Source organism: Halomonas sp. PR-M31, assembly GCF_001039575.1.
Classification (GTDB): domain Bacteria; phylum Pseudomonadota; class Gammaproteobacteria; order Pseudomonadales; family Halomonadaceae; genus Modicisalibacter.
Genome location: NZ_JIBT01000028.1, coordinates 1 through 56,675 on the forward strand (window position 1 = coordinate 1; position 56,675 = coordinate 56,675).

The following is a 56,675-nucleotide window of genomic DNA, read 5'->3' on the forward strand; positions in this document are numbered from 1 at the left end:
TCCGTAGTCGAGATACCCGATCTATTGCCAACCGTGGTAGCGCTGCTGGCCGGCCTGGGAATCGACACCTCGCGAAGCCGGGACGGCTATCTTGTCAGCGCCTCCCGGGCGGACCCGGATGCACTCTATTTTGTGAATGGCGGCGGCAATGACTTTCTGAGCGGCTTGATCACCGACCCTGCCTCCGCGGTAGGGGCGGGGAATACCTTGGTAAATGGCGTCGAGGCCTTGGTCGCGGCTGGGGCCAGGACCATCCTGGTTTCCAATGTGCCGGACATCGGCGCTACGCCAGTAGGCCTGCAAAGCGGCCAGCGTCAGGCCTTTTCCGCGTTGAGCGACGTCTACAACCAGGCACTGGGTGAACGACTTTCACGCTTCGATGGCCAGGTGGATATCATCCGTCTCAATATCGGCGCTCTGTTCGACGAGGTGGTGGCCGAGCCTGCGGCTTTCGGTCTGGCGATGGATGTGGCTCTGACGGACGTCTGCTTCAGCGATCCGAGCTGCGACACCTCATCTTATGGCCTGGCATCGGGCGCCCCCGATCCTGCCAAGCTTTTGTTCAACGACACCGTGCATCCCACCGTGGCGGGTCAGCAGATCGCGGCCGACTACACCTATGCCTTGCTCGAGGCGCCCCAGGTGCTTGCCTTGGCTGGGGAGTTGACCACCGGGGCCTTCAATGCCCAGCAGCGCAGCATTGGCAATGAACTGCGCCCCGGCTGGCAAAGCGATCGGGTGCGCGTCTTTGCTCAAGGGGATTACCAGAATGACCGACCGAACGCCTTCGATGATGGCGGTCAGCCGGAGTCCACGCAGAAAGGCGCAGGGGTCGGCGTGGTCGTACCAATGGCAGCCGGCTGGCTAGGCGCAGCCGCTACTCAGCGCGACGCGGATCTGGATGAGCCGGGGGAGTTCGATCTCGAGGGCCAGGCCTACAGTGTGTTTGCCCGTCAGCATCTGGGCAGGATCGGGCTGCAGGCTATCCTCAGCGGTGGTGATTTCGATCTCGATCTGCGTCGGCAGTTTGCCTTGGGCCAGGCCCGGCGCAGCGCGAAAGGCAAGACCGAAGCGGATGGCTGGGCGGCGGAGCTGCGACTCGATTATCGTCTGAGCGCGGCAGACTCGTCCTGGTACACCGCGCCGTTCGTGGCCTATCGGCATATAGATGCCAAGATCGACGGCTATACCGAGCAAGGATCGAAGGCCAATGCTTTACGGGTCTCGGATCAAGATCTCAAGGATCGTCAGCTCGAGCTTGGCCTGATGCTGGATCGTGGACTCGAAGAGGGTATCGGTTTCTACGGCGAATTCTCCTGGGGGCGCTATCTTGAAGACGAACGCGACAGCGCCGAAGTGCGACTGGCTTCGTTGCCCACCAACCGCTGGTCCGGCGGGGATCAAACGCGAGAAGACGACAACTATCTGCGAGCTGACGCAGGCCTTCGTGTGCAGCTTGGGCAGGCGCGCTTAAGCTTGGGCGGTGGCGCCCAAGGCTGGGACGAGTGGTCGCCCTACATGCAGGTAGGGGCGAGCCTGGTCTTCTGAGGGTCTGTTTCCGATCTTCAGCAAGACGGCATGAAAAACGGAGCCTTATGGGCTCCGTTCTGCTGCGTTACTTATCGCCTTTCGATTTGGCGCTGCGATCGTCCGTGCGATGCTTGATGGTCTCGGCGTAGCCGTCCAGAAACGGCTTTTCCGCAGGATCGAGCCGATCCATGCCGCAGACGATACGGTGCCAGTAGGGATAAAGCGGCGCGGGACGAGTGGCCTTCTCCAGGCGCTGGTGTTCTTCTTCGCTGAGTTTCAATTCCATTGCCGCAAGATTGTCCCTCAAGTGCTCTTCGGTGCGGGCACCCACGATCAGCGAAGTGACGCCAGGACGATCCATCAGCCAGGCCAGGCAGACCCGGGCCGGCGAGCAGTCGTGGGCTTCACCGATGGCAAACAGCTCTTCGATGATGTCGTAGGCCCGTTCCATGTCGTGGACGTAGGGCTCCGGCCAGCCTTCGCCTTGCCGCGTATTCGATGGCGTTTCCTGACCACGACGCACCTTGCCGGTCAGAAAGCCCTCACCCATGGGGCCCCAGATCAAGGAGCCAATGTTCTGATCCAGCGCCAAGGGCAACAGCTCGTATTCCGCTTCTCGGGATTCCGGGGTGTAGTAAATCTGCTGGCTGACCGGCTTGATGAAATGATGCGTCTCGGCCTTGCCCAGCATCTTCATCATCTGCCAGCCGCTGTAGTTAGAGGTGCCGTAGTAGCGTATCTTGCCGCTGGTGACGAGATGATGCATCGCCTCGAGGGTCTCTTCGATCGGCGTGACACCGTCCCAGTTGTGCAGCTGATAAAGATCGATATGATCCGTGCCAAGACGCTTTAGACTGGCCTCCACCGCGTGAATCAGATGATAGCGTGAAGCGCCGGACGCATTGGGATCGTCACTGAGCGGGCTGCGGCCTTTGGAGGCGAGAATGATATCGTTGCGCTTGTTGCCCAGGGCCTTGCCGGTGACTTCTTCGGATACCCCCAAAGAATAAAGATCCGCGGTATCAACGACGTTGACCCCTATCTCGAAAGCGATATCGAGTAGTTTCCTGGCGTCATCGACGCCGACATTTCCCACGTCTTCGAATCCATTGGCGCCACCAAAGGGGGCAGTGCCAAGGGCCATAGGCGATACCATCAGACCTGAATTGCCTAGTGGACGATAATCCATATCGCGATTCTCCTTTTATCGATACGCAGGTTAAAACTCTAATCTTCTCGAGCGCTTCCGACAAACCAGACTGTGTATAGAAATGTCTCACGCCAGGCAGCGATCATAGGCGACATTCAGTCGCCAGGTTCTTCGTCAAGCTCTTCCGCGGCATCTTCATGAGACAAGCGCATACCCTGAGCGGGGAGCGCCACGCCATCCAGAGTGGGTCCGTTGGGTCCAAGCTGTAGACGGCCCTCGAGAAACCAGCGCACGGCGATGGGATAGATCAGATGTTCCCGGGCGTGAATCTTCTCGATTATCTCTTCTTCGCTATCCCCCGGACGGATCATGAGGGCGGCCTGTATCACCACCGGCCCACCGTCGAGCTCCTCGGTGACGAAATGCACGCTGGCGCCGTGTTCTTCACCGCCGTCGGCCAGCACCCGCTTATGGGTATTGAGCCCCTGGTAGGCAGGTAGCAGGGACGGATGAACATTGAGCAGGCGGCCGTGGAAACGATTGACGAAGATCGGCGAGAGAATGCGCATGAAGCCCGCAAGCACGATGAGATCCGGCTCATGGCGCTCGATGACCTTGATCAGGGCGCCATCGAAGGCTTCACGGCTATCGTATTCGTTATGGGGCAGCGCCACGGCATCGATGCCCGCGTCTCGGGCGCGCTTCAGGCCATGAGCATCGACCTTGTTGGAGATCACCGCAACGATCTCGCCACCCAGTTCGTCGAAAGATTGAGCATCGATCAAGGCCTGCAGATTGCTGCCATTACCGGAGATCAGCACGACCACCCGCCGCGCATCGGCCTTTTCGGCTTCGAAATCGTTCAACGTATCGCCGGTCGAATTCATGTCGCTCATGGTGCGAGATTCTCCAGACGTACCTGTTCTTCCATGGTTTCATTTACGCCTTCACCGGATTTTTTTCGGGAGACGATCTCACCTAGACGAAACACGGTCTCACCAAAGGTTTCCAGATGGCGCTGGGCGGCCTCAGCCTGATCCTTGGACACCACCAGGATCATGCCGATGCCGCAGTTGAGTACCCGGTACATCTCGCGCTCGGCGATGTTGCCCTGGTGCTGCAGCCAGTCGAATATCCTTGGCCGTTTCCAAGCGTTGACGTCGATTCGTGCAGCTAGATCATCCGGCAGTACCCGGGGCAGGTTTTCGAGCAGTCCGCCGCCGGTGATATGGGAAAGCGCATGCACGTCGACATCGCTGTCCCGGATCAGAGAAAGCAGCGGCTTGACGTAGATGCGGGTCGGGGCGAGCAGGGCGTCGGCAAGAGACTGACCGTCAATCTCGCTGTTTAGATCGGCGCCGCTGATTTCCAGCACCTTGCGAATCAGGGAATAACCGTTGGAGTGAGGGCCGGAGGACGCCAGGCCGAGAATTGTATTGCCCTCGGCTACCTTACTGCCGTCCAGAATCTGTGATTTTTCCACCACGCCGACGCAGAACCCCGCCAGGTCATAGTCGCTGCCTGAGTACATGCCCGGCATCTCCGCGGTTTCACCCCCGACCAAGGCGCAGCCAGCCTGCACACAGCCCTCGCCGATGCCGGTCACCACGTCCGCGGCGATATCCACATCGAGCCTGCCCGTGGCATAGTAGTCGAGAAACTGCAGCGGCTCGGCGCCGGCCACCACCAGGTCGTTGACGCACATGGCGACAAGATCGATGCCGATAGTGTCGTGACGGTTCAGGTCCATGGCCAGACGCAGTTTGGTGCCCACGCCGTCGGTACCGGTGACCAGCACTGGCTCCCGATAGCCGCTGGGCAGGGCACAAAGCGCCCCGAAACCGCCAAGTCCGCCCATCACTTCCGGGCGGCTGGTACGCTTGGCAACACCTTTGATGCGTTCGACCAGGGCATTACCGGCGTCGATGTCAACGCCGGCATCCTTGTAGCTCAACGAGGGGGATTGGGGCTTGTCGGAAGCACTGGAGGTCATGGCAGGTCCTGGGATCGATCGCCATCATGAATAGCCGTCATGAATGGCCAAGGGGCTGGTGAAGATAAGCGCGGGCATTGTAGCATCGCGTGTGCCGTGCTGCATGGGTGGCAGGGGGCGCATACCCGTTATTAGGCACGTTCTTTAGGAAGCCGTCATGTCGCGAGTACATATCTGGTCTTTGTTGGTATTGGCCGTCATGATCTGGCTGCTGGTGCTATTGGAACCGATTCTGATGCCGTTTTTCATCAGCATCATTCTGGCCTATTTGGGCGATCCACTAACGGATTGGCTGGAAGCCAAGGGGCTGTCGCGACGCTGGGCGGTGAGCGTGGTGTTCCTGGTGCTGACCTTGACACTGGTGCTTGCCATTGTCGTGCTGGTGCCCTTGCTGGGTCGTCAGCTGCGCCAGCTGATTGACGCGCTGCCCGAGGTCTTTGCCTGGGTGCAAACGGTGGCGCTGCCCTGGGTGCAGTCCTTTACCGGCGTGGATTTGTCGACGGATTTCGATCAGCTGCGCCAGACGTTGATGAGCAACTGGAAGGAAACCAGCACCTATGCGGCGGTCATACTGGCGCAGATTTCTCGTTCCGGGCTGGCGCTTGCGCTCTTGATCGCCAATCTGGCGCTGATACCCGTGGTCACTTTTTACCTGCTGCTAGATTGGGATCGTCTAAAGGGACGCATTCGCGATCTGCTGCCCCGACGTTACGAGCCGACCATTACTCATCTGGCCGTTCAATGTGACGAAGTGCTCTCGGCGTTCCTGCGGGGCCAGCTGCTGGTGATGTTGAGCCTGGGTGTGGTCTACGCAGTGGGCCTGACCGTCATCGGCATTCAATTCGGCATACTGATCGGCGTGCTGGCGGGGCTTGCCAGCATCGTGCCCTATCTAGGAGTGATCGTTGGACTGGTAGTGGCGGCATTGGTGGCATTTTTTCAATATGGCGATCTGCTGCATCTGGTAGGCGTAGGCGTAGTGTTCGCCATCGGACAGATGCTCGAAGGAATGGTGCTGCAACCGCTACTGTTAGGGGACAAGATTGGGCTGCACCCGGTGGCGGTCATCTTCGCGGTACTGGCGGGCGGGCAGCTGTTCGGCTTTACCGGCATATTGCTTGCCTTGCCGGTTGCCGCGGTGATCATGGTGCTGCTGCGCTATCTTCATGAGCGCTATAAAAACAGCGATTTATACGAAGCGTCAGAATCCTCGAACGGCGACGAGGGGCTTTGATGAGAAGCGCGACGGGGCAGCTTTCCCTGGGTATTGGGTTGCGCGATGACGCCACCTTTGCCAATTTCCTGCCCAGGGGCAACGAAACTGCGGTGGCCACCCTGCAACGCCAACTTGCTCCCGGTGGGGAGTCCTTCGTTTATCTCTGGGGGGCTTCGGGTTCCGGTCGCAGCCATCTACTGCAAGCGGCCTGCCATGCGGCTAGCGCCCAGGATCAACGGGCACTCTATCTTCCCTTGAACGAGCTGGGGCATTTTCCACCCCACATGCTCGAGGACATCGAGCGACTCGATCTCGTGGCGATCGACGATCTGGATCGAGTAATCGGGCGCAAACGCTGGGAAGAAGCGCTATTCCACAGCTTCAATCGTTTGCGGGATGCCAGCAAGCATTTGGTGATCGGGGCCTCCGCCGCGCCGCGTCAGCTGAACGTGATGCTTCCGGATCTGGCCTCGCGGTTGAGCTGGGGTACGACCTTTCATCTTGCACGTCTTGACGATCAGGGCCGCTTCGAGGCCCTGAAGCTGCGTGCCCAAACCCGGGGGCTGCAGTTATCCGATGAGGTGACGCGCTATATTCTGCATCGTGGCCCGCGTCGTCTTGGCGAGCTTTTTGACCTGCTCGAACGACTTGATCGGGCCTCGCTCTCCGCCCAGCGCAAGGTGACCATTCCCTTCGTCAAGCAGGCGTTGGGGTGGTGATCGTTCACGTTACTCGCCGTTCAGCGTCGCAACAATCTGCCGCGAGCCGCCCTGGTCGCGATGCTCTCCCAGCCAGAGGCCTTGCCAGGTGCCCAGCGCCAGGCAGCCATCGCTGACGGCGATAGTCAATTGAGTGCCAAACAGACTGGCAGCAATATGGGCCGGCATGTCGTCAGGCCCTTCCAGAGTGTGACGAAAATAGGGTAGATCACCCGGCACCCGATCCCGCAGAAAAGCGTCCATGTCGTGGCGCACGTCCGGATCTGCGTTTTCGTTCAAGCTCAGTGAGGCCGAGGTATGCAGCAGCTGCAGATGCAGCAGGCCGACGTCCAGTTCCGCCAGCTGGGGCAGGGCGTCATCGACTTCTCGGGTAATCAGATGAAAGCCCCGGTTACGGGGCTTTAAAGAAATACGCTGTTGAATCCACATGGTGTGTGCTCCCCTGAGTTTTTCTATTCAAAACACTCTACCTGGAAAGCTCTATTTTCTTGCTCTGACCCTTGCCGAGGCTGACCTGGTTGATGATGACCTGGCGATCGCCACCGGGTTGAGCGACACGGCCGGCGACATAGAAAACTCCTGAGGGTAAACCAGTGATCTCGAAATAGCCTTGGTCATCGGTCTTGGCGTAATGGGTGTAGGCCTGGGCGCGAGGGTCCGCAGGCTCGATGTAGCCTCCCGCCAGGGCGACTTCCGCTGCCTCGGCGGAATAGCGAGTCGCCGGTGCCACCGAAACGGTTTCGCCAGCGCCATAAACGACGCCGCTGGCCGTGCGAATGAATAGCTGACCCGAAATCGACGCGGTGCCGTTTTTAGCCAGCTTGGCGTACTCTTGTTCTGGAAAGGCGATTTTGCGCTCGATCTGCTCGGGTGGTGGCTCGCTGCGATCTTCGACCACCGGCGGGCCTGTATCCGGGCCTCTTCCCACGAACTGACAACCTCCCAACAACAACCCCATTAGTGCGATGGCGATCCATTTGCCCATGTCATCCTTCCTCGTATTGCTGATCTGTAGTCGGTCATCGATATCAGTCTACCGTGGCACGATCATGCGACCAATGCCGATTGACGAACAAGGATAGTGAATATAGTCCTTGAAAAACCGGTGATTCAGCACAAGGCTTTAGTCACTACCGAATAGCGTTGCACAGGACAGGAGGACGTCATATGAGCGATACCCGCATTGAACGCGACAGCATGGGCGAGCTTGAGGTACCCAGCAAGGCACTCTTTGGCGCTCAGACCCAGCGTGCAGTGAACAATTTCCCCATCAGCGGTCAACCCATGCCGGCCGCTTTCATTCAGGCGATTGCACGCATCAAGCTGGCGGCGGCCCAGGTGAACCGGGATCTCGAGCTACTCGATGCATCCCGTTCGGAGGCCATCGTCAAGGCGGCCCAGTCGTTGATCGACGGCGAACATGCGGATCAGTTTCCCATCGACGTATTCCAGACCGGCTCTGGCACCTCGAGCAACATGAACGTCAACGAGGTGATCTCCCATCTGGCTTCCAGGGACAATCTCGAGGTCGGCCCTAATGATCATGTCAATATGGGCCAGTCGAGCAATGATGTGGTGCCCACGGCGATTCATCTGGCGGCAGCGCTGGAGGTCAAGGATCGCTTGCTGCCGGCCCTCGAGCAGTTGAAAAGCGCCATCGAGCAAAAAGCGGGAGAGCTCGACGATGTGGTCAAGACCGGGCGCACGCATTTGATGGACGCCATGCCGGTGCGCATGAGCCAGGAGCTGGGCGGCTGGGCCAGTCAGGTGGGCCAGGCCATCGAGCGGCTGAACGACGGCCAGCAGCGGCTGTCACGGCTCGCCCAAGGCGGCACCGCAGTCGGCACCGGCATCAATGCGCATCCGGAGTTTGCAAGCCGCATGGCGGACAAACTCAGCGAGCAGACGGGACTCTCCCTGCGCCCTAACGATAGCTTCTTTGCCAGCCTGAGCTCTCAGGATGCGGCGGTGGAGCTTTCCGGGCACCTGCGTACCTACGCTTGCGCGGTCATGAAGATCAGCAACGATCTACGCTGGATGAACTCCGGGCCATTGGCGGGATTGGGTGAAATCGAGTTGAAAGCACTGCAGCCGGGCAGTTCGATCATGCCGGGCAAGGTCAATCCGGTCATTCCAGAGGCGGCGGCTCAGGCGGCAGCCCAGGTCATCGGTCTTGATAGCGCCATCACCGTGGCCGGGCAGAGCGGCAATTTTCAGCTCAACGTCATGCTACCGCTGATTGCCCACAACCTCATGACCTCGATCACCCTGATGACCAACGTCAGCAAGCTGCTGGCAGATCCGGCCATTGCCACGTTCCAGGTGCGCCGCGACAACATCGAGGCGCCGCTGTCCCGCAATCCGATTCTGGTGACGGCGCTCAATTCCGTGATCGGTTACAACGCCGCGGCGGCAGTGGCCAAGAAGGCCTATCAGGCAGGGCGGCCGATTCTCGATGTGGCAGAAGAGGAGACCGACCTCGATCGAGAGGAGTTAGAACGCCTGCTGGACCCGGATCAGTTGACCCGGGGCGGCGTTCCGGAGTGATTCCCTGTTGGGATGGTGAAGCCTGTTTCAGGCTTCGCCGTCGCCTTTCTGGCTCGCTTCCTGGATCGTTTCCTGAGCATCGCGTCTATCTTCACTATCTGCCACTGATGGATCGTTTTCTTCCTTTCGAGCGGGCTGATAGCTGAAGGTGGCCAGGATCGGAAAATGGTCGGAGCCATAGTATTTAAGGCGCTGCATCATCACCAGCTGAAAATGATCGCTGATGAAAATGTGGTCCAATGGCCAGCGCAAAAAGGGATATTTGGCGTGAAAGGTGCTGAACATGCCTCGGCCACGGCGTGGATCGAGCATGCGGCTGACGCGGCAAAACCTTCGGGTGGTGCCGGACCAGGCGACGTCATTGAGATCTCCGGCCACCAGCGTTGGCTGATGCTCCGACTGCTCGATACCCTTGCCTACCAGCAGCAGCTCTGCATCGCGCCATAGCGACACATCGCTCTCGCTAGGAGAAGGGGGGCGTGGGTGCAGGGCATGAAAGCGGATGCGTGTGCCGTCCGGCATGGGTAGCCAGGTATGAATTGACGGGATGTCGCTTTGGATGAGCCATTTGACTTCCGCATCCTCGAGCGGGATACGCGAAAAAAGATGCATGCCGTACAGGTTGTCCAAGGGGATCTTGACGTCATGTGGCCACTCCTCGCTCAAGGAGTGTTCGAGCTGTCTTCCCCACCAGGCATCGGATTCAAGCGTCAGGACCACGTCCGGTTGATGCTCATGGATTTGTTCTAGCAGCCCCTGGGCGTTGCGGTTAGGGGTCAGAACGTTGGCGATCAGCAATGTGATGTGTCGCCGCTCGTCACTCTTGCCGATGAACTTGACCTGTTTGGGCCAAAAGGGGGTCCAGGGCAGGATGTAACCGCCTTGAACCAGAGCAACCAGCGCGCAAACAGCCATCGATAACCAGCGCCAATCTGCATCGCTCCAGATGCCTTGAACGGCGCCAACGACAATGGCTAGGCAGGCTAACTGTAGACGGGGGAAATCGAAGCCGCGCACGGACCAGTGATGCAGTGGCAAGAAGGGCAGTAAAGTCGCGATAAGCAAGAAGACCGCCGCGAGCCCTAAAATGATATCCAGCATTAAAAATTCTCCTGACTGAATGGGCTTTCCCATTCAGGGGTTGTTGTTGCTTGCTTGAGCGCCATGGTGCCATCCTAGTGAAGCCGAATCATTACTAATCTTCGTTTTACCAAGCGTATTTTCTTACGCTCCTGGGCATGAATTGAAATACGCTATCTTGTTTACGCTGCATTCGATCTTGCATTCAACGACACCATGAGTAGAATACCCATCCGTTGCCACGCACCGCTCGATGAAAGCGTAATGCGCGCATCGTGCTAACACTCGATAGGACCGTAGCTCAGTTGGTTAGAGCGCCACGTTGACATCGTGGAGGTCAGCGGTTCAAATCCGCTCGGTCCTACCAATTAGCACGTTCGCAGGACCATAGCTCAGTTGGTTAGAGCGCCACGTTGACATCGTGGAGGTCAGCGGTTCAAATCCGCTTGGTCCTACCAGATTCAAAAAGGCTCCGACGAGATCTCTCGTCGGAGCCTTTTGCATTTCAGCCTGTTGGTTTGAATGGCGTTACGTACGGTCCAGGTCACTTGCGTCTATGAATACCCGCGCCAGACGTTCGATACCGGATTGATCTTCCTTACTGAAGCGTGCCGGAAACGGGCTATCCAGATCCAGTACGCCCCATAGGCGATCCCCGACGATGAGGGGAACGACCAGCTCGGCCCGGGAATCCGCATCGCAGGCGATGTGATCCGCCACCGCATGAACGTCTTCGACCCGCTGGGTCTCATGGCTGCGCGCCGCCGCGCCGCAAACCCCCTTGTCGAAAGGGATCGGGTTGCAGGCGGGCTTGCCCTGAAATGGCCCCAGACTGAGTAGCTCCGGGGCACGCTGCAGATAGAACCCCACCCAGTTGAGCTGCGGCACCTCCTGCATGATGAAGGCGCAGGTCTGAGCCGCATTGGTCAACCAGTCTCGGGTATCCAGCAACGCCTCTAGCTGGCGGGCGAGCAGTTCGTAATTCGCCATGCTGATTACTCCCAGCCGGGAACCGCCGCTCCATCGAATAGCTCCTTGGCCTTGTCCTTCACTTCATTGCTTTGATAGGCCTCGACCAGCTGCTGGATCGCCTCACGTTCCTCATCACCCCCGCGTACCGCGATCAGGTTGACGTAGGGCGACTCCGGCCCTTCCTTGATCAGGGCATCATCCAGACTCAGACCCGCCGGCTGAGCGAAGGTGTTGTTAATGAAGGCCATGTCCACGTCGGGTAGAACTCGAGGTAGCTGGGCAGCTTCGATCTCGCGAAACTCGAAGTTGCGCGGGTTCTTGGCGATATCGATGGGAGTCGCCTCGAGATTGCCTACATCCTTGAGTTCGAGAAGACCTTCGTTGTGCATCAGAATCAGCGAGCGGCCTTCATTGGACGGATCGTTGGGCAGAGCAATGGTGGCGCCATCCGGCAGATCTTCGATGCTGTCATATTTTTCGGAATAGGCCCCGATCGGATAGACGAAGGTGCGTCCGGCAATGGCAAAATCGTAACCTCGGTCCTCCACCATGCTTTGCATGTAGGGTTCGTGTTGAAAGGCGTTGGCATCCAGACTTCCGTCCGCCAGGGCCGCGTTGGGCGAGACATAGTCCGTGAACTCGACGATCTCCACCTCGAGGTCGTGCCGCTCCTTGGCCAAACGCTTGGCGACCTGCATCACCTCGGTCTCTGGGCCCGCGACGGTACCTACCTTGATCGAATTCGAATCACCTTCGTCGCTGCCGCCACAGCCGGCCAGCAGGGTCGCGCTCAAGAGCGTGGCGCTCAGCAGCCCAGTTGGGCGAATGAGCTGTATCAACGTGTTTTTCATAGGTATTGCTCCTTACGTGAATCACTTATGATCGGCCCTGCGAACCAGGGCATCCCCCAGACTCTGAAACCCCTGCACCAGTACTACTAAAATGACCACGGTGATCAGCATCACCAATGGATCGAAGCGGTTGTAGCCGTAGCGAATGCCCAGGTCGCCAAGCCCGCCACCGCCCACGGCGCCGGCCATAGCGGAATAGCTGATCAGTGTGACCAGGGTGATGGTCAAGCCGGTTATGATGCCGCCCCGGGCCTCGGGGATCAGCACCTTGACGATGATCTGATAAGGGGTGGCGCCCATTGACTGGGCCGCCTCGATCAGCCCTGGCGGTATCTCGTTGAGTGCGCCTTCCACCAGCCTTGCCACGAAGGGAATCGCGGCGATGGTCAGCGGCACGATGGCCGCGTTGGTGCCGATCGAGCTGCCCACGATCAGGCGGGTGAAGGGAATGATGGCCACCATCAGGATGATGAATGGGATCGAACGACCCACGTTGGTGACGATACCCAGGATGCGATTGGTCAAGGGCCGCGCCAATATCTGCCCGGGACGGGTGATGTAGAGCATGACACCCAAAGGCACCCCAAGGGCGGCTGCCACCAGCCCGGAAAGCCCGACCATATAAAGCGTATCCAGGGTGGCCTTGAGAATCAGTTCAAGCATTGCGCTGGACATGGCCGAGCACCTCCACTTGCAAATCATGAGCTTTCAAATAGTCCAGCGCCGCGCCAATCCGATCCGGTGTACCGATCAGCTCAGCAATCATCAGACCTAGGGTGCGCTCCTGAATGGATTCCACCTTGGCTTCAAGAATGCTGACGTCCACATCGCAATCCCGCGTCAGATGCGAAATAAGCGGTAACGCGACCGAATCCCCACTAAAAGCCAGGCGCACCACCGGATGCGTATGTTCGCTAGGCTCCGCCTGCATGCGCTCCAGCAGCGACTGGGGTGGGTCCAGCTCGAGAAAGGCATTGAGAAAGGCGCGACCGAGACGCGTCTTGGGAGCGGTGAAGAAGTCGCCCACCTCCGCTTCTTCCACCAGTTTACCGCCGGCGATCAGTCCGACCCGATGGCAGATCGATTTGACCACTTCCATCTCGTGGGTGATTAGCAGGATGGTCAGCCCCAGCTTGCGGTTGATGTCCTTTAAAAGCTCGAGAATCGAGGTGGTGGTCTGTGGATCGAGCGCGGACGTGGCCTCGTCGCACAGCAGCACCTTGGGGCGGCTGGCTAGAGCCCGGGCAATGGCAACCCGCTGCTTCTGGCCACCGGAAAGCTCTGCGGGGTACTTGTCGAGCTTGTCCGTCAGGCCGGTCAATTCGAGCAAGGGCTGCACCCGCTCGCGAATCTCGCGCCGGGCAACGCCCATCAGCTCAAGGGGCAGGGCGACATTGGCGAACACGGTGCGCGAAGAGAGCAGATTGAAGTGCTGAAAGATCATGCCGACTCCGTGGCGGGCATGATTGAGCGCCTTTGGAGACAGGGCGGTGAGTTCCTGACCATCGACGAAGACGCGCCCGCTGCTAGGCCGCTCGAGTAGATTGACACAGCGGATCAGCGTCGATTTGCCGGCGCCGGAGAGCCCGATCACGCCATGAATGGCGCCCTGGGGCACATGCAGATCCGTCGGCTTCAGGGCATGGATTGCCTGATTACCGCTGCCGTAGGTCTTGGAAACGTTTTCGAGTTTGATCATGGTCCTGGTCGAGTCGCGGCGCCGAGCATCAATACGACAGCAAGTGTGCCGCCGTAGGGCGTTGTCTTGATCGGTAATGTAAAGAAATGCGGGCGGGGAGAATGCGTTACTTGGAACGTGAAACCAAGGATTCATTCTGATACAAGCTGGCGGGGGATCATCGAAACCGGACCCACCCTTTTAGCTGCATTTGCAAACCCTGAGGCTCGATCAGCCTCAAGGCTTCGGCGCCCGCAATCCGGGATCAAATCGGCGCCTGTATAAAGTGCGACGATGGTAGAAAGCTCATGGGCTGCTGTCAATGTTGCCGGCCAGGAAAGCATCGTTGCCCATGAATACCCCGTGGACGCGCAGGGCGAAACTTCCCTAGACTAGGCTTCCTCCGAAAAGCCTAGCGATCTTGCAACGGGAGAACACATGTTTACCGGAATCGTACAGGGCACCGCCGAGCTGGTGGCGATCGATGAAAAAAGCGAGTTTCGCACCCACGTATTGGCGCTGCCGATGCCCTTGATCGAAGGCCTGGCGCTGGGGGCGTCCGTGGCGCACAACGGCTGCTGCCTGACCGCTACTGCCATCGAAGGAGAGCGGGTCAGCTTCGATCTGATGCGAGAGACCCTGCGCCTGACCAATTTGGGCGATCTCGCTATCGGTGATCGGGTCAATATCGAACGCGCCGCGCGGTTCGGTGACGAGATCGGCGGTCACGCCATGTCCGGTCATATCATCTGCATGGCAGAACTTGTAAATATCGAAGAAGCGCCGAACAACAAGCGCCTGTGGTTCGAACTGCCCCAGGCGTATGCGCGCTTTCTGTTCGACAAGGGCTATATCGGAATCGACGGTATCAGTTTGACCATCGGCGAAGTGCAGGGTCCTCGGTTTTGCGTCAATCTGATTCCCGAGACATTGGCGCGTACTACTTTGGGCGAACGTAAGCCAGGCAGCCGCGTCAACATCGAGATCGACCCGCAGACCCAGGCGATCGTCGAGACCGTTGAGCGAGTACTGGCAGCCCGTGGTTCTGAATGATTTCGCTTTGTTGACAGCCCATTTACCCCACACAACAACCAGGCAAAGGGTCGAGCCATGCTGAAAAAATACCTGAACGACTATTTCAAGCTGGAGGAGCACAGCACGTCGGTACGTACGGAAATCATCGCCGGTATCACCACTTTCCTGACCATGGCCTACATCATCTTCGTCAACCCGAGCATTCTGGCTCAGGCCGGCATGGATAGCGGTGCGGTGTTCGTAGCCACCTGCCTGGCCGCCGCCATCGGTTGTCTGATCATGGGGCTCTGGGCCAACTATCCCATTGCCATGGCGCCGGGCATGGGGCTCAACGCCTTTTTCACCTTCAGCGTCGTGTTGGGTATGGGCTACACCTGGGAGGCCGCTCTGGGAGCGGTATTCCTGTCCGGGATACTCTTCTTGCTGCTCAGCATCTTTCGCGTCCGCGAGTGGATCATCAATTCGATTCCCATGTCGCTGCGACTCGGTATCGCGGCGGGCATCGGCCTATTTCTGGCGCTCATTGCGCTACAAAACGCGGGTATCGTCGTCGCACATCCTGCCACATTATTGACCATTGGTGATCTGTCCCAGCCTGCGGCCCTGTATACCCTGGCCGGATTCTTCGTCATCACGGCGCTCTCCTATCTACGGGTCATTGGCGCGGTCATGATCGGCATTCTGGGGGTCACCTTCGTCGCCATTCTATTGGGTCACAGTGAATTCGGCGGTATCGTTTCCGCGCCGCCGTCCATCGCACCGGTATTTCTGGAGCTGGACATTGCCGGCGCCTTGAACGTCGGCATGATCAGCGTGGTCTTCGCCTTCCTGTTCGTCGATCTGTTCGATACCGCCGGTACCCTCATCGGCGTTGCCCAGCGCGGCGGGTTGCTCGACAAGGATGGCAAGCTGCCCCGACTCAACAAGGCGCTCATGGCGGACAGCACCGCCACCATGAGCGGCGCACTGCTGGGCACTTCCTCCACCACCAGCTACATCGAGAGCGCCTCGGGCATTGCCGCCGGCGGGCGCACCGGGCTGACCGCGGTGGTGGTGGCGATCCTGTTTCTGATCAGCCTGTTTTTCGCACCTCTGGCGGGCTCTATCCCAGTCTACGCCACTGCAGGCGCCCTGCTTTACGTGGCGGTGCTGATGTGCGGCAGTCTGGCTCATGCCAACTGGGACGACGTCACCGATGCGGGCCCGGTGCTGATCGCTGCCTTGGCCATGCCTCTGACCTATTCGATTGCCAACGGCATCGCCCTGGGTTTTATCAGCTATGCTGGCATCAAACTGCTGTCAGGACGGTACAAGGAGCTCAACCCGGCGGTGGTGGTGCTGGCTATCCTGTTTGCACTCAAATTTCTCTTCATCGACTAACGTTCATCGACCGTTCATTGAATAAGGCATCCCATGAGTATCTATGGCGACTACATCAAGTCCGTGATTCGCACCGTGCCGGATTGGCCTCAGGAAGGGGTCAATTTCCGGGATATCACGCCGGTCTTGCAAAACCACTCCGCCTTTCGCAAATTGATCGATAGCTTCGTACATCGCTACCAGGATTCGAAGCTGGATGCCATTGCCGCGATCGACGCGCGGGGGTTCATCATCGGCGCGCCGGCGGCCTATGAGCTGGGATGCAGCTTCGTGCCGGTTCGCAAAAAGGGCAAGCTGCCGTTCAGGACCATCAGTGAAACCTATACGCTGGAGTATGGCGAATCCACGGTGGAGCTTCATTCCGATGCGTTTCGCGAGGGCGATCGTATTTTGGTGATGGACGACCTGATCGCGACTGGTGGCACCATGCTGGCAGCGGCGAAACTGATTCAGCGCAGCGGAGGCCAGGTAGTGGAAACCGCTACCATCATCGATCTTCCTGAACTGGGTGGCTCGAAGAAGATTCGGGAAGCCGGCCACGAGGTGTTTGCCGTCTGCTCCTTCCTGGAAAGCGAGTGATTCGACCATGACCGCTAACCGCTACCAGCAACATTTCACCGTCTCTTGGGATCAGCTGCACCGGGACGTGCGAGCCCTGTGCCATCAGCTCGTCGAGCGGGACTTCAAGGGCATCGTGGCCATCACTCGCGGTGGATTGATCCCGGCGGCCTTGATCGCGCGAGAGCTCAATGTGCGCCTGATCGATACGATCTGTGTCAAGAGCTACGAGCGCATGGATCAGGGTGGACTCGAGGTCATGAAAGGAATCGATCATGATGGCGACGGCTGGCTATTGATCGATGATCTGGTGGATACCGGGAAGACCGCTCGGGTGGTGCGGGACATGCTGCCCCAAGCGCATTTCGTCACTATCTATGCCAAGCCGGAAGGACGCCCGCTAGTGGATCAGTGCCTGACGGAAGTCGCTCAGGACTGCTGGATTCAGTTCCCCTGGGACATGGGCATCGCCTATGTGGAACCTTTGGTGGACCAGGTACGAGGATCAGACTCATGAGTGCAAGTCCTTTGCCCGAGAGCTGGAATCGCTTTCTGAGCGATGAGTTCTATGCGCCTTACATGCACACCCTGCGCGAATTTCTGGCTCAGGAGAAAGCCGCTCGCAAGGTGATCTATCCTCATTCGTCGAACTGGTTTCGTGCTTTCGAGCTCACGCCTCTCGATCAGGTGCGGGTGGTGATGCTGGGGCAGGACCCCTATCACGGCCCCAACCAGGCCCATGGGCTGTGTTTTTCCGTGCGCCCGAACGTACCCACCCCGCCATCCCTACAAAACATCTACAAAGAGCTTGCCGAAGACGTTGGCACGACGCCAGTGAGTCACGGCTTTCTTGAAAGCTGGGCCCGCCAGGGCGTATTGATGCTCAACAGCGTGTTGACCGTCGAGCAGGGCAATGCCGGGTCCCACCGTAACCAGGGTTGGGAGCGCTTCACCGATCGCGCCATTCAGGTCGTCGATGAGCACTGCGATCACGTGGTGTTTCTATTGTGGGGCAGCTATGCCCAGAAGAAGGCCGCCTTCGTCGATCGGGACAAGCATTTAGTGCTGCACTCGCCTCATCCTTCGCCGCTCTCGGCGCACCGCGGGTTCTTCGGCCAGCATCATTTCTCCCAGGCCAACGCCTTTCTCGAGGCCAAGGGCAAGGGCGTCATCGATTGGCAGTTACCGGCCCAAGCGCGGTAGAATTTCCGACAATTTTTTTGGGGTGCCCTAAAAAACGTCTCAATCACCGCAAGGACATCAAGTCATGAGCGTTCATGAAATCGATCATCCACTGGTCAAACACAAGCTGGGACTCATGCGCGCCGCGGATATCAGCACCAAGGCCTTTCGCGAACTGGCCGGGGAAGTCGCCAAGCTCTTGACCTACGAAGCCACTCAGGATCTCAAGCTCGAGCCCTACACCATTGAAGGGTGGAATGGCGAATCCTTTCAGGCAGAGCATTTGAAAGGCAAGAAAGTGACCATCGTGCCGATCCTGCGGGCGGGGCTTGGCATGCTCGATGGCGTCACCGATCTGATTCCCAGTGCGCGCATCAGCGTCGTCGGGCTCTATCGCAACGAGGAGACTCTGGAGCCGGTGACCTATTTCGAGAAATTCACCAACAATCTCGAAGAGCGACTGGCCATCGTCATCGATCCGATGCTGGCCACCGGCGGCTCCATGGTGGCTACCCTGGACAAGCTCAAGGAGCGCGGTTGCAAGACCATGAAGGTGATCGTGCTGGTCGCCGCCCCAGAAGGCATTCGCCGCGTGCAGGAGGCCCATCCGGAAGTGGAGATCTATACCGCCTCGGTGGACGAACGACTCGATGAGAATGGCTATATCGTACCGGGGTTGGGGGATGCCGGGGACAAGATTTTTGGCACCAGATAACGTTGTTTCGATGACTGGACACAAGTGATCACACGCCTCTTTCGTCTTTGACGTCAGGGGCATTTTTTTGCCTGCCGACTGGGCAAGCAATGACGCAGGAACGATAACTCTGGAGATTTTCTGATGACCGATGCCGCACGCCCGGCTTCTAACAAGGAGACCTGGCCGCGTACGCTGTTGACCGGGTCGCAAATGCTGTTCGTCGCCTTCGGGTCCCTGGTGCTGGTACCACTATTGACCGGGCTTGATCCAAGCGTGGCGCTGTTTACCGCCGGCATCGGCACCCTGGTGTTTCACGGTGTGACCCGCAAGAGCGTGCCGGTGTTTCTAGCCTCTTCTTTTGCTTTTATCGCACCGATTCAGGGCTCCATCGCCAACTTCGGTATTCCCGCAACCCTTGGCGGACTGTTTGCCGCAGGACTGGTCTATATCGTCATGTCCCAGTTCGTGCGGCTCAAGGGAACCGCCTGGCTGCACCACCTGCTGCCCCCGGTGGTGGTCGGGCCGGTGATCATGGTCATCGGTTTGGCCCTGGCGCCGATAGCGGTGGATATGGCTACCGGTGGCACCAGCGACAATATCGATTACCCCCAGGCCATCATCTTGTCCATGAGCAGTCTACTGGTCACGCTACTACTGGCGGTATTCGGACGCGGCATGCTGCGCCTGGTGCCTATTCTGGGTGGTATTCTGGTGGGCTACTCACTGGGGTTGATCATGGGGGTGGTCGATTTTTCACCGGTACAGAACGCAAGCTGGCTGGCACTGCCGGATTTCGTTGCGCCGACGTTTCACCTGGCGGCCATTGTGTTCATGATTCCAGTCGCGATCGCACCGGCGGTGGAGCATATCGGCGACATGATCGCCATCGGCTCCGTGACCCGCCAGAACTATCTGATCAAGCCCGGACTGCATCGCACGCTCTTGGGCGATGGTCTGGCGACGTCCACGGCAGCACTGTTCGGCGGCCCTCCCAATACCACCTATTCCGAAGTCACCGGCGCGGTGACCCTGACCCGCAACTTCAACCCCTCCATCATGGTGGTGGCCGCCGTTGTCGCGATCGTGCTGGCCTTCGTGGCCAAGCTGGGCATGCTGCTGCAGACCATTCCCGGTCCGGTGATGGGCGGCATCATGACGCTGCTGTTCGGCTCCATCGCCGTGGTGGGCATGAATACGCTGGTGCGAGCGGGCGCGCCGCTGACCGCACCGCGCAACATGGTGGTGGTGTCGCTGATTCTGGTATTCGGGATTGGCGGTATGCAGATTGGCGGCGGCCAGTTCGCGCTGCAGGGCGTCAGTCTGGCCGCGGTGGTGGGGATTGTGTTGAATTTGGTGTTGCCGCCGGCCCGGGAGGATTATCATTGAGCGGCGCATTAGGCTATGTCTGAAAAGCCGATGAGCGATGGCCAGACAAGGCAAAAATCGACGAAAAGACGGAGTTTACGCGGTGTAAATGAGTACTTTGAGTCGATTTTTAACGCCGTCTGGGCGAGCGCAGGCGCTTTTTGGGCAAAGCCTAGTGATGCTGGGTGGTGCCCCCTTCGGCAAAGGAAGGCGGCGTATTGGCGCTGACGATCACGCAGTCGCGGTCTCCGACATTGCGAAACCGGTGGGGCAGGCGGGAGTCGAAGTAGTAGGCATCGCCTGGTGCAACACTTGCGTTTCGCCATTGACGGAGATCTCGATGGAACCGGCGATCACCACGCCGCCTTCTTCGCCCGCATGTTCGAGCATGTCTTCGCCAGTGTCCGCACCGGGAGGGTAGTGCTCGTGGAGAAGCGACATGCTGCGGTTGGGGCGGCGTGCGCCGACGAGGCGCCAGGAAAGATTGCCATCACCGATTTCCGTGAGTTCATCGGCGCGGTAGAACACCTGCTCATTGGCGAGCTCTTCTCCGGCGAAGAATTCACTGATGGAAACCGGCATGGCATCGAGAATCTTCTTCAACGAGCTGACCGATGGACTGACGCTGTTCTGTTCGATCAGTGAAATGGTGCTGTTGGTGACTCCAGCGCGTTTGGCCAGCTCTCGCTGGGAAAGATCACGACTCTGACGCAACTGCTTGAGACGTGTACCGACATTGAATCCGCTCATCGAGCATCCTTGTTGAACATCCTTGACAGTATGATACCCCTTCATGCAAGACCCGATAAGCGTGAAAAAACGATCCGGTCATCGTCACTGCTTGTATTCGCCTGGTGGCGCAGCCACGCCGCTTAGGCCTTCAAGCAGTTTGCGGGTCGTGTCGTCCTCGAAGGCGCTGGACGGTGCGTGGCAGGGTAGCCAGACATGAAAGGTGGCGCCCTGTCCAAGGATAGAGCTTACGCTGATATCACCCCCGCCTCGCCTCAGAATGCCCGCACAAATGGCCAGACCAAGACCGGAGCCTGCCTCCCGGGTCGTGAAGAAAGGATCGAAAATCCGTGTCTGTAGATGGTCGGGAATGCCGGGTCCTTGATCGCTGATATCGATGCAGACCCCGGGCTCGGCGTAGCGATCGCTATCCTGAAGAGTGAGGACGATGCGCTGCCCTGCATTGCCGGCGTGTACGGCGTTGAGGATCAGGTTGACCAATACCTGCTGCAACTGAGCGCTATTACACTCCACCTGACGCTCCGCATGGCCCTTTAGAATCAGACGTTGATCGTTCTTGTCGATGGTATGACGCACCAGAGGCTCGATGCCGGCGACGATCGCGTTGACATCCTGGCGTTGAAGCATGAGTCGATAATGCCCGGTGCTGGAGTAGCGCAATAGATTGTCGATCAAGGCCCGAATGCGCTCCACCTGAGCAATGATGATATCGATTTCTTCCTTGACCGGTGCCGCATCGTTACCCAGCTGCTGCTCGATGAGTTCGACATGACCCAGGATCACGGCGGCAGGGTTGTTGATTTCGTGGGCTATGCCGGCGGTCAACTCACCCAGGGTTGCGAGTTTTTCCTGGGTCAGCAGTCGAGTCCGCGCCTGCTTGAGCAAGAGGATATGCTGTTCCAGTGCGCGGGTTTTTTCCCTCAAGGAATGAGTGCGTTCATCGACCCGCTGCTCGAGTTCGGCAGCGGCACGGCGCAAGGCGTTCTGGTGGGTTTCGAGACGATCGAGCATGGCATCGAATTCGCGAGCCAGCTCCGCCAGCTCGTCCTGGCTGCCAATCTCGCCGATACGCAGATGATTGTCTTCGCGGACATCGCGAATGATCCGGTGCATGCGCTTGATGGGTGTCACCAAGCGTTCGACGCCTCGCAGCACGAGCCCTAAAGAGAGCAGGGTGACCAAGGCCAGAACAATGGCGATCTGCAGCAGGGTTTCCCGATACAGGCGAGTGAAGGGTGCCTCTGGATAACCCGCATAGATCATGCCGATGCGTTCGCCTTGGATGCTCGATAGTGTCTCGTAGGCGGCCACATACCAGTCGCTGACCACGAAGGCCCGATCGATGAAGCGCTCTCCGTGCTCGAGCACCTGTCGGGCTACCTGGGTGGAGACTCGGGTGCCAATGGCGCGTTCGCCATTGACCAGATGCACATTGGTCGCGACCCTGACGTCTCCCAGAAATAGCGTGACCGTGCCTTCGCTGTTTTCCGGCAGGGTACCAGGTGCATAGAGCAGATCGCGAATATCATCCACGAGGGCTGCATCCCGGTTGAGCAGACGTCCGCCATCGAGCACGAGTTTCACCCGGCCATCCTGACCCTTGAGCGGGTAGAGAACCCGGGATACCAGCCCTTTGCGTTCCACCTGTCGGACAGTCGCCTGTGCTCGCGGCGTGACTCGCAAAGCCATTCGCGCCCGATCGGGAAGCAGTGCATCGATGACGTTCAAGCGCTCTGGCGTCAAGGCATCAAGCCCGGCAATCGTGTTGCCTTGAAGCAGGCGTTGCGCCACCCCAGTATCCAGCTGTGACATCAATTCGTCCGGTGACAGCAGGCGTAGCCAATCGAGTTCGTTGGCAGTACGGGTTTCTTCGAGAACATTGGCAAGGGAAAGCGTGCCGGTACCGTTCAGCGCGGTCGTCAGGGCATGACTGCCGGCCAGTTCCGCCAGACGTGTGCGCTGATGATCGATCAGGCTATCGAGCAAGCGGCTGGCTACCGCCAGATCCGCCCGTACCTTCATGTAGAGCTGACGATCGCTGTAGGTACTGGTCCAGTAATGGGTCAGTCCCACCAGGGCCAGACTGAAAAGCAGCAACGGCATGCAGGCCATCCATAGCAGCCGTCGCCGGATCGACGCGTCCAGCCAGCGGCGCACGCCTTTCACGTCAGGCTCGTTACGCTGAGTTCTTCACAACGCTTCTTCACGGCGAATGCCTCATGTCGAGCCCTGCCAGCCGGCAAGCTTGCGATCGAGGGTCTTGCGGGAGACGCCCAAGCTGCGAGCCGCTCGAGACTTGTTGCCGTTGTTGGCCTCAAGAACCGCCAGCAAATGGTGCTTTTCCAGTGCTTCGATGGACCAGTCAAGAGGCACATTGATGGTGGCGCTGTCCGGCCTCTCGCCGGCACCATTCTCGAGCAGCTCTCGCGGCAGTCTGCCAAGTAGAATGCAGCGCTCGACGAAATTCTTGAGTTCACGGATGTTGCCTGGCCAGGAGTAACGCGCCATGCGTTCAAGGTCCGTGTGCTGCCAGGGAAGCGCCGGCAGCCCCAGCTCCTTGGATAGATGGTGCGAGAAATGATGGGCGAGCAGCGCGATGTCATCAGGACGCTCGCGCAGCGCAGGCAGTCTGATCGTCAGTATGTTGAGGCGGTAGTAAAGGTCTTCCCGAAAGCGTCCGCTGGCAACTTCCTGTTCCATGTCGCGATGGGTGGCGGTCACGATGCGCACGTCCATCGGCTGCTCCTGCTCTCCACCTACTGGGCGAATCCGCTTGGTTTCGATGACTCGCAGCAGCTTGGCCTGCATGGCCAGAGGCATCTCGGCGATTTCATCGAGGAACAGCGTCCCGCCATCGGCGTAGGTGAACAGGCCTTCCCGAGCCTTGACTGCGCCGGTAAAAGCGCCTTTGACATGACCGAACAGCTCGGACTCGATCAGCTCACTGGCAACCGCACCGCAGTTGATAGGGACGAAGGCGCCCAAACGCCGGGACAGACGATGCAGATCCCGGGCGGCCAGTTCCTTGCCGGTGCCGGACTCGCCGGTAATCATCAGTGCGGAGGGCGTGGGAGCGACACGTTCGATGATCGCCTGAACCTCGCGGATGGCTGCGCTATTGCCCAGCATGCCGTTCTGAGCAGAGTGTAGCTGCGCCGTTTCTCGACGCAGGACGAAGTTTTCCCGAGCCAGGCGGCGCCGTTCCAGGCAACGGTCCACGGCGCTAAGCAACTGCTCGAGTCGAAACGGTTTCATGATGAAATCGCTGGCCCCCACTCTTAGCGCGTGAATGGCCATTTCAAGATCCGCGTAGGCGGTCATGAAGATGATGTCGCTACGCCGATCGGTTTCCAGCGCCTCGTGCCATTCGATGCCACTGCGATCCGGCAGGCGCACATCCACCAGCAGCAAATCGAAATGCAACCGCTGGCGCAGGGCTTCCGCATCTGCCAGGGTGCCGGCGGTTTCGAGCATGGCGAAGCGCGACGACAATGCCTTGCTCAGGTAACGCTGCATACCGGGTTCGTCATCGACGATCAGTATCGACGCGGTGGGTAGTTCACTAGCAACGGTCATTCAGACAACCCTCCATCGAGCGAGTCAGTTTGTCCCGATCTGGGTCGATGTGGCGCACTTAAGATGCGTCTGTGATTTTTTCATGGTAAAGAAGGCGATTTTAAAGGGCAATCCGCCAAGATCATGAGAATGGGCATGTTACTTGCTTGAAGAAGGGGTCAGGAACCTAAAAGGGAAGGGAACCATAATGAGCCTACCTGCTACTTTGCGTAACGCCGCGATCATTTTAGGCGCTACGCTTCTGACGTCACCGGTACTGGCGGCGGACAACGACATCATTCGACTGGCGACCACCACGAGCACCTACAACTCCGGTCTGCTGGACGAGCTGTTACCCCAGTTCGAAGCCGAACATCCCTATCAGGTTCAGGTCATTGCCGTGGGTACCGGCAAGGCGCTGCGCATGGGCCAGGATGGTGATGCAGATCTGGTGATGACCCACGCGCCGGCAGCGGAAAAGGCCTTTGTCGACGCAGGCTACGGCGTCGAACCCCAGGGGGTGATGTACAACGACTTCGTCATCGTCGGTCCGCAGAAAGACTCGGCCGACATTCAAGGCCTCGAAGAGGCAACGAAGGCCTTCAAGCAGATTGCCGATAGCGATGCGCTATTCATTTCCCGGGGAGACGATTCCGGCACCCACAAGAAAGAGCTTGCCTTGTGGCAGTCAAGTGATATCGAACCCGGTTTCGAAGGCTATCGGGCCGCGGGACAGGGCATGGGTAAGGTGCTGCAGATGGCGAGTGAGCTGCAGGGCTATACGCTGACGGATCGTGGTACCTGGCTTGCGATGCAGAATAAACTGGACTTGAGCCTGCTGATGCAAGGAGATCCTCGTCTGTTCAACCCCTATCAGGTAATCCTGGTCAATCCTGAGCGCTATAACGATCTCAATACTGACGGCGCGCGCGCTTGGCGCAGTGGCTGATTTCCGAGGAAGGGCAGCAGGCCATCGACGATTTCCGTCTCGAAGGTGAAGCACTGTTTCACGCCAGTGCCGGCGAAGACGTATCGCCACAGCAAGGCGTGAGCGCCGGTGCCAGCCAATGATGACTGCGCACGGCGATGTCTGAGCTACTCGACTCGACTCGGGCGGCGTTGACACTGCTGGTCTCCCTGGATCCGGATCTATGGGAGATCATCGGTGTCTCGTTTCGGGTATCGCTGACCGCCATGGTGCTTGCCATTCCGCCGGCACTGCTGATCGCCCTGGCGCTGGCACGTCTTGCGTTTCCGGGGCGCTGGCTGTTGATTTCCCTGGCCAACACCCTGATGGCAGTACCGACCGTGGTAGTGGGGCTGATGCTGTTCATGCTGCTATCCCGCAGCGGCCCACTTGGTGAGTGGCGATTGCTGTTCACTCAGCCGGCCATGGTGATTGGCCAGTGGCTCCTGGCCATTCCCTTGCTGATTGCCATGCTGCATGCTGCCTTGCAGGGAGTCGATCAACGTGCCTGGGAGACCGCACGTCTGCATGGAGCAGGGCGCGTGGCAGCCCTCTGGCGCTTGCTGGGAGAAGCGCGTTTCGGCGTCATGGCCGCAATAGTGGCGTCCTTCGGGCGCATCATCGCCGAAGTGGGCAGCGCCGTGATGGTGGGGGGCAATATCGAACATTTTACCCGCAACATCACCACGGCAATTGCACTAGAAACCCTCAAAGGGGAATACGCTCAGGGCATTGCCTTGGGGCTGGTGCTATTGGTGCTGGCGCTAATACTTAACCTGATGCTGGGCGTTCTGCGAGGCCGAGGCCAGCAGACCTTGAGTTCATGACGAAAGAGAGCATGCTCGAAATCAATCGGCTTTCCCATGGTTTCTCGGCAAAGCCCCTGTGGACGATCGATCAGCTGCACTGGTCGGGTCAGGATATGGTGCATCTGCTGGGTGACAACGGCAGTGGCAAGACGACGCTGCTGAGAATCCTGGCGGGACTGGACGCGCCTCGCCAGGGCAGCGTGAGCTGGCGTCTCGAGGAGCAGTGGCAGCTCCCCCCTTGTCCGGCTCAGGTAATCTATCTGCATCAAACGCCCTACATGTTCGATACCAGCGTGTTCGACAATCTTCGACTGGCGGCTCGCTGGCATGGGCTGGGACGACGCGATAGTCAGATGCGCGTACGCCGCATGCTGCACTGGTGCGGTCTCGAGCAACAGGGGCGACAGCGCGCTCGCTCTCTCTCCGGCGGTGAGCGCCTGCGCCTGGCACTGGCCAGAGCCTGGCTGTTGCAGCCTCGAGTTTTGCTTCTGGACGAGCCGACTGCCAATCTGGATGCTCAGGCCATTGCCGATGTGGATAGCCTGGTGGCGGATCTGGTGAGAGCCGGATGCGCCGTCATCCTCAGTGCCCACCATGCAAGCGTGCTGACCGAGCGCTGCCAGCGCCAATGGCAGCTGTGTGATGGCCTTCTGTGGGAAAGCGCAACGAACGCCGCTTTCATGGCCGAACGCCTCTTGCGTTAAGCCGGTAAATCTCGCCTGACCCTGATCTTGATCATGCTATCCACCCCTCAGGGCGGTTATGCTAGTAAACACTGATCATCAATCACGGATTCCCATGACTCAGGACGATATCACCCTACTCGTATTGGCCGGTGGTCAAGGTCGCCGCATGGGCGGTGTGGACAAAGGCTGGAGCTTATTGCTCGATAAGCCCTTGATACTGCATGTGCTATCTCGCCTGGAGGGGCAGACACGGGCGGTCCTGATCAATGCCAACCGAAGCCTTGACGCTTACGAGCAGCTTGGCTACCCGGTCATCACCGATCTCGAAGGCGATTTCAAGGGGCCCTTGATGGGTATTCTGAGCGGATTGTCTGCCGCCTCGACGCCCTGGGTGCTGGTCGTGCCCTGCGATACCCCTGCGCTACCGCAAGATCTTGTGACGCGCATGATCGGCGGCATCGGTGATCATGATATCGCCGTGGCTCACGATGGAGAGCGAGCGCACCCGGTCATTGCTCTGATGCGATGCGATCTGGCAGCGGATCTCCGTGAGGCTCTGGCGGCAGGTGAGCGCAAGATCGACCGCTGGTACGCGCGTCACCACTGGTGCCACGTGGATTTCAGCGATCAGCCCGAGGCCTTCATCAATCTCAACAGCCCCGAAGAGAGGATGAATCTGGGCCAGCGCCTGGAGCGCGATGGGTCAACTTGACACAGCCAGGTAAACTCTTGGTAGCAACCTGCTGATTACTCGGTGATGTCAGGATTTTATTCGCTGTTTGCAAGCGAGTTTCGGTACGGCGATTGCCTTTGATCGGGCACGCTGCTTCATCCAGGGAGTGCATCAACCTGCGCTGACAATTTGTCGTTTATAGAACGCGATTAAAAACATCATGACACTCGATCTTGCTAACGAAACATTGCCCTTGCTGGGTATCGCCGCCTGGAGTGGGACAGGAAAAACCACGTTGCTCGAAGCCTTGCTGCCGCGTCTGGCCGAGCGCGGGGTGCGTGTCGCGGTCATCAAGCATGCCCATCACGGCTTCGATGTGGACCAACCAGGCAAGGATAGCTACCGGATGCGCGCTGCAGGCGCCGCTCCTATGCTGGTTGCCTCAAAGGCGCGCTTTGCGCTGATGATGGAAACACCGGATCGCACGGAAGCCGATCTTGCCATGCTGATCGATCAGGTCAGACCGCTGCAGCCGAATCTTGTGCTGATCGAAGGCTTCAAGGCCTGGCCAGTGCCCAAGCTGGAACTGTTCCGTCCCGTGCTCGAAAAGCCGTTGCTGGCGGAACATGACGGCTGGGTAATGGGGGTCGCCAGCGATGAAGACTTGGCGTTACCGGAAGGGGTCGACGCGCTCGATCTCAATGATCTTGATGCCCTGACCGATTACGTGGCGGCCTGGCCAGAGCAGTGGTTACAGCGGCGCCAGCCCCGCAAGACAGGAGTTACGCCATGACGCTTTCCTGTTTTGAGCTTGGGGAGCGCATGCTCAGCCTCGATGAGGCGCTGACCGCGTTGCAGGAATTGGCTCCAGGGTCGCTTGAAAGTGAAGTTATACCGTTGTCTTCGTTGTTGAATCGAGTGCTGGCGGAAGACGCAATATCCCCTGTTAATGTGCCGCAAAATACCAATGCCGCAATGGACGGTATTGCCCTGAGCTGGCCGAATGACACCCAGACGCGGTTCATGCTTCAAGGTGACGTACTTGCAGGTAGCTGCTTTGAGGACCCTCTTGCCCCGGGTCAGGCGGTGACCATCACTACCGGTGCACCGCTACCGCAAGGCGCCGATACCGTCATCATGTCCGAGCAGTTGCTCGTCAAAGAAGAGGGCGCTTCTCGCTGGGTCGAGATAGAGCAGGCGGATCGGGTACGACAAGGGCAGAACGTACGCAGGGCGGGGGAGGATATTCCCCGAGGATCAATGGCGTTGAAGGCAGGGACTCGCTTGAACCCCCAGCATCTGGGGTTGCTTGCATCGCTTGGCATGGCCAAGGCGCGGGTCGTGCGTCGTCCCCGTGTCGCTATCTTCTCCACCGGCGATGAAGTGACCGCGCCAGGGGAAACGTTACCCCCGGCGGGTATCTTCGATTCCAATCGCTTTTCCTTACGTGGTCTGTTGACGCGACTTGGCTGCGAGGTAGTGGATCTAGGCATTCTTGGGGATGATTTTGCCGGCATTCGACATGCACTGGATCGTGCAGCACAGACAGCGGATATGGTCATCACCAGCGGGGGCGTATCCGTCGGGCAAGCGGACTGGACCCAAAAAGCCCTGGACGAAACGGGGCGGCTCGGCTTCTGGCGCATTGCCATTCGCCCCGGTAGACCCCTGGCGTTCGGCACTCTGGGCGCGCGCGAGATTCCCTTTTTCGGACTGCCGGGCAATCCAGTGGCAGTAATGGTGACCTTCTTGCAGTTCGTGCAGCCCTTGTTGCGTACTCTGCAGGGAGAGCATCAGTGGCAACCCCGTCGCCTGACGGCGATCGCCGACGAGCCGCTGAAAAGTCGTGAAGGGCGGGTGGATTTTCTACGCGGCATCTACCGCTGCGATGATCAAGGTCGTCTGCACGTCAGCATGACCGGTCGCCAAGGCTCGGGGATCCTATCCTCGATGACGGCGGCCAATTGTTTGATCGAGATAGAGGCGCCACGCGCTGAAGTGGCGCAAGGTGAAACGGTGACTTTACAACCCTTTGGGGAGCTGACATGAGCCTGACGCATCTTAATTCCCGTGGTGAGGCACATATGGTGGACGTCGCCGACAAGACCGAAACCCGTCGCGAAGCGGTAGCCGGTGGGCGGATTCATATGCGACCCGAAACCTTGGCGCTGCTAGCCGAGGGCGGCATGCCGAAAGGCGATGTGCTGGCTACGGCACGTATTGCCGGTATACAGGCAGCCAAACGAACGTCTGAATTGATTCCGCTATGCCATGCTCTGGCACTGTCCAAGGTCAGCGTCGATTTCATACTCAATGAAGACGATGCAAGCGTCGATGTGACCGCCATCTGTCGTTTGAACGGCCGCACAGGAGTCGAGATGGAAGCATTGACCGCTGTGTCGGTAGCCTGTCTGACCCTTTATGACATGTGCAAGGCGGTGGACAAGGATATGAGCATCGAAGGAATTCAATTGCTCTCCAAGACCGGTGGTAAATCCGGAGTTTATCAACGATCCCCTAAAGCAAACCGAACGGCCGGCGCATCTTCCATGCAGCCCGATGTCTCTTCGGGAAATGCGGTGGCCGCCAAGGGCGGGGTGCTCGATATAGCCCCTATCGTGACAGGTAAATGTTTTGAAGGCAGCGTCAGTGTCACACTGGGAGACGATCGCTCCTGCATCAACGTAAAGTGTCTTGCAGAGCTGCGTGAACGTCTCGGCGTAAGCGATATCGATGTGGCTTTCACGACACTTTCCGAGCCCACCGTTGCTGGACTGAAAAGCGCTCTTGAACAACAGGATGAGCGCTTTGCTTTACTACGCGAACAGCGCGTACTGTGTGCTGTCAATCAAGTGATGAGCGCTGAAGACACGCCGCTGACTGCAGGCGATGAGGTTGCTTTTTTTCCACCGGTGACCGGGGGATGAACATGATCAAGGTACAAACCCAGCCTTTCGATGTAGGCGAGGAACAAAGAGCCTTGCTCGCAGGACGCACGGACATTGGCGCTGTGGTATGTTTTACCGGCCTAGTGCGTGATTTTAACGAGAGTCCGGAGGTTCAAGGACTGTCTCTTGAGCACTATCCGGGTATGACGGAGCAGGCACTTGCCAATATTGTCGTTGAAGCCGAACAGCGCTGGGCACTGCAAGGCGTGCGCTTGATTCATCGTGTTGGGCATCTCGAGCCGGGCGACCCGATCGTACTGGTGGCGGTTGCCAGCGCTCATCGCCGCAATGCTTTCCAAGCGTGTGATTTCATCATGGATTATCTAAAGACACGAGCCCCTTTTTGGAAAAAAGAGCACACGACCGAGGGGCACTACTGGGTGTCAGAGCGGAGCTCTGACAAGCAGGATGCCAAACGCTGGGAGGTGTCATGACACAGTTGATCGACGATTTTCAGCGCGTGGTGCGCTATGTCAGAATTTCCGTTACCGATCGCTGCGATTTTCGCTGTGTTTATTGCATGAGCGAGGAAATGACCTTTTTACCTCGCGCGCAGGTTCTTACCCTGGAGGAGTTGGCGACCGTTGCACGAGCCTTCACCGAACTGGGAGTGGAAAAGATACGACTCACCGGAGGAGAGCCGCTTGTACGTCGTGGAATCGATGAGCTGGTAACGGAAATCGGTCAGCTCAATGGTTTAAAGGATTTCGCCATGACCACTAATGGTGCGGGGCTTATCAAACATGCCCCTGCGCTGCGTAAAGGCGGGTTGCAACGTCTGAATATCAGTCTGGACTCCTTGGATTCGTTGCGCTTCAAACAGCTAACGCGTACCGGCGATCTGAACAAAGTAATCGATGGCCTGCACGCGGCCCAGGATGCAGGCTTTGAACGCATCAAATTGAATGCCGTCATCATGAAGGGTAGAAACGATGATGAGGTGCTCGATCTGGTGGAATTTGCGCGCAACGAATCCATCGATATCAGCTTTATCGAAGAAATGCCTTTAGGCGATGTGTCGGATCATTCCCGCGCTGAAACCTACTGTTCGAGCGATGAAGTTCAGGCCATCATCGAATCCCGTCACTCCTTGATGCCAACTACCGAATCCACGCTGGGACCTTCTCGTTATTTTCGCATGGCGGATAGCGCTTCGAGGGTTGGCTTTATCTCCCCTCATAGCCATAATTTCTGTGCTACCTGCAATCGTGTGCGAGTCACCGTGGAAGGGCGACTTCTTCTTTGCCTGGGTAATGAGCATTCTGTCGATTTGCGTGAGACGTTGCGGCGCTATCCCGGCGACATCGAAAGACTCAAGGCACGTATTGTCGATGCCATGTCACTTAAGCCCGAGCGTCACCATTTCACGACGGATGGCGATGTACAGGTGGTACGTTTCATGAATATGACCGGTGGTTGAAACCCAGCGTCAATTGCTTTTCAGCACTAACAGCGATCAATGATCGCTGTTTTTTTTTGAGTTAATTGTTCTTTTTTTCATTATTAGTGGTGGTCATACCTTGTCAATCGGGCAAGTAAGCATATACTTTTTATGATAATAAACTCTATGTAGTCGATGATCTTTGGTGCGGAGGAAGCTAATGTCTACCGAATCCCTTGAAAGAATTGCGCGCAACAAAAATGTGGCTCGTGCTGCTGCCCGTCAGCTAAGCATGGAGCAATTGCATAAACTCGCAGAAGTCATAAGCGAAGTGATCGAGCAGAAACAGCAGGAAGATCATTACCGGCGCGAGGAAGAAGAGCAAAAGGCGCGTAAGCTTGCCGAAATCAGAGAAGCCATTAACGACGCCGGTCTCTCTGTTGATGATCTAGTGGGTGAACAACCCCGCCGCCGCCGTGGACGGCCACCCAAGAATGCCAAATCCTAAAAACGTCTAAACAGCCGAACAGTCCCCACTACGACATAAGATTATAAGAAGCGGTTTGGCCTTTCCGCTTCTTTTTGACAACTAGTTTCCACGGCCAGTATTGCGTTAAATCCGTTGTCCCCAGGTCTTTGGATACAGAAATTATTCGGTTTTCGTGATGAAGTTGACTTCTGCAGGCGTTAGTTGCAGATGCACCGTGGGAAGATGTCGTAGATGCTCTGCAAGCCACTGCATTATCAGAAGTTGTAAGCGCTCACGGAGTTGAACGAGCGTTGTCTCATTTGCTTTTTCGAGAGTGTTGTCAATCCATTCAGCGAAACTATCTTCATCGAGATCCACTGGAATCGAAGCGTCGATTAGAAGGCGTCCGATACGTAGCCAACCGGATGTGTCTGGGGCAACGGCAATCACGATGAAAAGCTCACCAAAACGTTCACGACGATCGCCTTTTGGCGCTTGCAGACCTGCCAGCGCCTGCACCCGATCGTTTGCGATAATTCTCGGTGTTTGGGAATGGCGTGTTTCCAGGGTCAATCCTTTGTTGTCAAAGCGTATGAGATCACCATTGACCGGGATCAGTGGCGCCACTATGCCTCTTGTTTCTGCCAGTTCGCGGTGAGTCTTTTGATGAAAAGCCTCACCGTGAACCGGCAGTAGATAACGCGGTTTGAGCCATTCGTAGAAGGTGTGCAATTCGTCTCGCGCTGGATGGCCTGACGCATGCAAGTCGGGATGTCCGCCCTCCTCGAAAATGGTGACGTTGAGACGGCGTAAACCGTTGTGCAAACGCTCGATAAGACGTTCGTTGCCGGGAATAGCCTTGGCAGAGAAGATCACCGTATCGCCATCCTGTAATTCGAAGTCCGGGTGACGTCCTTGCGCGAGCCGGGATAACGCGGCGCGTGGCTCGCCCTGGCTGCCGGTGGCAATGACCACGACTTCTTCAGCCGGAAGATAACCAAGATCGCGTACCGGCACCAAAGGCGGAAAATCCTCGAGGTAGCCAAGGCCTCGAGCGATACGCACCATGCGTTCCATTGAGCGTCCCATCAAACTTACTCGGCGATTACAACGCGTCGCGGCGCGCCCGATGGCAAGTACGCGAGCCAGATTGCTGGCAAAACAGGAAACGATGACGCGCCCCGAGCACTCTCGCAGCGTGTTTTCCAATGCTTTGGCAACATCACCTTCGCTTCGAGACCAGCCGGGCACCGGCGCGTTGGTGGAGTCGCCTATTAGCAGATCGATGGGTGCCAGAGAGCGAAAAAGTGCTTCGTCGATCGCCGATCCAATTACAGGGTCAGGATCGAGTTTCCAATCACCGCTATGCAGCACTCGATGATGGGGTGTGACGAGCAGCAGTGCACAGCTTTCCGGGATCGAATGAGGAACAGGAAGATAGCGCAAGGTGAACGCGCCGATTTCCAGCGCGTCTCCCGGCTCGATGATTTGGATGGCATCCGCGGCGAGACCGCGTTCAACGAACTTGGCGCGCAATAGACCTGCGGCCAGGGGCGTTGCCAGAATAGGACAGCCCCAGTGTGGCCACAGCCAGGCGGCGGCCCCGATATGATCCTCGTGGCCGTGGGTGATGACCAAGGCGCGAGGTGTGATGCCCAGCGCCGGGAGACCATCGATGTTGGGTACCTGCAAAGGTGAATCAGGCAGGTCCTGTCGAATCATCATGCCACAATCGACCGCTACCCAGTCTTCGTCGAAACCGTAAAGGCTCAGGTTCATGCCGATCTCTCCACAACCGCCCAGAGGCAGGAAATGCAGAGGCGATCGACGGCGTTGACGAAGCTGTACCTGGGTGTGAAGCATCATAGACACTGGCAAACAAAGAGATTTTTACTATACGTGATGCTGGGGCGGCGCCACAATGAATGAACGCGGATCATTGTGTTCACAGAGCTGAGTGGTCCGACTATTTTCTTCTCGAGCCTGCATGAGTTTTCCATGTCGTTTGCTACCGTCGTACTTGCTCCCTGGATGTTGATTTTGACCGCGCTACTCAGTGTGGGCGTGCTGGTCAGGGCCGTTTGGGTATTCCCCTGGCGGCGCTTGGAGCAGGATCGGCCACTGCAGCATCGGCTGCTGGGTGCCACGGTCTTTGTCATGTTGATGTGGCAGCTACGGGCCCAGGCCATCGACTGGCTTACCCTGCACATGGTGTTCACGGTGTTTCTCACCCTGGTATTCACGGCGCCCCTGGCACTGCTGGCCAATGCATTGATCAATCTGGCCATGGTCCTGATAGGTCAGATTGCCTGGCCCTTGTTGGGGGTCAATATATTGATTACCGGGGTGATACCGGCGCTGATCAGTGTGGCGATCTGGCGTTTGGTGGATCGGCGCATGCCGGATAATTTGTTTGTATTTCTTTTCGCCTGTGGCTTCTTTGGTTCCGGATTGGCAACGCTTCTCAGTGGGTTATGCACTATTGGCATCATATGGCTGGGTAGCAACGACCCGGAGGTGCTGCGCTTGATAGGGGAGTACGCCCTGTTTCTGCCATTGCTGCTGCCTTCTGAAGCCTTCGTTACCGGTACGATGCTCAGTCTATTGCTTGTTTATCATCCTCATTGGGTACTGACGTTTGATAGCCATCGCTATATCGATACGAAGTGAAGATTATTGCTGCTCATCGAACAACGTCATCTGTCGCGTGCTATCCGGGGGCACTAGGCGTACGCCCACGCCGAGCAAGCGTACCGGGCGGCTACGCCGTTTCCAGGCGTCATCAAGCAGCGCGAGAAAGCGTTCTGTCGATGTTTGTCGACCCATGCCTTCCAGGGTGGTGGTGGAGAAGTCGTTGAAGCGTACCTTGACGAACAGCCCCTTGATTGGCGGATTGCCGTGTCGTTCCAGCCGCTGCCCTAGCCGCTCTATTAGCGCAGGCAGCTCGGCACGGCACTCGGCAAGCCCGGCCAGATCCCGGTGAAAGGTATTCTCCGCGCTTACGGACTTGCGTTCACGCTCGACTTTGACCGGGCGATCATCCTGGCCTCGAGCCAGTTCATACAGCCGTGTTCCGAACTTGCCGAAACGTTCGAGCAAGCTATCCAATGGCCAATCCCGTAGATCCCTGCAGGTGGCAATGCCCATGTTATGTAGTTTTGCCGCCGTGGCAGGACCAACACCGTGTAGTTTGCCGACGGGCAGAGCAGCCACGAAGGATTCAATCCCCTCGGGAGTGATGACGTGAAGCCCATCGGGCTTGTCCCAGTCGCTGGCAATCTTGGCCAGGAACTTGCTTGGCGCCACGCCCACGGACAGCGTGATTCCCGTGCGTTTCAGAGCTTCTTCCTTGAGCCAGTGAGCCATCCAGGTAGCACTACCCTTGAAGCGGGTGACCGCACTGACATCCAGGAAGGCCTCGTCCAGAGACAGGGGTTCGACCAGCGGTGTCAATTCGTAAAAGATCGCCTGAATACGTTCAGAAACGGCGCGATACCGAGGGAAGTCCGCTGGCAGCAATGTCAATTCAGGACACAGCCGTAGCGCCTGGGAAGTGGGCATGGCGGAATGAATGCCGAAGACGCGGGCAGGGTAGTTGCAGGTGGCAATGACGCCGCGACGATCGGCGCTACCGCCGATCGCCAAGGGAATATCCCGCAGAACCGGGTTGTCATGCATCTCTACGGCGGCATAAAAACAGTCGCAGTCGGCATGTAGGATCTTGCGCACGCTAACCTCTGGCAATCAACCGAGGGCTTGGCCATTGCCACCACGAATCACGCCGACCCCTATACCTTCGATCTCGAGATGTTCGTGACGTAGATCGATTTCGATGGGAGAGAAATCGCCATTTTCCGGTAGCAACCAGACATGATGGCCATCGCGCTGAATGCGCTTGACGGTAACTTCGTCTTCCATGCGCGCCACGACGATCTGCCCATCGCGTACCCGGGTGGTCCGGTGTACTGCTAGAAGATCGCCCTCTAGGATACCGATGTCGCGCATGGAGAGTCCCCTTACGCGCAATAGATAATCGGCGTGCGGGGTAAAGTAGTCCGCTGGTAGCGGGCAATAGCGATCAATGTGGGCTGCGGCCAGCATAGGGCTACCGGCAGCGACTTCACCAATGACGGGCAAGCCCTGACTGGTGTCAATGGGGCTTTCTTCGCTTTCCGGCTGCACGAGACGAATGCCACGAGACGTACCGGGGATCATGCGGATGACGCCTTTCTTGCTCAGCGCCCGCAAATGTTCTTCCGCGGCGTTGGGCGAGCGAAAGCCCAGCGCCCGGGCAATCTCGGCGCGAGTCGGCGGATAGCCTTGTTCCTGCATGGTCTTGACGATGAAATCGTAAACGTTCTGCTGGCGCGGGGTAAGAGGACGAGTCATGGAGGCTCCGCGATTACCACTGGAATTTGTGCAAGTATACAGCATGTGATTGTATCCAGTAATACGGGTTTTGAAATGAATTGCTGAATGAACCGCCACTATACGGGTGCTTATCGAATAATTAATTAGCGCCGCAATAGCGTCCGCAGCCGGTATTGAGTAGTCTGAAGCCGATATGCAATGTTTAAAACAGGCGTTTACCAGCTCAAGGGACAAGGCATGGCCCCTCATCAGAGTCAGATCAAGAGTCAAATCAAAAGCCAGAACCAGACCGATACCGTGACGCGCATTCTCGATACCGCTGAAGTGTTGTTTGCCGAGCGTGGCTTTGCTGAGACCTCTTTGCGCAACATTACCAGTAAGGCAAAGGTCAATCTGGCAGCGGTGAACTACCATTTCGGCTCCAAGAAAGCACTGATCCAGGCGGTGTTCGCGCGCTATCTGGATCCGTTCACCGAGCGCTTTCACAAGACGCTGGATACACTCGAAGCCGAGTATGGCGACCAGCCCATTCCTCTTGAAATCCTGCTCGAGGGCATGGCGCACACGGTGCTGCAGGTGCCGGCAGAGCGTAACAGTCTAAAGGTGTTCATTCGTTTGCTCGGACTGGCCTACACCCAGGCCCAGGGACATCTTCGGCGTTATATCCAGCAGCAGTATGGCAGTGTGTTCACCCGCTTTACCGAGCTTGTGCGTCGTGCAACTCCCGACCTGCCGGATGCGGAGCGATTCTGGCGATTGCACTTCATGCTGGGCACGGTGATCTTTACCTTGTCTGGACTCGATGCGCTGCGTGATATCGCAGCCAAGGATTATGGTGAGCAGGTGGGCGTGCGTCATCTCATTCATCGCCTGGGCCCGGTGGTCGTGGCCGGCATGAATGCCCCTTTGCCTCAGGTCGCTCATGCAGCATCGGCCTGATCTGTATTCGAAAGGTGGCGTTCGAACCGCAGAACGTCGCAGCACCGAGGATATTTGTCGTCTTTTTGATCTTTGTTCTAGAATCAGCCCCCTTCATGCATGAGGAACCCAATCATGACCCAACCACTTGGTCCGGTGATGCTGGATCTTGAAGGCACCGCATTGTCCCGGGAAGAACGCAAGTTGCTGGCAAGGCCTGAAATAGGGGGCATTATCCTGTTTGCCCGCAACATCGTCGATGCCGACCAGGTCATCGAGCTGTGCGCATCCATTCGCAAGCTTCGTCCCGAGATACTGTTGGGTATCGATCAGGAAGGGGGGCGTGTGCAACGCCTGCGTCAGGGTGTGACACGCATGCCATCCATGGCTCGCCTGGGGCAGTGTTACCCCGACGAGCCCCAGCAGTGTCTGCAGCTTTGTCAGGATGCGGGCTGGCTACTGGGCATGGAGATGTCGGCCTGCGGTCTAGATATTTCCTTTGCGCCAGTGCTCGATGTGGATACCGGTCGTTCCAGCGTGATCGGCGATCGCAGCTTCTCGAATGATCCCCAGGCCGTTACCGCCATGGCCGGTGCTTTCATCGACGGACTGCACGAAGCCGGAATGGCTGCCATCGGCAAGCATTTTCCAGGCCACGGGGGTGTCGCTGCGGACTCTCATCTTGAACTGCCCATCGACGATCGACCGCTACAAACCTTGCGAGAACACGATCTGGTGCCCTTTGCAGCGCTGGCCAATCGTTTGAATGGCGTAATGCCAGCCCATGTGGTCTACAGCGCCTTCGATGAACGCCCCGCGGGTTTTTCACCGAACTGGCTGGGTTTGTTGCGCGAAGAACTGGGCTTCAAGGGCGCGATCTTCTCCGACGATCTGTCCATGGCCGGCGCTCATGTTGCCGGTGGTCCGGGCGATCGCGCCTTGGCGGCATTGAATGCCGGCTGCGACATGGTGCTGATATGCAATGATCGCGACGCCGCCCTGGCGGTGGCAAAGGCCTGTGCGGGACGTGAATCAAAGCGCCAGTCTCGCCTACGCTATGCTCGTGCACGTCCCGGGCTCGATACGCTACCGGCGCTGAGCCGCTGGCGGCGCGTTCATGCGCGGCTTGAAGCACTAGCCGACGGTTCCTCGGATGGCACTACGAGGAATTGAGCGTGCTGGAATTTCTAGATCCGGTTGAGCAGTGGTTCCAGACGACATTTGACCTTCCATCTTGGTTATTGGCGCCGGTAGCGATTATTAGCCTGGCGCTATTGGCGGATTTGTTCCTGCGCCTGGTGGTCTGGCGGCTGAGCAATGTGCTGGGAAAGACGCGCCATCGTTGGGACGACGTAGTACTGTTGGCCTTGCGGCGGCCACTTTGGGTCGGTGTTTGGGGTTGCGCCTTCATCGCCTTGGCGAGTCTGGGTGCCGCGCGCCTGGAATTGGGTCGTGTCGTTGCCTACACCCCCACCACCATGTGGGTGTTCGTACTGTTGATGCTGGGGTGGGCCGGCCTGCGCCTGGTAAGGCAGATCAAGCATCGGCTCATGCTCCCTCCGCAGCGCAACTCCGCCAACCCCATGGACGCCTCGACCGCTTCCGCGGTCAGCAAGCTGTTGGGCGCCGTCATTTTTACCGTGGTGGCTTTGGCGATGCTGGAGGCATTCGGCATGTCACTGTCTGGCCTGCTGGCTTTCGGTGGGCTGGGTGGTTTGGTCGTCGGTTTTGCCCTGCGCGACATTCTGGCCAACTTCTTCGGCGGTTTGGCCATTCATCTGGACAACCCGTTCAAGGTGGGGGATTGGATCAGCTCGCCGGATCGCGACATAGAAGGCACCGTCGAGGACATTGGTTGGCGCCTGACGCGCATCCGCACCTTCGATCTGCGTCCGCTATACATCCCTAACAATATTTTTAGCTCGATCGCCGTCGTCAATCCGTCGCGGATGCTCAGTCGTCGTATCTACGAAACCGTTGGCCTGCGCTATCAGGATATTGATCAGGTCGATGGCATCGTCTCGAGTATTCGCAGTCTGCTCAAAGAGCATGAGTCGATCGATCAGGACAGCTATATGCTGGTCAACTTCGAGTCCTTTGGCGCCTATTCTCTTGATATCTTGATCTATGCCTATACCCATACAACGGATTGGGCGGAGCATCTGGATATCAAGCAGGACATCCTGCTGCGCATCGCTTCGATCGTCGATGACGCAGGGGCAGACATCGCCATGCCGGCTCGAGTTCTTCACATGGCCGATCCATTGACGATCGATCGCGATGTTGCCGACAGCAGCGAGAACCGTGACAGCAATAAAAGAGACGAAGACAAAGATGCGTCGCCTCGACTAGTACCAAAAAAGCGCAATACCGCTAATACTGCTTCGTCCCGGCATGCCCCTTCTCCAACGCGAGGCGAGCCGGACGACCCTTCCGAAAATGCCAGCAGCCAGGATGCCGATGCCTAAACTCGATACCGACTATCATGAATCCTTGGTCACCATGCGCGATCTCATGGAGAACGCCGACTGCCTGATCACCCAGGAACAGGTCGAGCGTGCCCTGGACCGCATGGCGGAAGAGATCACCCACAATCTGGGAGACAAGCTGCCGGTCTTCTATTGCGTCATGAACGGCGGCTTGATCACCACGGGTCACTTGCTGACCCGACTGGGCTTTCCACTGGAAGTCGATTACCTGCATGCGACCCGCTATCGCGGCGGCACCCGGGGTGGCGAGCTGTTCTGGCGGGTATCGCCGGAAGTTCCCATGGCGGGTCGTCATGTGGTGATCGTCGACGACATTCTCGATGAAGGCACGACCCTGGCCGCCATTCTGGCCTATTGTCGCGAGGCCCAGGCGGCGAGCATTTCCACCGCGGTGCTGGTCGACAAGCGACACGAGCGCAAGGCGGTACCGGGACTGACGGCGGATTATTGCAGCCTTGAAGTCGAGGATCGCTATGTGTTCGGCTTCGGCATGGATTACAAGGGGTATTGGCGTAATGCCCCGGGGATCTTCGCCCCCAAGGGTATGTAGGGGAATCTCAGGAGACTTGCGATGCTGGCGATTATCGGCGGGACCGGCCTGACCGAGATGGCAGGACTGGACGTGGTCAAGCGGCATTCCGCGGAAACGCCCCTGGGGGCGGCGTCTGCCGGTGTTGTGCAGGGTACGCTGAAAGGACAAGACATTTTGTTTCTGGCTCGCCATGGTCATCCGCACAAGCTGCCACCGCATCGGGTCAACTACCGTGCCAATCTATGGGTGCTCAAGCAGGCCGGCGCCACGAGCATCATCGGCATCAATGCGGTCGGCGGCATCGACCCCGAACTTCAGTCCGGGGCGTTGGTGGTGCCGGATCAGCTGATCGATTACACCATCGGGCGCGAATCCACCTATTTCGATGGGCGCTTTCGACCCTTGAAGCATATTGATTTCTCTTGGCCTTATGACAATGTTCTACGAAATACTCTAGTGGGGGCAGGTAGGCAAACCGGTGAGGCAATCGAGGACGGCGGTATTTATGGCTGCACCCAGGGGCCACGCCTCGAAACCGCCGCCGAGATTGCTCGAATGGCGAGGGACGGCTGCCGGGTGGTGGGGATGACCGGCATGCCGGAAGCGGTGCTGGCACGAGAACTGTCAATTCCCTATGCCTGCCTGGCGCTGATGGTCAATCCCGCCGCCGGCGTGGTCGAGAGCGAGATCACCATGGCGGAGATCGAAGCGGCCCTCGAGAACGGCATCGAGCGTGTCACGCGAGTGATCGACGCGCTGCTGACGACATGAGCGAAGCCGCCCGGCAGCCTGCTGTCGGGCGGCTTGGAACACGTGGAGGCTTCTCTACTTCAAGCCCAGCTCGTGAGTCGCTTCTTCACGCATCTTGAACTTCTGGATCTTACCGGTCACGGTCATGGGGAAGGCGTCGACAAACTTCACGTAGCGCGGCACCTTGTAGTGGGCGATCTGACCCTTGCAAAAATCCCGCAGGCTTTCTTCATCCAGGGTTTCGCCTTCGCCCAGCTTGACCCAAGCCATGATCTCCTCGCCATACTTCTCATCCGGCACGCCGATTATTTGCACATCGGAAATGGCCGGATGGGTATAGAGAAAGTCCTCAATTTCTCGCGGATACACGTTCTCGCCACCCCGGATGATCATATCCTTGATGCGCCCGACGATGGTGGCATAACCCTCGTCGTCCATGGTGGCAAGATCACCGGTGTGCATCCAGCCGGCCGGATCTATGGCTTTGTCCGTGGCTTCCACGTTGTTCCAATAGCCAAGCATCACGCTATAGCCTCGGGTGCACAGCTCGCCTTTTTCGCCTATGGGTACCACCGCACCGGTGGATGGGTCGACCAGCTTGACCTCGGTGTGGGGATGAATCGTCCCTACCGTGGTGACACGTTTCTCAAGCGGTGCGTCGGTCTGGGTCTGCAGGCTGACCGGACTGGTTTCGGTCATGCCGTAGCAGATGCTGACTTCTTTCATGTGCATCTTGTCGATGACCTGGCGCATCACCTCGATGGGGCAGATCGAACCGGCCATGATGCCGGTGCGCAACGAGTCCAGATCGAAACGCTCGAATTCCGGATGTTCGAGTTCGGCGATGAACATGGTGGGCACGCCGTAAAGCGCGGTGGCATGCTCTTCGCTGACGGCCTGTAGCGTGGTCAACGGATCGAAGCCTTCATCCGGGTAGATCATCGCCGCCCCGTGAGTCATGCAGCCCAGATTGCCCATGACCATGCCGAAGCAGTGATACAGAGGTACCGGAATCACCATGCGATCCTCGCTGGTGAGCTTGATGCGCTCGGCGACGAAGAAGCCGTTGTTGAGAATGTTGTGATGTGAAAGTGTCGCGCCCTTGGGAGCGCCGGTGGTGCCGGAGGTGTACTGGATATTGATCGGCTCGTCGAACTGTAGCCTGGCCTGCAACGTAGCCAATTCTTCATTCGTAACCTTGTCCGACTGCGCCAGCAGTGTTTCCCAGTGCATCATGCCGGGTAGCGCGAGAGCGGCATCGAGGCAGATCACCCGCTTTAGATTGGGCAGGCGAGCGCTGTTCAGTGCATCGGAATAATCGCTGGCAAGCTCTGGCGCCAGCTCGCCAATCATGTCGACATAGTTCGACGTCTTGAATTCACCCTGCAGTATCAAGGTCGAAGTGCCGGACTGGGTCAAGGCGTACTCGAGCTCGTGAGTGCGATAGCTTGGATTGATGTTGACAAGGATTGCGCCAATCTTCGCCGTGGCGAACTGGGTGATTGCCCACTCGGCGCAGTTGGGCGCCCAGATGCCAACGCGCTCGCCCTTGGTCACGCCCAGAGCGAGCAGGGCGCAGGCGGCGCGTTCGACTTCCGCATGCAGCTCCCGCCAGGTGTAGCGCAATTGCTGGTGACGACTGATCAAGCATCCCGCTCAGGGTAGCGCTCGACGGTCTCATCGAAGCAATCACCGATGGTCTGACCCTTGAGAGGTTTCTCGCTGATACCGCTGGCATAACTGAATCGAGAGCCAGGGACAGTGTCGGAATGGGGGGTGGTGTCAATCGAAGTGGTAGCGTGCTGAGTCATGGTGCTTCCTGCTTGTTGTTGGCAATGGAATGCCACGTTCATGACAAAGGCGGCCCGGGCTTTGATTTAACGTTTGCTCCGAGCTGCCTCGAGCAGTGCAAGAGATTCGCGACAGCGCGTTTCGACCTCGTCGAGCTCCCGTTGCAATATGCGGATGTCTTCCAGCTGCTGCTGCATGGCCTCGCGTTTTTCACCGAGTAGATCGAGAAGACGCTGCAGCTGTTGTTCATCACCGTCCGGGGCCTGATCATAAAGCTGGATCACTTCACGAATTTCTGCCAGAGAAAACCCCAGGCGCTTGCCCCGCAGCGTCAGCTTCAGACGCACCCGATCCTTTTCATGATAGACCCGGGTACGGCCTCGTCGCTCCGGTGTCAGTAACCCTTCCTGCTCGTAAAAACGAATGGTGCGAGATGTCACCTCGAAAATATGGGCAAGTTCACCGATCGTATATTGTCGTCGCGAGAAGGAGTGGCGCTGGGTTGGGCGGTGCTGGGACGCCTCGGACATGCTGCTATCCTTGAGTAGTGGGAGCGTGTCATCGCCACTGGGTCTCCCGATGGAGATTTTTCAAAGGGTCAGGCTAGATTAGCTTGACGTTAACGTAAAGTAGACCAAGCGATAGCTTTCATCCCCGGCGACAAATGCTAGGTTGTGTAGATGATCCAATCCTTGTTACGAATTTGCTTGTACGTTTCAGAATTCACCTAGGTCTAGGGAGGCTGCCATGGATTTTGCCCTAAACGAAGACCAACGCGCACTGCAGCAGGCAGCTGCGGATTTTGCCCGAGTCGAGCTCGCCCCTCATGCCGCCGAATGGGATGCGACCTCTCACTTTCCCGTGGACGTCATCAAGCGTGCCGGCGACGCGGGATTCCTGGCGATCTATATCGACGAGGATCACGGCGGACTGGGCTTGTCGCGACTCGATGCCTCGCTGATTTTCGAACAGTTGGCCCAAGGCTGTATTTCCACCACCGCCTATCTGACCATTCATAACATGGCCAGCTGGATGATCGCCCGCTGGGGTGGTGAAGCGCTTCATGAGGCCTGGCTGCCTGCCTTGATCAGCGGCGAGCGGCTGGCGTCCTATTGCCTGACGGAACCCGGTTCCGGGTCGGATGCGGCCAATCTGCGCACCAAGGCGGTGCGGGAAGGCGATGAGTATGTGATCTCGGGTAGCAAGATGTTCATCTCCGGTGCCGGGGAAACTGACATGCTGGTGGTCATGGCCCGTACCGGCGAGTCGGATTCCGGCGCCGCAGGCGTGACGGCCTTCGCGGTACCCGCAGATAGCGCTGGTATTGAATACGGCAAGAACGAGGACAAGATGGGCTGGAAGAGCCAGCCGACCCGGCTGGTCAGCTTCGACGGCGTACGGGTACCGGTAAGTCATCGTCTTGCGGAGGAGGGCGAGGGGTTCAAGCTTGCCATGCAAGGCCTCGATGGCGGGCGCTTGAACATCGCCAGCTGTTCCCTGGGGGCCGCTCAACATGCCTTGTCCCTGTCTCGGGAATACCTGCACGAACGCAAGCAGTTCGGCAGTGCCCTGGCGTCGTTCCAGGCCCTGCAGTTCAAGTTCGCCGATATGGCCACCGAGCTTACCAGCGCACGTCTTATGGTGCGTCACGCCGCCTGGCGGCTGGATCAAAGCGACCCCCAGGCATCGGCTCACTGCGCCATGGCCAAGCGCTTGGCGACGGATATCGGCTTCAACGTATGCAACGAAGCCCTGCAGCTGCACGGGGGCTACGGCTACATCAAGGAGTATCCGCTGGAGCGTCTGGTGCGAGACACCCGGGTGCACCAGATTTTAGAGGGCACCAATGAGATCATGCGCCTGATCGTCGCCCGCAGATTGTTCGCGGAGGGCGCCATCGACGCCCTGCAGCAATGAACCCACACTCCTGGCAAGGAAGCATTTCGCATGTCTGACTCTCTTGTTCTGTTCAACGAACTATCGACTCGCGATGGCGGTGTCGTTGCCGTCGCCACGCTCAATGCCCCCAAGTCGCTCAACGCGCTGTCTTTGGAAATGATCGAGTTGTTGACCGAAAAGCTCGATGCCTGGGCCAAGGACGATCGCGTCAAAATCGTTTGGCTCGAAGGCGCCGGCGACAAGGCGCTATGTGCCGGTGGCGATGTGGTGGCGCTGTATCGTGCGATGACAGAGGCGGCGCATGTAGATGAAGCAGGCGCCTTCGCCGAGACTTATTTCACCGCGGAATATCGCCTAGATTACATGATTCACACCTATTCCAAACCGCTGGTGGTGTGGGGCAATGGCATCGTCATGGGGGGCGGTCTGGGCCTGATGGCCGGCGGCGGTCAGCGCATCGCCACGGAGTCCACCCGCATCGCCATGCCGGAGATCACCATCGGCTTGTATCCGGATATCGGCGCCAGCTGGTTCCTGAACCGCATGCCCCCGGGGGTAGGTGCTTATCTGGGCCTGACCGGTGCACAGATCAACGCCCGGGATGCGCTCGATCTCGGGCTTGCTGATCGCCTGATTCCTCATGCCCGGCGTCAGGACGTGCTCGATACCCTGGTGGACGCGGATCTCGGCGCACCGGACACCGACCTGCACAGCATACTTCGAGACTTCGAGGCCCGACGTGAAGCGCCAAACGCTCAGGTGATGCCTCGTCTTGACGAGATTCAGTCACTTGTCGATGCCGCCACGGTCAATGAAGCGGTCACGCGCATTCTCGACGATGCCAAGGACGACGACTGGTTGGCGGCCAATCGCCAGCGTCTGGCCCTGGGGTGTCCGATGAGCGCGCATCTGGTCTGGCGCATGCTGGCGCGTCATCGCCATGCAAGCCTTGCGGATGCCTTTCGTGACGAACTCAACCTCTCCGTGCAGTGCTGCCGCCATGGCGAGCTTGCCGAAGGGGTGCGGGCCTTGCTGATCGACAAGGACAAGAACCCGCGCTGGTCCCATGCAGACGTGGCCCGGGTGCCGGAGCGCGATGTCGAGGATTTCCTGAGCCCGCTATGGTCGCCGCAAGCACACCCGCTGCGCGACTTGTAGGCAACAACGTCGCTGACAACAAGAGTTTTTTAGAAAGGAGACCCGCCATGAAAATCGCCTTTATAGGTCTGGGTAACATGGGCACGCCCATGGCCACCAATCTGGTCAACGCCGGCCACGAAGTGGTGGTTTTCGATCTGGTCGAATCCGCCATCCAGACGCTGAAAAATGCCGGTGCGCAAAGCGCTTCTTCCGCAGCGGAAGCGGCCCGAGGTGCCGAGGTCATCCTGTCGATGCTGCCTGCCGGTACTCATGTGAAAAGTCTCTATCTCGGACAGGCGGATCAATCGGGATTGCTCGATGCGCTTGACGGCAAACCCTTGATCATCGATGCCTCGACCATAGCCCCGGAGGATGCGCGCCTGGTCGCCGAGGCGGCCCGAGAACGCGGCCTGAGCTATCTTGATGCGCCGGTTTCCGGCGGCGTAGGTGGCGCCAAGGCTGGCACCTTGACCTTCATTGTCGGGGGAGACGAGGCGGGCTTTGAGCAGGCCAAGCCGGTGCTCGAGGCCATGGGCAAGAATGTCTTTCATGCCGGTGAGAGTGGTGCCGGGCAGGTCGCCAAGATCTGCAACAACATGCTGCTGAGCATCCTCATGAGCGGTACCGCCGAGGCATTGTCCCTGGGGGTGAAAAACGGTCTCGACCCGGCGGTACTGTCCGAGATCATGAAGCAAAGCTCCGGCGGCAACTGGGCCCTTAATGTGTACAATCCCTGGCCCGGCGTGATGGAGAATGCGCCGGCTTCCAGCGACTATCAGGGCGGCTTTCTGGTGGATCTGATGACCAAGGATCTAGGTCTGGCCTGGCAAATGGCTCTGGAATCCAAGGCAGCGATACCCATGGGATCTCAAGCGCGCAACCTGTACGTGCAACATGCCGCGCAAGGCAATGGCCGACTCGATTTCTCCAGTATTCAGCGCTTTTATCGCGTAGGCGACGAGCAGTAAAAAAGGAGTAATAGGACGATGAAACCATTGAGCAAGCCTGTGGCCGAACTGGTTGCTGACGCGGAAAGCGAGATCGAAACCTTGACCGCTGAAGAGGCCTTGGCGCTACACGGCCAGCCCGGGGTAACCTTTGTCGATATCCGCGACATACGGGAATTGGACAAGGAAGGGCGGGTGCCCGGGGCGGTGCACGCACCTCGCGGTATGCTCGAGTTCTGGGTCGATCCGGATTCTCCCTACCATCGCGAGGTGTTTGCCCGGGACGATCGCTACGTGCTGTTCTGTGCCAAGGGGCAGCGCTCGGCCCTGGCGACCCAGCAATTGCAGCGCATGGGTTTCGGACCGATCTGTCATGTGGGCGGTGGATTCGCGGCCTGGCGGGAAGGCGAGGGTCCCATCGAAAAGTAAGTCTTTGAGCCTTAAAAGACTGAGATCGGTTGGGATAAAATCCCGCGCCGGGCACAATGGCGGATTTGCTTGTTTGCACAACAGAGAGCCCGCATGCGTTCCTCCACTCAACCCGGCGATTCATCTTCTACGGCATCCCGGACTGTGCCCGCCAATCCTCTCCTGACCGGCCCCATCGCTTCCACCCTGTTTAAAAAATCCCTACCGGTGGTGGCCGGGTCGATCGCGATGCTGTTATTCAATCTGGTGGATGCCTGGTTCATCGCGCGACTGGGCACCCAGCCTCTGGCAGCGTTCTCCTTTACCTTTCCGGTCTCCTTTGCCGCCATCAGTCTGGCGATCGGCATGGCCATCGGCACCTCGGCGGTGGTGGCAAGGCGTCTCGGGCATGGGGAAGTGGGCACGGTACGCCGACGTGCCACTGATGCTTTTCTTCTGGCGCTACTGGTCGGCGTGGCGGTCACCTTGGCGGGACGAACAAGCGTAGTGCCGTTGTTCACGGCTTTGGGCGCCGACCAGTCGCTGATGCCCTACATTCAGGCATATATGGACGTCTGGTATCTGGGGGCGGCGTTTGTCATCGCACCCCGAGTACTCAATAGCGTGCTGCGCGCCCAGGGCAACACCCTGATTCCCGGCATGATGATGGGCGGTGCCGCGCTGCTCAATGCCATGCTCGACCCGGTATTGATCTTCGGTTTAGGGCCGATACCGGCGCTGGGGATGAGCGGGGCGGCCTTGGCCACGGTCATCAGCTGGGCTGCCATGACCTTGGCGCTGTTTGCTCAGCGTGACCTGCGAGCGTTGATGGATTTCGGCAGGTTCAAGCTCGCCGCGCTGATCGAATCCTGGCGCGAACTAGGCAGAATCGCACTGCCGGCGGCAATCACCAGCGTTTTTACTCCTATCGCCATGGCATTGGTGACGCGCATCGTTGCGGATTACGGCCATGCGGCGGTAGCGGCCTCGGGGTCGGCACTCGCATCGATGCCATCGCTCAGATTGCAGTGCTGTCGCTGTCAATGACGCTATCGCCTTTTGTCAGCCAGAATCATGGCGCGGACCAGCCGGAACGGGTCAAGCGAGCGATTCTAGGCTGTTTCGTGTTCGTGCTCGTCTGGCAGCTTGGGGTTTGGATCGTACTGCAGCTGCTGGCGCCCTGGCTGACCAGCAGCTATGCGCAGAACCCGGAGGTCGGCGAGGTGCTGCGGCTGTTTTTATGGTGGGTGCCGTTAGGCCTGGGTGCGCAAGGCGTGGTGATCCTGACCAACTCGTCTTTCAATGCATTGCATAAGCCTCGACGCGCTCTGGAACTCTCGGTTGTGCGCTTGTTCGTGCTCTTCGTGCCCTTGGCCTGGCTAGGCGGCCACCTAGGCGGGCCGCTGGGCATCTTCCTCGGTATGATGTCCGCCAATCTGATCATGGCGGCGATCTCCTGGCATCAGATGCAGCGCACGCTGCGCCGGCGGCTGAAGGTGTGAGTCACTAGCGAGGGCTGAAACGCCGCTGCAATCCCGTCTCCGCGATCATGCGAGTCGAGATCTCCTCGATGGAAAAACGGGTCGTATCGATGAAGGGCACATGATAGCGCCGGTAAAGCGCTTCCGCCTGTTGCACTTCCTGAAGGCACTGATCGATGGAGCAATAGCGGCTATTGGGCCGGCGCTCGCTGCGAATCTCCGAAAGGCGCCGCGGATCGATGGTCAGCCCAAACAGCTTGTGACGATGAGGCGCCAGCGACTTGGGCATCTTGAGCGAGCCATCTTCGTCGAGATCATCATCCGTGAGCGGGTAATTGGCGGCGCGGATGCCGAATTGGAGTGCCAGATAGAGCGAGGTGGGCGTCTTGCCGCAGCGGGACACCCCTACCAAAATGGTATCCGCTGTGTCGTATTGATGCACACGGGCGCCATCGTCGTTATCAAGGGCAAAATGCACCGAGTCGATACGGTTCATATAGACCTCATCCTGAGCGATGGCATGAGTACGGCCCACGGAATAGGAAGAATGGGTGCGCAACTCCTCTTCTAGAGGCACCAAGAAGGTGGTGAAAATATCCACCTTGAAGCCCGGCGCCTGGGAGATGATTTCGCGAATCGACTCATCGACGATGGTATCGATGATGATCGGTAATTCCCCGTCCCGCGCCGCGGTAGCATCGATTACTGCAGCCAGATTTTGCGCCTTCTCCGTCGAATCAATATAGGGTTTGGTTATCTTGGTGATTTCGACATTCTCGAACTGGGCCAGCAGGCTGCGGCCGAGGGCCTCGGCGGTGATGCCGGTCCCATCAGAGATGAAAAAAGCGGTGCGCGTCATGGTGTACTTCCTCGACAGTGCTGAACAATATGCCGCGTATTGTCTCGATTCAGCTGCACCGCCACAATCGCTTTCCCGCCTCTTGATGGCTTTTACGTTTCGAGATGAACGAGCGACTACAGGAAAACGAGCAAAACGAGGGCGTGTTGTAAAAATACTCCAGTGACTTCTCTATTAGACTAATGGCGAATAATACTTCCGATTTGCTAGGGTACCCAACATCTCAAAAAGCGTGTGCTGCCGTCTGTAGCGTCCTGTATCGACACAGCGGTGAACGATGATACAGCCAGCAGCGCAGGCGCTATCTATTTCACAACGACCTAGGGGGTCTCTTGGAACAGTACATCGAATGGTTCGATCGTCTCGGCATGAACGATGTCGAGCGGGTAGGAGGCAAGAACGCCTCGTTGGGCGAAATGATCTCCAACTTGGCGGATGCTGGCGTCACCGTACCGGGCGGCTTTGCCACCACGGCCTTTGCCTACCGTGAGTTCCTGGCCCACGAAGGTCTCAACGAGCGTATAAACGACGCTTTGAACCGCCTCGACGTGGACGATGTAAAAGAACTGGCCCGGGTCGGCGCCGAGATTCGCCAGTGGGTCATCGACACGCCGCTGCCGCCGGCCTTCGAAAAAGCGCTGCAGGAAAGCTATCGGGAACTCGAATCCCGTCACGAAAACCTCAAGGTGGCAGTGCGCTCTTCCGCCACCGCGGAAGACTTGCCAGACGCCTCCTTTGCCGGCCAGCAGGAGACTTTCCTCAACATCGAAGGCTTCGAGAACGTCAAGCGCGCCGTGCACGAGGTATTTGCCTCGCTGTTCAACGATCGGGCGATCTCCTATCGCGTACATCAGGGCTTCGATCATGCACTGGTCGCGCTGTCCGCGGGCATCCAGAAAATGGTGCGCTCCGAAACCGGCGCCGCTGGGGTCATGTTCACCCTGGATACCGAGTCCGGTTACCGCGACGCAGTCTTCGTGACCGGCTCCTGGGGGCTCGGCGAGACCGTGGTGCAAGGCGCGGTCAATCCGGACGAGTTCTACGTTCACAAGTCGACCCTGGCTGCCGGACGCCCCGCCGTGCTGCGCCGCACCCTAGGCTCCAAGCTGATTAAGATGACCTATACCGAGGATGCCTCTGCCGGGCGTTCCGTGCAGACCATCGACGTGCCGGCGGCGGATCGGATGCGCTTTTGTCTCGACGATGAAGACGTCATGGCCCTGGCGCGTCAGGCAATGACCATCGAGAAGCACTATGGCCGCCCCATGGATATCGAATGGGCCCGGGATGGGGATGACGGTAAGCTCTACATCGTGCAGGCCCGTCCGGAAACCGTGGTTTCCAATCAGGAAGGCGGCAAGCTCGAACGTTTCCAGCTCAAGGAAAAGGGCCGCCTGGTGGTATCCGGTCGAGCCATCGGTCAGCGCATCGGACGCGGTGCGGTCAAGATCATCGAGACCCCGGAGCAGATGGACAAGGTTAACAACGGTGACATCCTGGTCACGGACATGACCGATCCGGACTGGGAGCCGGTGATGAAACGCGCCTCCGCCATCGTCACCAACCGTGGCGGTCGTACCTGCCATGCGGCGATCATCGCCCGGGAGCTGGGGATAGCCGCGGTGGTGGGCTGTGGTGATGCCACGCGAGTGCTCACCGACGGTCAGGAAGTAACGGTTTCCTGCGCCGAGGGTGACACCGGCCACGTCTACGAAGGGCTGCTGGACTTCGACTGCAAGACCTCAAGCGTCGATGCCATGCCGGACATTCCCTTCAAGATCATGATGAACGTGGGCAATCCGGATCGCGCCTTCAACTTTGCCTCGTTGCCTAACGCTGGTGTAGGGCTGGCACGCCTGGAATTCATCATCAACCGTATGATCGGCGTGCATCCCAAAGCATTGCTGGACTACGCCACGCTGCCAACGGATCTGCAGCAGGTCATCGATGCACGCACCGCCGGTTACGCCGATCCGGTGAGCTTCTACGTCGACAAGCTGGTGGAAGGTATCTCTACCCTAGCGGCGGCGTTCTACCCCAAGCGGGTCATCGTGCGCATGTCGGACTTCAAGTCCAACGAGTACGAGAACCTGATTGGTGGCAAGCTCTACGAGCCCGGGGAAGAGAACCCGATGCTGGGTTTCCGCGGTGCCTCGCGCTACATCTCCGAGTCCTTCCGTCCCTGTTTCGAGCTGGAGTGCCAAGCGATCAAGCGGGTGCGTGACGAAATGGGGCTGGATAACGTCGAGATCATGATTCCCTTCGTGCGCACCACGGATGAAGCCCGTGAAGTGGTCGAGCTGCTCGATACCGCCGGCCTCAAGCGCGGTGAGCGTGGTTTGCAGATCATCATGATGTGCGAGCTGCCGGCCAATGCGCTGCTGGCAGAGGAGTTCCTCGAGTACTTCGATGGCTTCTCCATTGGCTCCAACGATTTGACCCAGCTGACCCTGGGCCTGGATCGGGACTCGGGCATCGTGGCTCATCTGTTCGATGAGCGTAACCCGGCGGTGAAGAAGCTGCTGGCCATGGCCATCGCCGCCTGCAAGAAGCAGGGCAAGTATGTGGGTATCTGCGGTCAGGGGCCCTCGGACTACCCAGAGCTCGCCAAGTGGCTGATGGAGCAAGGGATCGATTCGGTATCGTTGAACCCAGACGCGGTGCTGGAGACGTGGTTCATGCTGGCGGGTGAAAAAATGGCCTGATCGCCTTCACAAGCAAGAAAAGCGCGCCCGGCTTATTTTCGAATAGGCCGGGCGTTTTCATTGTCACTGTCAGCCGCTATCAAGAACGCAGCCAGTTGCGAAGCTTTAAGAGTAATAGCTCACCGTCGCTGAGGGTTGCGCGTTCATCCAGTACTTCGTCAAGCAGATCGGGTCGGTCGGTGATGATGTTGTCGACGCCCAGATCGATCAGGCGCGACATTTCGCCTTGGCCGTTTACCGTCCATGTATGAAGCTCATACCCGTGACGCTGGGCGGTTCTGACGGTACCCGGAGTGACCCGATTGTGGCGCAGTCCCAAGGCATCGAAGAGTCGTAAATCCATGCCGCCTCGCACGACGAATTGAGCGAAGAGCGCGGTGCGAAGCTGCGGCGCAAGCCGCTTGGCCTCGGCAAGTGCAACCGGCGACAAGGAAGCCAGAATCACATTCTCATCGGGAACCTTTGATAGCCTGTCGATCACGGCGGCGGCAAGCGCCTTTTCATTCCCTCGAGCCGGTTTGAGCTCGACATAGAGCTTGATACGCCCTTTGGCCAGTCTGATGACTTCTTCAAGGGTGGGGATACGCATATCGACGAATACGTCTCCGAACCAGCTGCCTATATCGACCTGGCGTGCTTCTTCCAGGGTCATGTCGGACAAGGAGCGATTGAGCTTCGTCAGACGTCGAAGGTTATTGTCGTGAGAGATTACGACTTCGTTGTCTTGTGTCAGGCGCACATCGAACTCGATGTAATCTGCACCATCCTCGATGGCCTGCTCGAAGGCCGCAAGGGTATTTTCCGGCGCCTTGGCTGAGCTGCCGCGATGCGCGGTGATATCGACGCGATCGCGAATCTCGAAGCTTGTGAGTGCTGTTGCGGCCTGGCTTAACGCCAACGCCAGAATGATGGCCTCCGCCCCCCAGGCTACCCAGATCGGATAGCTGCTTTTGGGCGGCGCCTGAGGCCTGGGTTGGTGCTGTGCCAGGCGCAAATAGATGCAGGCTAGCAAGAGGCTATTGACCGCCACACCGATGAAAGTGACTGCCAGGGTCAGAAGGACGTAAATGGTCAGGTAAGCAAGCATCGCCGGAATCAGTATCGTGCTGCGCTCCGGTAGCCAGCCCAACAAGGGTGAGATCGACGCATCAAACAAGTTGGTAATGCCTATTGGCAAGGCAATGATCACCAGTACTGGGAGAGCGATCGGTAGCGTCAGGCGCCGTTTGTTTCCTTTGGTCAGCTCGTGACTACGGGCCAATGCACGACGCGTCGATACGTTTTCAAGGATCAATACCGGCAGGGCCAGGGACCAGCGTAGATAAAGTCCTGCCGCGAACCGGAGCCAAAGCAGAACGAAGGGCAGGCCACAGGCCAGGAATAGCCACCACTCTCGTGGCTTGACCCGCAGCACATAGTAGCTTTCCATTCCCCCGAGCAGCCATTGATAAAGCACCACTAGCGCAATGAGAAAAGGCAGTGCCAGCAGCAAATGAATGGCGACTTGCAGCAGCGCCAAGATGGTGATGGCCATAAATCGTCGGGCAACGTTCCACAGTGCTTCCAGCGCAATGCGATAGCGGCTGGCGTCGGGGCGCACCGCAACCAGCATCATGCCAGCCTGTTGCAGAAACAGGATCAGAAAGGCAGTTCCAATGGCGACCAGCAACCAGAGCAATCCCATCGGGGAAAGCGCGATATCGAGTAATTGACCATTGGTGAACACGGGACGCCCGATACGCTTCAGCAGCGCGGCCAGTGCTGTCGCGGATGCGGGCAGCAGCAAAGTGGTCGCCAGTAGCGTAAAGAACAGATGGTAGGCAAGCAGGGGTCGCCAGTGTTCGCGTAGCGAAGCCGTCACCGCCGTCAGCAGATGATGGGGCGTTAATATATGAGAGGGTTGATCAGACATGAAACAAGCGTCTCATTACATGGCAAGCATGACAAATGCCATGCTTGCAGGAGAGCTTGTGGAAAGGCGTTTATAGTCTATGGCTCAGTCGTCCAGCGCCAGGCGTTCTTTTGCAATCAAAATGCCGTTGTTATCGGCGTATAGCCACTGCCCCGGGTGAACGGTAACTCCGGCAAAGGTAACGGGAATGTCGCGCTGCCCTTCGCCACGTTTCTCGCTGCGTCTTGGATGAGCACTCAAGGCCTGCACGCCAAGCTCGATCTCCGCCAGTACCTCCACGTCCCGCACGCAGCCAAACATGACAACCCCGGCCCAGCCATTGGTCGCGGCCTTTTCCGCGAGCATATCGCCGAGCATCGCACAGCGCAGCGAGCCGCCAGCGTCCACCACCAGCACCGCTCCGTCACCGGGTTCGCTCACCGCTTCCTTGACCCGAGAGTTGTCCTCGAAGCACTTGACGGTCTTTATCGGACCATGAAAGGCATCAATGCCCCCAAAGTTGGCAAACAGAGGATCAAGAATCTGAACGTCCGGATAAGCATCGCAGATATCCGGTGTAACAATAACGGGCATGGCAGGCTCCTTGAGGTTGTCGTTGTCCTTGCGGCGCTTAGAATTTATAGCCTACCGAGGCGGTAAACGTATCGATCTTGTAGTCACTGTCGAAGTCATAGCGCTCGTATTCGGCCCGCACCAGCAGCGGATCGAAATCGAACTGAGCGCCGGCGCCATAGACCGGATCGGCGCCATCCTGATCATCCAGATCTGCATTCACGCCGCGCAGGCTGCCCTTGGCGTCGGTTTCCCATTTGGCGATACCCGCCTTGGCAAACAGCGTGAACCAGGAGGTGATGGGCAACTTGCCCAAGGCGCTTACTCCGTAGGCATAAGAATCCAGACTGGTACTATCACCTTCAATGCTTTTAATACGAGTGCGTCCGAGATCCGTATAGAAGAGTTCAGTTGCGAAATAGGGGTTGAACTCGAAGCCCACGAAACCCTTGAAGACATTATCGTCGTCATCGTGGAGATCGAAATCGTCGATACCATCGGAGATGAAGTCACCTACATCGCCGCCGCTGTTTTTCAAAGAGCCAAAGCCCGTGCCAATTCCAACATACAAGCCATCTGCGTTAGGCGCTGCCATTACCAATGGGGCAAAGGTAAGCATGACGGTAGACGCGCAAGAGGCGGCCACCAGTGTCTTGAGTTTCATGGGTACACTCCGAGATATTAACGCCAGCGGAATCCGTGATCATCAAACGGCACGCTGACAAGAACCGGCTTGTCGTCGGTAGATCGTTAGGCCTGAAATTAATCCGAACACTGTTCGGTTACAAGGTTGAAAGCCTCAAACAGCGTAAATTTTTGTTATAAAAAAAGCGCTCCGATCAACGGAGCGCTTCTGTGGTCGATTCGGAACCGCAAGGATTCCATCGATGTTGCGAGCATCGGAATCGATAGGTCATGCTTCCTGTGCGACAGGAATCACGTTTGAGGCTGCCTTCTGAAACGCCTCGATCTCATGAAAATTCATGTACCGGTAGATCTCTCCGGCCATGGCGTTGAACTCGCCCATGTACCCCTGGTATTCCTCGACCGTGGGGAGGCGACCCACGACCGCGGCGACTGCCGCCAGTTCTGCTGAGGCCAGGTAGACATTGGCACCATCTCCCAGACGATTGGGGAAATTACGGGTCGAGGTCGAGACCACGGTGGACTTTGGTGCTACGCGAGCCTGGTTGCCCATGCACAACGAACAACCCGGCATTTCCATCCGTGCGCCTGCGCGCCCATAAATCCCGTAGTAGCCTTCCTCGGTCAACTGATGTTGATCCATCCGGGTCGGCGGCGCCAGCCATAGACGCGTCTTTAGATTACCTGCCGGTTGCTTTTCCAGCAACTTCCCGGCGGCACGAAAATGGCCAATATTGGTCATGCAGGAGCCGATGAAGACTTCATCGATCTTCTCACCGGCAACCTCTGAAAGCAGCCGTGCATCGTCCGGGTCGTTGGGCGCGCACAGCACCGGCTCGGTAATGTCCGCAAGATCGATTTCGATGATCTCGGCGTACTCCGCATCCGCGTCGGCACGCATCAGGCTTGGATTGGCCAGCCACTCCTGCATTGCCAGAATGCGACGCTCCAGAGTACGACGATCGCCATAGCCATTGTCGATCATCCATTTGAGCAGCGTGACGTTGGAGGTCAGATACTCGCTGATGCTCTCTTCGGAAAGCGTGATGGTACAGCCGGCGGCACTACGCTCCGCGGAGGCGTCT

At 58.2% G+C, this 56,675-nt stretch carries 56 protein-coding genes, 2 tRNA genes and 2 pseudogenes (1 of these 60 running past the window's edge); 37 read left to right on the forward strand and 23 right to left on the reverse strand.

Going from position 1 to position 56,675, the window contains the following annotated elements; genetic code table 11:
- Positions 1–1,548 (forward strand): autotransporter outer membrane beta-barrel domain-containing protein (locus tag CH74_RS08170; protein WP_053070685.1); only part of this gene is annotated, 1,548 nt, incomplete at its 5' end.
- Between the two features lie 67 nt (positions 1,549–1,615).
- Here the strand turns inward: CH74_RS08170 and CH74_RS08175 are convergent.
- The 3 genes from CH74_RS08175 to purM form a co-directional block, all read right to left on the reverse strand.
- Complete coding sequence (locus CH74_RS08175; RefSeq protein WP_048306982.1) at positions 1,616–2,719, reverse strand: aldo/keto reductase; 1,104 nt, start codon at positions 2,717–2,719, stop codon at positions 1,616–1,618.
- Between the two features lie 116 nt (positions 2,720–2,835).
- Positions 2,836–3,576 (reverse strand): phosphoribosylglycinamide formyltransferase, encoded by a 741-nt coding sequence (purN, locus tag CH74_RS08180; RefSeq protein WP_048306983.1) that lies wholly within the window; start codon positions 3,574–3,576, stop codon positions 2,836–2,838.
- Positions 3,573–4,673, reverse strand: coding sequence for a phosphoribosylformylglycinamidine cyclo-ligase (purM, locus tag CH74_RS08185; RefSeq protein WP_048306984.1), 1,101 nt, complete (start codon positions 4,671–4,673; stop codon positions 3,573–3,575). Before purM ends, purN begins: the two co-directional genes overlap by 4 nt.
- Positions 4,674–4,830: 157 nt before the next feature.
- Between purM and CH74_RS08190 the strand changes: the two genes are divergently transcribed.
- Entirely contained in the window at positions 4,831–5,907 is a 1,077-nt protein-coding gene (locus CH74_RS08190; protein ID WP_048306985.1) for an AI-2E family transporter, read from the forward strand.
- On the forward strand, positions 5,907–6,608 hold the full coding sequence (gene hda / locus CH74_RS08195; protein ID WP_048306986.1) for a DnaA regulatory inactivator Hda: 702 nt from the start codon (positions 5,907–5,909) through the stop codon (positions 6,606–6,608). The genes CH74_RS08190 and hda overlap by 1 nt, the downstream gene beginning before the upstream one ends.
- A 9-nt stretch (positions 6,609–6,617) precedes the next feature.
- Here hda and CH74_RS08200 read toward each other — a convergent pair whose 3' ends face one another.
- Both CH74_RS08200 and CH74_RS08205 read right to left on the reverse strand, forming a co-directional pair.
- Complete coding sequence (locus tag CH74_RS08200) at positions 6,618–7,037, reverse strand: secondary thiamine-phosphate synthase enzyme YjbQ (RefSeq protein ID WP_048306987.1); 420 nt, start codon at positions 7,035–7,037, stop codon at positions 6,618–6,620.
- Positions 7,038–7,074: 37 nt separating this feature from the next.
- On the reverse strand, positions 7,075–7,593 hold the full coding sequence (locus tag CH74_RS08205; protein ID WP_048306988.1) for a hypothetical protein: 519 nt from the start codon (positions 7,591–7,593) through the stop codon (positions 7,075–7,077).
- 182 nt (positions 7,594–7,775) lie between these two features.
- On the opposite strand from CH74_RS08205, the gene CH74_RS08210 reads away from it, so the two are divergent.
- Complete coding sequence (locus tag CH74_RS08210) at positions 7,776–9,155, forward strand: lyase family protein (RefSeq protein ID WP_048306989.1); 1,380 nt, start codon at positions 7,776–7,778, stop codon at positions 9,153–9,155.
- A gap of 27 nt (positions 9,156–9,182) precedes the next feature.
- On the opposite strand, the gene CH74_RS08215 is transcribed toward CH74_RS08210, so the two are convergent.
- Positions 9,183–10,256, reverse strand: coding sequence for an endonuclease/exonuclease/phosphatase family protein (locus CH74_RS08215; protein WP_048306990.1), 1,074 nt, complete (start codon positions 10,254–10,256; stop codon positions 9,183–9,185).
- Between the two features lie 269 nt (positions 10,257–10,525).
- Here CH74_RS08215 and CH74_RS08220 point away from each other — a divergent pair.
- Together CH74_RS08220 and CH74_RS08225 are read left to right on the forward strand one after the other, a co-directional pair.
- Positions 10,526–10,602, forward strand: a tRNA-Val gene (locus CH74_RS08220).
- 14 nt (positions 10,603–10,616) lie between these two features.
- Positions 10,617–10,693, forward strand: a tRNA-Val gene (locus CH74_RS08225).
- A gap of 70 nt (positions 10,694–10,763) precedes the next feature.
- Here CH74_RS08225 and CH74_RS08230 read toward each other — a convergent pair.
- The 4 genes from CH74_RS08230 to CH74_RS08245 are packed head-to-tail and all read right to left on the reverse strand — an operon-like array spanning position 10,764 to position 13,757.
- Positions 10,764–11,225 carry a GAF domain-containing protein gene (locus tag CH74_RS08230; RefSeq protein WP_048306991.1) on the reverse strand — a complete coding sequence of 154 codons (462 nt, stop codon included), beginning with the start codon at positions 11,223–11,225 and terminating at the stop codon, positions 10,764–10,766.
- A 5-nt stretch (positions 11,226–11,230) separates the two neighbouring features.
- Positions 11,231–12,058 (reverse strand): MetQ/NlpA family ABC transporter substrate-binding protein, encoded by an 828-nt coding sequence (locus tag CH74_RS08235; protein WP_048306992.1) that lies wholly within the window; start codon positions 12,056–12,058, stop codon positions 11,231–11,233.
- Positions 12,059–12,079: 21 nt separating this feature from the next.
- Positions 12,080–12,733, reverse strand: coding sequence for a methionine ABC transporter permease (locus tag CH74_RS08240; protein WP_048306993.1), 654 nt, complete (start codon positions 12,731–12,733; stop codon positions 12,080–12,082).
- On the reverse strand, positions 12,714–13,757 hold the full coding sequence (locus CH74_RS08245; protein WP_048306994.1) for a methionine ABC transporter ATP-binding protein: 1,044 nt from the start codon (positions 13,755–13,757) through the stop codon (positions 12,714–12,716). Before CH74_RS08245 ends, CH74_RS08240 begins: the two co-directional genes overlap by 20 nt.
- Before the next feature lie 417 nt (positions 13,758–14,174).
- On the opposite strand from CH74_RS08245, the gene CH74_RS08250 reads away from it, so the two are divergent.
- The 7 genes from CH74_RS08250 to CH74_RS08280 all read left to right on the forward strand — a co-directional run bounded on the left by CH74_RS08250 (position 14,175) and on the right by CH74_RS08280 (position 19,974).
- Entirely contained in the window at positions 14,175–14,789 is a 615-nt protein-coding gene (locus CH74_RS08250; protein ID WP_048306995.1) for a riboflavin synthase, read from the forward strand.
- 57 nt (positions 14,790–14,846) lie between these two features.
- On the forward strand, positions 14,847–16,151 hold the full coding sequence (locus CH74_RS08255) for an NCS2 family permease (RefSeq protein ID WP_048306996.1): 1,305 nt from the start codon (positions 14,847–14,849) through the stop codon (positions 16,149–16,151).
- 33 nt (positions 16,152–16,184) lie between these two features.
- A complete protein-coding gene (locus CH74_RS08260) occupies positions 16,185–16,730 on the forward strand; it encodes an adenine phosphoribosyltransferase (protein WP_048306997.1) in 546 nt (181 codons plus the stop codon).
- 7 nt (positions 16,731–16,737) lie between these two features.
- A complete protein-coding gene (gene gpt / locus CH74_RS08265; RefSeq protein ID WP_048306998.1) occupies positions 16,738–17,226 on the forward strand; it encodes a xanthine phosphoribosyltransferase in 489 nt (162 codons plus the stop codon).
- Entirely contained in the window at positions 17,223–17,912 is a 690-nt protein-coding gene (gene ung / locus CH74_RS08270) for a uracil-DNA glycosylase (RefSeq protein ID WP_048306999.1), read from the forward strand. Before gpt ends, ung begins: the two co-directional genes overlap by 4 nt.
- A 64-nt stretch (positions 17,913–17,976) precedes the next feature.
- The gene (gene upp, locus CH74_RS08275; RefSeq protein ID WP_048307000.1) at positions 17,977–18,606 is read left to right on the forward strand and encodes a uracil phosphoribosyltransferase; all 630 of its coding nucleotides are present in this window, start codon (positions 17,977–17,979) and stop codon (positions 18,604–18,606) included.
- 123 nt (positions 18,607–18,729) lie between these two features.
- Entirely contained in the window at positions 18,730–19,974 is a 1,245-nt protein-coding gene (locus CH74_RS08280; protein ID WP_048307001.1) for a uracil-xanthine permease family protein, read from the forward strand.
- Positions 19,975–20,125: 151 nt separating this feature from the next.
- Here the strand turns inward: CH74_RS08280 and CH74_RS08285 are convergent.
- From CH74_RS08285 to CH74_RS08295, 3 genes and pseudogenes are all read right to left on the reverse strand, one after another.
- Positions 20,126–20,703, reverse strand: a pseudogene (locus tag CH74_RS08285) (cupin domain-containing protein).
- Positions 20,704–20,787: 84 nt separating this feature from the next.
- Positions 20,788–22,869 carry a cache domain-containing protein gene (locus CH74_RS08290; protein WP_053070686.1) on the reverse strand — a complete coding sequence of 694 codons (2,082 nt, stop codon included), beginning with the start codon at positions 22,867–22,869 and terminating at the stop codon, positions 20,788–20,790.
- Between the two features lie 51 nt (positions 22,870–22,920).
- Positions 22,921–24,279: a sigma-54 dependent transcriptional regulator gene (locus CH74_RS08295; protein ID WP_048307002.1), complete on the reverse strand. Its 1,359-nt coding sequence runs from the start codon at positions 24,277–24,279 to the stop codon at positions 22,921–22,923.
- A 187-nt stretch (positions 24,280–24,466) separates the two neighbouring features.
- On the opposite strand from CH74_RS08295, the gene CH74_RS08300 reads away from it, so the two are divergent.
- From CH74_RS08300 to CH74_RS08345, 11 genes are all read left to right on the forward strand, one after another.
- A complete protein-coding gene (locus CH74_RS08300) occupies positions 24,467–25,207 on the forward strand; it encodes a substrate-binding domain-containing protein (protein WP_253273006.1) in 741 nt (246 codons plus the stop codon).
- Complete coding sequence (locus CH74_RS19495; protein ID WP_253273007.1) at positions 25,192–25,329, forward strand: hypothetical protein; 138 nt, start codon at positions 25,192–25,194, stop codon at positions 25,327–25,329. Before CH74_RS08300 ends, CH74_RS19495 begins: the two co-directional genes overlap by 16 nt.
- 15 nt (positions 25,330–25,344) lie before the next feature.
- Complete coding sequence (locus CH74_RS08305) at positions 25,345–26,052, forward strand: ABC transporter permease (protein WP_048307003.1); 708 nt, start codon at positions 25,345–25,347, stop codon at positions 26,050–26,052.
- An 11-nt stretch (positions 26,053–26,063) separates the two neighbouring features.
- Positions 26,064–26,738 (forward strand): energy-coupling factor ABC transporter ATP-binding protein, encoded by a 675-nt coding sequence (locus CH74_RS08310; protein WP_048307037.1) that lies wholly within the window; start codon positions 26,064–26,066, stop codon positions 26,736–26,738.
- Positions 26,739–26,832: 94 nt separating this feature from the next.
- Positions 26,833–27,432, forward strand: a complete 600-nt coding sequence (mobA, locus tag CH74_RS08315) for a molybdenum cofactor guanylyltransferase MobA (RefSeq protein ID WP_048307004.1) — start codon at positions 26,833–26,835, stop codon at positions 27,430–27,432.
- 181 nt (positions 27,433–27,613) lie between these two features.
- Positions 27,614–28,186, forward strand: coding sequence for a molybdopterin-guanine dinucleotide biosynthesis protein B (mobB, locus tag CH74_RS08320; protein ID WP_048307005.1), 573 nt, complete (start codon positions 27,614–27,616; stop codon positions 28,184–28,186).
- A complete protein-coding gene (locus tag CH74_RS08325; RefSeq protein WP_048307006.1) occupies positions 28,183–29,442 on the forward strand; it encodes a bifunctional molybdopterin-guanine dinucleotide biosynthesis adaptor protein MobB/molybdopterin molybdotransferase MoeA in 1,260 nt (419 codons plus the stop codon). Before mobB ends, CH74_RS08325 begins: the two co-directional genes overlap by 4 nt.
- Entirely contained in the window at positions 29,439–30,320 is an 882-nt protein-coding gene (gene moaC / locus CH74_RS08330) for a cyclic pyranopterin monophosphate synthase MoaC (protein ID WP_048307007.1), read from the forward strand. The genes CH74_RS08325 and moaC overlap by 4 nt, the downstream gene beginning before the upstream one ends.
- A 2-nt stretch (positions 30,321–30,322) precedes the next feature.
- A complete protein-coding gene (gene moaE / locus CH74_RS08335; protein ID WP_048307038.1) occupies positions 30,323–30,775 on the forward strand; it encodes a molybdopterin synthase catalytic subunit MoaE in 453 nt (150 codons plus the stop codon).
- On the forward strand, positions 30,772–31,761 hold the full coding sequence (gene moaA / locus CH74_RS08340) for a GTP 3',8-cyclase MoaA (RefSeq protein WP_048307008.1): 990 nt from the start codon (positions 30,772–30,774) through the stop codon (positions 31,759–31,761). Before moaE ends, moaA begins: the two co-directional genes overlap by 4 nt.
- 181 nt (positions 31,762–31,942) lie before the next feature.
- Complete coding sequence (locus CH74_RS08345) at positions 31,943–32,230, forward strand: H-NS histone family protein (protein WP_048307009.1); 288 nt, start codon at positions 31,943–31,945, stop codon at positions 32,228–32,230.
- Positions 32,231–32,371: 141 nt separating this feature from the next.
- On the opposite strand, the gene CH74_RS08350 is transcribed toward CH74_RS08345, so the two are convergent.
- Positions 32,372–33,970 carry a ribonuclease J gene (locus tag CH74_RS08350; protein ID WP_048307010.1) on the reverse strand — a complete coding sequence of 533 codons (1,599 nt, stop codon included), beginning with the start codon at positions 33,968–33,970 and terminating at the stop codon, positions 32,372–32,374.
- Between the two features lie 219 nt (positions 33,971–34,189).
- Between CH74_RS08350 and CH74_RS08355 the strand changes: the two genes are divergently transcribed.
- The gene (locus CH74_RS08355; protein ID WP_048307011.1) at positions 34,190–34,861 is read left to right on the forward strand and encodes an energy-coupling factor ABC transporter permease; all 672 of its coding nucleotides are present in this window, start codon (positions 34,190–34,192) and stop codon (positions 34,859–34,861) included.
- 3 nt (positions 34,862–34,864) lie between these two features.
- On the opposite strand, the gene dinB is transcribed toward CH74_RS08355, so the two are convergent.
- Both dinB and lexA read right to left on the reverse strand, forming a co-directional pair.
- Entirely contained in the window at positions 34,865–35,920 is a 1,056-nt protein-coding gene (dinB, locus tag CH74_RS08360) for a DNA polymerase IV (RefSeq protein WP_048307012.1), read from the reverse strand.
- Positions 35,921–35,935: 15 nt separating this feature from the next.
- Positions 35,936–36,580: a transcriptional repressor LexA gene (gene lexA / locus CH74_RS08365; RefSeq protein WP_048307013.1), complete on the reverse strand. Its 645-nt coding sequence runs from the start codon at positions 36,578–36,580 to the stop codon at positions 35,936–35,938.
- Between the two features lie 219 nt (positions 36,581–36,799).
- Between lexA and CH74_RS08370 the strand changes: the two genes are divergently transcribed.
- The 5 genes from CH74_RS08370 (at position 36,800) to CH74_RS08390 (ending at position 41,272) form a co-directional block, all read left to right on the forward strand.
- The gene (locus CH74_RS08370; RefSeq protein WP_048307014.1) at positions 36,800–37,501 is read left to right on the forward strand and encodes a TetR/AcrR family transcriptional regulator; all 702 of its coding nucleotides are present in this window, start codon (positions 36,800–36,802) and stop codon (positions 37,499–37,501) included.
- Positions 37,502–37,615: 114 nt separating this feature from the next.
- Complete coding sequence (gene nagZ / locus CH74_RS08375; protein ID WP_048307015.1) at positions 37,616–38,653, forward strand: beta-N-acetylhexosaminidase; 1,038 nt, start codon at positions 37,616–37,618, stop codon at positions 38,651–38,653.
- Between the two features lie 2 nt (positions 38,654–38,655).
- Positions 38,656–39,948, forward strand: a complete 1,293-nt coding sequence (locus CH74_RS08380) for a mechanosensitive ion channel family protein (protein WP_053070688.1) — start codon at positions 38,656–38,658, stop codon at positions 39,946–39,948.
- Entirely contained in the window at positions 39,941–40,519 is a 579-nt protein-coding gene (locus CH74_RS08385; protein ID WP_048307016.1) for a hypoxanthine-guanine phosphoribosyltransferase, read from the forward strand. Before CH74_RS08380 ends, CH74_RS08385 begins: the two co-directional genes overlap by 8 nt.
- A 21-nt stretch (positions 40,520–40,540) precedes the next feature.
- A complete protein-coding gene (locus CH74_RS08390) occupies positions 40,541–41,272 on the forward strand; it encodes an S-methyl-5'-thioinosine phosphorylase (protein WP_048307017.1) in 732 nt (243 codons plus the stop codon).
- A 54-nt stretch (positions 41,273–41,326) separates the two neighbouring features.
- On the opposite strand, the pseudogene CH74_RS08395 reads toward CH74_RS08390, so the two are convergent.
- Both CH74_RS08395 and CH74_RS08400 read right to left on the reverse strand, forming a co-directional pair.
- Positions 41,327–43,062, reverse strand: a pseudogene (locus tag CH74_RS08395) (AMP-binding protein).
- 66 nt (positions 43,063–43,128) lie between these two features.
- Positions 43,129–43,572, reverse strand: a complete 444-nt coding sequence (locus CH74_RS08400) for a MerR family DNA-binding transcriptional regulator (RefSeq protein WP_048307018.1) — start codon at positions 43,570–43,572, stop codon at positions 43,129–43,131.
- Positions 43,573–43,789: 217 nt separating this feature from the next.
- Between CH74_RS08400 and CH74_RS08405 the strand changes: the two genes are divergently transcribed.
- The 6 genes from CH74_RS08405 to CH74_RS19500 all read left to right on the forward strand — a co-directional run bounded on the left by CH74_RS08405 (position 43,790) and on the right by CH74_RS19500 (position 48,938).
- Positions 43,790–44,959 (forward strand): acyl-CoA dehydrogenase family protein, encoded by a 1,170-nt coding sequence (locus CH74_RS08405; RefSeq protein ID WP_048307019.1) that lies wholly within the window; start codon positions 43,790–43,792, stop codon positions 44,957–44,959.
- Positions 44,960–44,989: 30 nt separating this feature from the next.
- Complete coding sequence (locus tag CH74_RS08410; RefSeq protein ID WP_048307020.1) at positions 44,990–46,099, forward strand: enoyl-CoA hydratase/isomerase family protein; 1,110 nt, start codon at positions 44,990–44,992, stop codon at positions 46,097–46,099.
- 47 nt (positions 46,100–46,146) lie between these two features.
- Positions 46,147–47,049: a 3-hydroxyisobutyrate dehydrogenase gene (mmsB, locus tag CH74_RS08415; RefSeq protein WP_048307021.1), complete on the forward strand. Its 903-nt coding sequence runs from the start codon at positions 46,147–46,149 to the stop codon at positions 47,047–47,049.
- Positions 47,050–47,067: 18 nt separating this feature from the next.
- Positions 47,068–47,457 (forward strand): rhodanese-like domain-containing protein, encoded by a 390-nt coding sequence (locus CH74_RS08420; protein ID WP_048307022.1) that lies wholly within the window; start codon positions 47,068–47,070, stop codon positions 47,455–47,457.
- Positions 47,458–47,550: 93 nt separating this feature from the next.
- Entirely contained in the window at positions 47,551–48,483 is a 933-nt protein-coding gene (locus CH74_RS08425) for an MATE family efflux transporter (RefSeq protein WP_253273008.1), read from the forward strand.
- Positions 48,465–48,938, forward strand: a complete 474-nt coding sequence (locus tag CH74_RS19500; RefSeq protein WP_253273009.1) for an MATE family efflux transporter — start codon at positions 48,465–48,467, stop codon at positions 48,936–48,938. Before CH74_RS08425 ends, CH74_RS19500 begins: the two co-directional genes overlap by 19 nt.
- 4 nt (positions 48,939–48,942) lie before the next feature.
- Here CH74_RS19500 and CH74_RS08430 read toward each other — a convergent pair whose 3' ends face one another.
- Entirely contained in the window at positions 48,943–49,776 is an 834-nt protein-coding gene (locus CH74_RS08430) for a pyruvate, water dikinase regulatory protein (protein WP_048307023.1), read from the reverse strand.
- 332 nt (positions 49,777–50,108) lie between these two features.
- Between CH74_RS08430 and ppsA the strand changes: the two genes are divergently transcribed.
- Positions 50,109–52,481, forward strand: coding sequence for a phosphoenolpyruvate synthase (ppsA, locus tag CH74_RS08435; protein ID WP_048307024.1), 2,373 nt, complete (start codon positions 50,109–50,111; stop codon positions 52,479–52,481).
- A 79-nt stretch (positions 52,482–52,560) separates the two neighbouring features.
- Here the strand turns inward: ppsA and CH74_RS08440 are convergent, their stop codons facing one another.
- From CH74_RS08440 to acnB, 4 genes are all read right to left on the reverse strand, one after another.
- Positions 52,561–54,393, reverse strand: a complete 1,833-nt coding sequence (locus CH74_RS08440) for a glycerophosphodiester phosphodiesterase family protein (RefSeq protein WP_048307025.1) — start codon at positions 54,391–54,393, stop codon at positions 52,561–52,563.
- Positions 54,394–54,477: 84 nt separating this feature from the next.
- Positions 54,478–54,966: a ribonuclease E activity regulator RraA gene (rraA, locus tag CH74_RS08445; protein ID WP_048307026.1), complete on the reverse strand. Its 489-nt coding sequence runs from the start codon at positions 54,964–54,966 to the stop codon at positions 54,478–54,480.
- Positions 54,967–55,003: 37 nt separating this feature from the next.
- Positions 55,004–55,609: a porin family protein gene (locus tag CH74_RS08450; protein ID WP_048307027.1), complete on the reverse strand. Its 606-nt coding sequence runs from the start codon at positions 55,607–55,609 to the stop codon at positions 55,004–55,006.
- A 249-nt stretch (positions 55,610–55,858) separates the two neighbouring features.
- Positions 55,859–56,675, reverse strand: the final stretch of a protein-coding gene (acnB, locus tag CH74_RS08455) for a bifunctional aconitate hydratase 2/2-methylisocitrate dehydratase (RefSeq protein WP_048307040.1). It continues 1,787 nt past the right edge of the window; the window shows 817 of its 2,604 coding nt (coding positions 1,788–2,604); its start codon lies off the right edge, out of view; the stop codon is at positions 55,859–55,861.

Bases quoted from the DNA above. Each gene is read 5' to 3' on its own strand.
- CH74_RS08175 (WP_048306982.1), bottom strand. From the start codon at position 2,719: ATGGATTATCGTCCACTAGGCAATTCAGGTCTGATGGTATCGCCTATG.
- purN (WP_048306983.1), bottom strand. From the start codon at position 3,576: ATGAGCGACATGAATTCGACCGGCGATACGTTGAACGATTTCGAAGCC.
- purM (WP_048306984.1), bottom strand. From the start codon at position 4,673: ATGACCTCCAGTGCTTCCGACAAGCCCCAATCCCCCTCGTTGAGCTAC.
- CH74_RS08190 (WP_048306985.1), top strand. From the start codon at position 4,831: ATGTCGCGAGTACATATCTGGTCTTTGTTGGTATTGGCCGTCATGATC.
- hda (WP_048306986.1), top strand. From the start codon at position 5,907: ATGAGAAGCGCGACGGGGCAGCTTTCCCTGGGTATTGGGTTGCGCGAT.
- CH74_RS08200 (WP_048306987.1), bottom strand. From the start codon at position 7,037: ATGTGGATTCAACAGCGTATTTCTTTAAAGCCCCGTAACCGGGGCTTT.
- CH74_RS08205 (WP_048306988.1), bottom strand. From the start codon at position 7,593: ATGGGCAAATGGATCGCCATCGCACTAATGGGGTTGTTGTTGGGAGGT.
- CH74_RS08210 (WP_048306989.1), top strand. From the start codon at position 7,776: ATGAGCGATACCCGCATTGAACGCGACAGCATGGGCGAGCTTGAGGTA.
- CH74_RS08215 (WP_048306990.1), bottom strand. From the start codon at position 10,256: ATGCTGGATATCATTTTAGGGCTCGCGGCGGTCTTCTTGCTTATCGCG.
- CH74_RS08230 (WP_048306991.1), bottom strand. From the start codon at position 11,225: ATGGCGAATTACGAACTGCTCGCCCGCCAGCTAGAGGCGTTGCTGGAT.
- CH74_RS08235 (WP_048306992.1), bottom strand. From the start codon at position 12,058: ATGAAAAACACGTTGATACAGCTCATTCGCCCAACTGGGCTGCTGAGC.
- CH74_RS08240 (WP_048306993.1), bottom strand. From the start codon at position 12,733: ATGTCCAGCGCAATGCTTGAACTGATTCTCAAGGCCACCCTGGATACG.
- CH74_RS08245 (WP_048306994.1), bottom strand. From the start codon at position 13,757: ATGATCAAACTCGAAAACGTTTCCAAGACCTACGGCAGCGGTAATCAG.
- CH74_RS08250 (WP_048306995.1), top strand. From the start codon at position 14,175: ATGTTTACCGGAATCGTACAGGGCACCGCCGAGCTGGTGGCGATCGAT.
- CH74_RS08255 (WP_048306996.1), top strand. From the start codon at position 14,847: ATGCTGAAAAAATACCTGAACGACTATTTCAAGCTGGAGGAGCACAGC.
- CH74_RS08260 (WP_048306997.1), top strand. From the start codon at position 16,185: ATGAGTATCTATGGCGACTACATCAAGTCCGTGATTCGCACCGTGCCG.
- gpt (WP_048306998.1), top strand. From the start codon at position 16,738: ATGACCGCTAACCGCTACCAGCAACATTTCACCGTCTCTTGGGATCAG.
- ung (WP_048306999.1), top strand. From the start codon at position 17,223: ATGAGTGCAAGTCCTTTGCCCGAGAGCTGGAATCGCTTTCTGAGCGAT.
- upp (WP_048307000.1), top strand. From the start codon at position 17,977: ATGAGCGTTCATGAAATCGATCATCCACTGGTCAAACACAAGCTGGGA.
- CH74_RS08280 (WP_048307001.1), top strand. From the start codon at position 18,730: ATGACCGATGCCGCACGCCCGGCTTCTAACAAGGAGACCTGGCCGCGT.
- CH74_RS08295 (WP_048307002.1), bottom strand. From the start codon at position 24,279: ATGACCGTTGCTAGTGAACTACCCACCGCGTCGATACTGATCGTCGAT.
- CH74_RS08300 (WP_253273006.1), top strand. From the start codon at position 24,467: ATGAGCCTACCTGCTACTTTGCGTAACGCCGCGATCATTTTAGGCGCT.
- CH74_RS08305 (WP_048307003.1), top strand. From the start codon at position 25,345: ATGTCTGAGCTACTCGACTCGACTCGGGCGGCGTTGACACTGCTGGTC.
- CH74_RS08310 (WP_048307037.1), top strand. From the start codon at position 26,064: ATGCTCGAAATCAATCGGCTTTCCCATGGTTTCTCGGCAAAGCCCCTG.
- mobA (WP_048307004.1), top strand. From the start codon at position 26,833: ATGACTCAGGACGATATCACCCTACTCGTATTGGCCGGTGGTCAAGGT.
- mobB (WP_048307005.1), top strand. From the start codon at position 27,614: ATGACACTCGATCTTGCTAACGAAACATTGCCCTTGCTGGGTATCGCC.
- CH74_RS08325 (WP_048307006.1), top strand. From the start codon at position 28,183: ATGACGCTTTCCTGTTTTGAGCTTGGGGAGCGCATGCTCAGCCTCGAT.
- moaC (WP_048307007.1), top strand. From the start codon at position 29,439: ATGAGCCTGACGCATCTTAATTCCCGTGGTGAGGCACATATGGTGGAC.
- moaE (WP_048307038.1), top strand. From the start codon at position 30,323: ATGATCAAGGTACAAACCCAGCCTTTCGATGTAGGCGAGGAACAAAGA.
- moaA (WP_048307008.1), top strand. From the start codon at position 30,772: ATGACACAGTTGATCGACGATTTTCAGCGCGTGGTGCGCTATGTCAGA.
- CH74_RS08345 (WP_048307009.1), top strand. From the start codon at position 31,943: ATGTCTACCGAATCCCTTGAAAGAATTGCGCGCAACAAAAATGTGGCT.
- CH74_RS08350 (WP_048307010.1), bottom strand. From the start codon at position 33,970: ATGAACCTGAGCCTTTACGGTTTCGACGAAGACTGGGTAGCGGTCGAT.
- CH74_RS08355 (WP_048307011.1), top strand. From the start codon at position 34,190: ATGTCGTTTGCTACCGTCGTACTTGCTCCCTGGATGTTGATTTTGACC.
- lexA (WP_048307013.1), bottom strand. From the start codon at position 36,580: ATGACTCGTCCTCTTACCCCGCGCCAGCAGAACGTTTACGATTTCATC.
- CH74_RS08370 (WP_048307014.1), top strand. From the start codon at position 36,800: ATGGCCCCTCATCAGAGTCAGATCAAGAGTCAAATCAAAAGCCAGAAC.
- nagZ (WP_048307015.1), top strand. From the start codon at position 37,616: ATGACCCAACCACTTGGTCCGGTGATGCTGGATCTTGAAGGCACCGCA.
- CH74_RS08385 (WP_048307016.1), top strand. From the start codon at position 39,941: ATGCCTAAACTCGATACCGACTATCATGAATCCTTGGTCACCATGCGC.
- CH74_RS08390 (WP_048307017.1), top strand. From the start codon at position 40,541: ATGCTGGCGATTATCGGCGGGACCGGCCTGACCGAGATGGCAGGACTG.
- CH74_RS08400 (WP_048307018.1), bottom strand. From the start codon at position 43,572: ATGTCCGAGGCGTCCCAGCACCGCCCAACCCAGCGCCACTCCTTCTCG.
- CH74_RS08405 (WP_048307019.1), top strand. From the start codon at position 43,790: ATGGATTTTGCCCTAAACGAAGACCAACGCGCACTGCAGCAGGCAGCT.
- CH74_RS08410 (WP_048307020.1), top strand. From the start codon at position 44,990: ATGTCTGACTCTCTTGTTCTGTTCAACGAACTATCGACTCGCGATGGC.
- mmsB (WP_048307021.1), top strand. From the start codon at position 46,147: ATGAAAATCGCCTTTATAGGTCTGGGTAACATGGGCACGCCCATGGCC.
- CH74_RS08420 (WP_048307022.1), top strand. From the start codon at position 47,068: ATGAAACCATTGAGCAAGCCTGTGGCCGAACTGGTTGCTGACGCGGAA.
- CH74_RS08425 (WP_253273008.1), top strand. From the start codon at position 47,551: ATGCGTTCCTCCACTCAACCCGGCGATTCATCTTCTACGGCATCCCGG.
- CH74_RS08430 (WP_048307023.1), bottom strand. From the start codon at position 49,776: ATGACGCGCACCGCTTTTTTCATCTCTGATGGGACCGGCATCACCGCC.
- CH74_RS08440 (WP_048307025.1), bottom strand. From the start codon at position 54,393: ATGTCTGATCAACCCTCTCATATATTAACGCCCCATCATCTGCTGACG.
- rraA (WP_048307026.1), bottom strand. From the start codon at position 54,966: ATGCCCGTTATTGTTACACCGGATATCTGCGATGCTTATCCGGACGTT.
- CH74_RS08450 (WP_048307027.1), bottom strand. From the start codon at position 55,609: ATGAAACTCAAGACACTGGTGGCCGCCTCTTGCGCGTCTACCGTCATG.